Raw genomic sequence first — 57,212 nt, 5'->3', positions numbered from 1 at the left:
CGACTCACCAAACGACCTGCGCCTGATGATTAAACTCGGTTCAGAAACCGACGCGGCTTATCTCTCCAACGCCGCAGACGGACTCTCCATTGAGGACGAAGATGCGGGGAACAGTGGAAGGATGTTTTAACTTAAGTCGGACGACGGATGTCTGAAGTCGGAGGTTTTGATAGGTGTTGAGGTCATGCTCATTAAAAATGACCTCAGACCTCAGACCTCAGATCCTAACCATGTCTCCAAAATAATCCTCGCCGCAATGGCATCTACGGGGTCATCGCGGTAGTGAGTTGACCCGCCGCCGGCGAGGTGCTCTTCTTTGGCCTCAAAGCTGGACAATCTTTCGTCCACCATTTCTACTGCGTGACCAAAGCGGCCGTGAATACGATTGGCGAATTTGCGTGCACGTTTACAGAAGTCGCTCTCGCTGCCGTCCATGTTGAGTGGTAGGCCAACCAGCACTAAGTTCGGTTGCCATTCCTCGAGCAGTTGTTGGATTTGATCCCAGTTGGGAATGCCGTCGCGGGCGCGCAATTCGGTGAGTGCGGAGGCGCTGCCTGTGGCGGTTTGGCCAACGGCCACACCAATGCTGCGCGTGCCGTAGTCAAAAGCGAGCAGAGTCTGACTGACGGGCATCAAGCGTGGCCGACGGTATTGGATATCAAGTTGAGGTCAATACCCAGATCGCGCGCGGCCGCAGACCAGCGCTGTTCAGTCGGCGTGTGAAACAGTATTTGCTCATCCGCGGGGACTGTCAGCCAGGCATTTTCCGCAATTTCCTGTTCCAGTTGGCCCTTTTCCCAGCCGGCGTAACCCAGCGCCACCAGGTAATGTTCGGGCCCCTGGCCGCGACTCATCGCCTCAAGAATGTCTTTTGAGGCGGTTAAAGCCACGGTGTCCGAAATATGTAGAGTCGATTGCCAGCGCTCGGTTTTGAGGTTGGGGTGCAACACGAAGCCGCGCTCAACGCCAACGGGGCCACCTGCTAAAGCCGGATAACTGGCGGACTGGTCATCGCAGTCTAACTCCAGCTGTTGGTAGATTTCCCCCAGTGTGATTTCCATAGGAAGATTAATCACAAGGCCCATAGCGCCATCATCGGAATGCTCGCAGATGTAGGTAACACTGTGAGCAAAGTTGGGGTCATCCATGCCGGGCATGGCGATTAGAAACTGATTGCGCAGGGAGCCGAGCTCAAAACCTGCTGAGTCTGGTTTGGTTGTAGTCATGAATTAAATATGGGGGTTGGCGAGGGGAAACTCAAGTAAAAATGTGGAATATGAGAAAAGGGTTTGACGGCTCGGCTTGTCTTCGCGGTGGTGCATTGGGGGCGTAAATGTCGCCGGAGCTATTTGCGAAGGTGTATTCAATCAGTAAAGCCGCGCCGTTACGCCAGATTTGTACGGCGACACGGGTAAAAGATCAGGATGATCTTTTACCCCTTAATAACCAGCCGAAGCCGCCGTAGACAAGCCATTAATTTCAAAGCTCCAGGTGCGAATAATTTGCAGTTGGTCGTACTGCTCGCGGACACTGGCTGGGATGGGGTCAAAAGGTGCTGCCAGGCGAATAATTTGCAGCGCGGCTTGGTCGAGAATGCCCACGCCGGACGATTCAGAAAGTTCTAATTTGCGAATGGTGCCGTTGCCATTGAGCGTGACAGTCATTCGAAGTTTTCCGGTAATGCCTTGTGCGAGTGCTTGCTGGGGGTAGTTGGCGTTGCCGACCTGCTCGACCTTGCGGCTCCACTCCAGCAGGTAGGCGGCCTCCGGGGCACTCTTGGTGGCCACCGAGGTCAGCCGGCGAATTCGCGGGCGCTTAGCGTATTCTTGTCGTTGGCGGTCTAGCTTAGCCTGCAGGCTAGCGATTTCTGGGGTGACAAGTTGCTGCTCTTCCGGCAAGCCTTCGCGGGCTTGCTCTTGGCGCTCGCTAATATCGTCGTTTTGTTTTTGAATCTGCTGATCTGTGATGCTGGTGGTAGCGACCAATTGCGTGCGGGTTTGAGGTGTTAAATCGGCTGCCTGTACTTGGGGCATCGGGTTAATGTCATTGACGGTGGGCGCTGCAAAGTCCGCCAGCTGGTCTGTGGTCAATTGGTCGTTGCTGATTTCCGTGCCGCTCGCCTCTTGATTGTTTTGGGCGAGAAACTTGGCGTCATCAGGGGCAGTTTCCGAGCTGTGTGTGGCAAGCGTAATCTCCAGTGTCGGGGCGATATTGTCTTGCTCCGGCAGGGTGAAGCTGATTCCAAAAATCAGCATCGCGTGTGCGATTACTGCGATAAACACTGTAAAACTTAATCGGTCGGCCGACTTGACGCTGGTGTCGATACCGACGGCTATTTGAGCCTGATTGCTCATGGTTATACAGCCTTATCCCGAAGGTCGCGCTCAATGGCTTCGAAAAGTCGGTCACCGATACCGGTTTGGTATGCGTTGTCGATTTCACGGGCGCAGGTTGGACTGGTGACGTTAATTTCAGTGAGAAAGTCACCAATGACATCGAGGCCTACAAAGTAAAGGCCGCGTTCTAGCAGGGCATCCCTTACTTGTTCGACAATCCAATAGTCGCGCTCGGTTAGCGGTTGGGCTACGCCGCGACCGCCGGCGGCGAGATTGCCGCGGGTTTCCCCTTCGGCGGGTATGCGCGCCAATGCGTATGGCACAGGTTCGCCATTGATCACCAAAATCCGTTTGTCTCCATTGCTGATTTCGGGGATAAATTTCTGAGCCATAGTGAGCTGGCGACCGTGCGCGGTCAGTGTCTCCAGAATTACGCCGATATTGGGGTCGGCGGCCTTGCAGCGAAAAATACTGCTGCCCCCCATACCGTCCAGAGGTTTAAAAATAACGTCACCGTGCTCCAGGTGAAAGGCTCTGAGTTGCGACATTTGCGCGCTAACCAGCATTGGGGGGCAGCATTGCGGAAACTGAGTGGCAAACATTTTTTCGTTACAGTCGCGCAGGCTGCGGGGGTTGTTGACCACCAGCGCGCCCTGGCGCTGGGCCGCTTCGAGCAGGTAAGTGCTGTATATGTAGTCGGTATCAAACGGTGGATCTTTGCGCATTAGAATGACGTCGAGGTCCCCCAGGCGGCGATCTTCGCGGTCTTGCAGTTGGTACCAGCGTTCGCCGTCGTCAAACACTTGCACTGGACACATGCTGGCGCGCGCCTCATCTTTCAGTTGGTACAGGTCAGTCACCTCCATGTAGTACAGTTGATGGCCGCGTGCCTGGGCGGCGAGCATCAATGCCAAGGTGGTGTCTTTGTAGTAGGTAATGCTTGCGATGGGGTCCATCACAATGCCAATATTTAAACTCATGTGCGTTCCGGTTCGTTATCCAGTGAAGGGGCTGCGGGCTGTCGTAAGTTATCCCCTTGCCGAGGCTTGTGCAAGACCCGTTTTGACATAATTGTGTGGAATATCAAACTGCAAATTTGGTTAATTTGTGTATATATTCAGTCAGTTATAGATAAACCCTAAAAACTGTGTTAAAAGTTGATCATATAAATAAATAGATAGCTTTTATTGCGACCTGAACAAATGCGTATTAAGGTGGTAGATGTGAGCCAGTTCGCATTTGGGATCGCAACGATACTAATCCAGTGCAAAGGTCAGCAGGTATGGACGTTAGTTTGGAAAGTCTAAAAATAATGGTGATTGACGACAGCAAGACGATTCGTCGAACCGCAGAAACACTGCTTAAAAAGGCAGGGTGTACAGTCATTACCGCGACGGATGGCTTCGATGCACTCGCAAAAATCGCCGATTCCCGTCCTGATATTATTTTTGTCGACATTATGATGCCGCGCCTCGACGGCTATCAGACCTGTGCACTTATTAAGAATAATACCGAATTTAAATCTACCCCCGTCATTATGCTCTCCAGCAAAGATGGCCTGTTTGATAAGGCCAAAGGGCGTATCGTGGGTTCTGATCAGTATTTAACGAAGCCTTTTAGTAAAAGTGAGCTTTTGGGTGCTATTGAAGAGCATGTGAAGCAGGCGCAGGCCTCGTAAATTTATTACCAATAACAATTTTCCTTTTCTACTATTGCGACATTTGGGGATGCTATGGCCAGAGTACTTATCATCGACGACTCGCCGACTGAAACTTATAAACTAACTACCATGTTGGAAAAAAACGGACACGCAGTGTTAACTGCGCCCAACGGTGAAGAAGGTGTGGAATTGGCTAAGAAGGAGTTGCCTGACCTTGTGTTAATGGACATTGTGATGCCCGGTCTGAATGGCTTCCAGGCAACCCGCCAGCTGACCAAATCACCGGAAACGGCGAATATTCCGGTAATTATTGTGACGACCAAAGATCAACAAACTGACCGTGTGTGGGGTATGCGCCAGGGCGCGAAGGCCTATCTGGCCAAGCCTATTACCTCTGATGTGCTGATGGATGCCATCAGCGAAGCCATGGCTTAAGTGCTTGCCAAGTGCCCAATAACGCAATAATGGATTGATATTATGGCAGAGGCGTCGAGTGCATTTAACGCTCTGGTTAAACTCGCCAATCAAAGCCGTCAGGCCGCCAAGGGTTTGCCAGCGCAAATTGATGCCCGAGAGCAGTGGAGTGGTATTGGTTTCACTCTGCTGGGTAGCCATTTCGTGGCACCCATGGATGAAGTGTCGGAAATGTTGGAAGTGCCTAGCTACACGCATTTGCCCGGGGTACAGCCGTGGGTGCGCGGTGTCGCTAATGTTCGCGGCCGTTTGTTGCCACTATTCGATTTAGCCGCTTTTTGCGGTGGCAGGTTAGTAGGTGGGCGCAAACGCCGCCGTATTTTGGTGTTAGAAACTGAAACTTTATACAGTGGCTTGATTGTTGATCAGGTCTTCGGTATGCAACATTTCCCCGTCGATGAATTTCAGCAAGACAGTGGTGACGTGGTGGAAGCCATGAGCCCATTTTTGCGGGGCAGCTATATTGGCGAGCAACATCAGTGGAATGTATTCTTGCTGTCGGAACTTGCCAAAGATAAAAGATTTATAAGTGCTGCTCGCGATTAGCAGCACAGATTTAACGATAATAAAGAAGGTTACAAGAGAGGGGAGTTAAGGGCTTAAAGTGTGGTCAGGCTTTCCCTTAAATTACGTTACAACAAGCTAAAAAAGTCGGTCGGGAGTGAGTCAATGAAAACTGAGTCCAGAACTATCGCCGCGACGATCAAGGGCAATCCCGCGATTGTTCTTGCCGGCGTATTACTGGTGGTATTTTTGATCGCAGCAGCGGTCGTTTTTACCTTTGTTCAACGCAACGCAGACAATGACCAGCGTCAGCTGCAGCAAACCGCAGAATTGCGCGCTCAGGCGTTCCGCCTGACGGGCTTGACGCGTGACGCAACCGCCGGTGACGAAGAGGCCTTTGGCGAGCTCGCTGCGGTTGTCTCCACAATCGATTCAACCTGGACGCAATTGCGCGCGAGCGATACCACAGCTGGTGATGTATTCGCCGAGCAGTTTGGTGCTTTCGGCGGTGTATGGCGCGAGATTAAAGCCCAGGCGGCGATCATTCTGGAAAACCAGGACAACATTGTTTTCATTAACGATAAGGGGCGCGAGCTAAACGCAAACCTTCCTTCCCTGCAGGCGCTGCATAACGTTATTGCAGACATTCTTCTGGATACGGATGCACCGGCTGAGCAATTGTCGCAGGCACGTATGCAAGCGTGGCGTGCAGAGCGTATTGGTCGCAACGTGGATAAGATGCTCCGTGGTGGTGATGAAAGCAACGTTTCCAGTATTGCCGACCAGTTTAACCGCGATGCTAACCTCTACCAGCGTGTACTGAACGCCATGCAGAAAGGCGATGATATGATGGGCATCTCTCAGGTTGCGGACCCCGACGCCCGCGCCAGCCTGGAGGAAGTATCGGAGCTGTTTGAGGGTATCAGTGGTTCGATTCAAACCATTTTTAACGGTGCCGAGCCTCTGTTTGAAGTGCGTCAGGCGGAAGAGTTGATTCTCGATCAGACGCCTGTACTGCTGCAGGCGTTGAGTGAAATCAGTGACACCATTACAGCGCAGGAAACCGAGCGCCCGCTTAACGAAAACTTGATGGTAGGCTTGGTCGCTGCCGCCATTCTCGCTCTGGGTGTGATCGGTCTGCTCTTGTATCAAGGTACGCGCCGTCGCCTGGCCGTAACGGCCGAAACCAATGAGCGCAACCAGACCGCTATTTTGCGTCTGCTTGATGAACTAGCCGACCTTGCCGATGGTGACCTGACCACCACCGCAACCGTAACCGAGGATTTCACGGGCGCGATTGCCGACTCTATTAACTACACCATTGACCAGCTGCGGATCCTGGTTGCACGAATTAACGAAACGGCGGTGAATGTATCCGCCGCCGCTCAGGAAACTCAGCAAACCGCACTGCACCTGGCCGAGGCCTCTGAGCACCAGGCACAAGAAATTGCCGGCGCATCTGCTGCGGTAAACGAAATGGCTGTCACCATTGACCAGGTATCGGCGAACGCCTCTGAGTCTGCCGCGGTTGCGGAACGAGCCGTATCAATTGCAAGTAATGGCGCTAAGGTGGTGCAGAACACCATCAACGGTATGGATACTATTCGTGAGCAGATTCAAGATACATCGAAGCGGATTAAACGCTTGGGTGAGTCGTCGCAGGAAATTGGTGACATCGTATCCTTGATTAACGACATTGCCGACCAAACCAACATTCTCGCACTTAACGCGGCAATTCAGGCCTCGATGGCCGGTGACGCGGGCCGCGGTTTCGCGGTGGTAGCGGATGAGGTGCAGCGCCTCGCGGAACGCTCGGCGGCTGCAACGAAACAGATTGAAGCGCTGGTTAAAACCATTCAGAACGATACTAACGAGGCGGTTATCTCGATGGAACAAACCACCTCCGAGGTGGTTCGGGGGGCGCGTCTGGCACAAGATGCCGGTGTGGCGCTTGAAGAGATTGAAAACGTATCCAGTAATCTGGCTGAATTGATTCAGAACATTTCGAACGCCGCCCGCCAACAAGCGTCGTCTGCGGGCCACATCTCTAATACGATGAACGTGATTCAGGAAATTACCACTCAGACATCGGCCGGTACCAGTGCAACCGCACAGTCGATTGGTAACCTGGCTGCTATGGCAATGGATCTGCGAGAGTCTGTGGCTGGTTTCAAACTGCCGGAAGAAGATACCGGCGACACAGGAATACCAAGCTTTGGACAAACTCCTGCGCTGGGAACCAGTGTGGCGCCAGAGGGCAATGAAGAAGAGTTTGCCGAGGTGGTAGATCTCGATGACAGCGATGTAGTGGATCTCAGTGACGAAGTGGAGATTGATATCGATGGCGAAGACGACCTCGACGTTACAGCTAACCGGCAAACGGTGTAACTGACTGCCCTCGTGCAGTCAGGCGGGCGTGTTTATGGGGTGGTCTTTACGCACAATTGCTGACCTAAGTGACGCTGAGTTCCTGCAGTGGGCGAAGCTGTTGGAAGAGAGGGCCGGTATACAGCTCTCTCTTAACCAAAAATCACTGCTGCAATCGCAGCTGTCGATTCGCATGCGCGAGCTGGGATACGACAGTTATGCGGAATACTACTCATTAGTCACCGATGGCTTGCAGGGCCGCCTGGAATGGTCAATATTAATTGATCGTGTGGCGGTCAAAGAGACCAGCTTTTTCCGTCACCGAGCCTCCTTTGAATTCGTCCGTCGCTATCTCCAGGATAAGATCAATAATCAACAATTGACGTCAAGTTTTGACGCCTGGAGTGTGGGTTGCTCCACCGGTGAAGAGCCATACTCACTGGCTATGGTTATCAATGATTGCTTCGAATTGGCGCAATTGGAGCCCTACTACGGTGTGACGGCTCTCGATATCAGTTCTACCGCTTTGGCTAAGGGTCGACTGGGCCGCTTTATGCCTCGCTCTATTGAGCAAATGACGGCTGAGGAAAGCAAACGCTACTGTCAGCTTGGTCATGATGGCACCTATGAGGTGGTTCGTAAAATACGTGATCGCGTCTGCTTTACCTATGGCAATGTGTTGCAAATAAACGACATGCCGGCGGTGCAAATGGACGTTATCTTCTGTCAAAACCTATTGGTGTATTTTCGTCGCTGGTTGCGCCGTGACATATTGAATTCATTGGTTGATCGCTTGAAACCCGGCGGTACGCTGGTTATTGGTATTGGCGAAGTCGTGGACTGGGAACATCCAAAGCTGAAGCGGATCGCCAACGAAGAAGTTCAGGCCTATGTCCGTCAATAGTAAAAAAACAATGAGGAAGGCGTTAGATGGCTGAGAATCGCAACTTCGCGGCCCTGGATTGGGTTGTAAACGAAATTGCCGAAACGCTGAAAGAGGCCCGGCAATCGCTGGAGTCCTATGTCCAGGACACCAACGACAAATCGCGCCTGCGCTTTTGCCTGACACACATTCACCAGGTGCGCGGCAGCCTCTTAATGGTCGAGTTTCACGGTGCGGCGATGTTGGCTGAAGAAATGGAACTGCTGACACAGGCCATGATCAACGACGGCGTTGATAATTTGGGGGAAGGTGCTGAGGTCTTGATGCGCGCCATACTTCAATTCCCCATCTATCTCGACCAAGTCAAATCTTCGCGCCGCGACAATCCTCTGGTTGTTTTGCCACTTCTCAACGATCTGCGCACGGTTCGCGGTGAATCGTTATTGTCAGATACTAATCTGTTTATGCCGGACTTGTCGTCGGCAAAAAACGTTTCTGGCGAGCGAATTGAACTGCTTAAAGATGATGCGCAATTCAAAGCTACTGTGCAAAAACTTCGGCAGATGTATCAGTACGCTGCGGCGGGTTTTATTAAATCTGTTAACGCCGACGAAAATCTAGCCTACTTACAGAAAGTTTTTCAGCGTTTGTATCGTTTAACGTCGGGAACGGCCAGACAAAGCTTATGGAAAATAGCAATAGCGCTGGCAGAGGCCCTGGAAATGGACGCCGTCGAGTCGAGCGTCTCGATTAAAAATTTGTTACGTCGTTTAGATCGCGAGATCAAAGTGCTGGCGGTGCACGGCACTAAAGCCTTACAAGTTTTTACCGATGACGAGCTACTCAAGAATCTTTTGTACTACGTTGCTCGATCGGGCAAGCATGCGCCCGGATTTTCTGCAGGATCCTTTTTAAAACAGGTCTATGATCAGTATCAGCTCGAATCGGCTCTGCTCGAAGGGAAGGAGGGGAGCGATGCGGATGGGGTGCTTTCGTCCCCGGACCCCGACGCAATACGTTCGGTGGTCAAGGCCCTGAAAGTAGAACTCGATGGTGTTAAACAAGCACTTGATTTGTCGTTGTCCGCCAGCGACAAAGCAAAGCCGCTGCAAGACGCTGTGGCCATTATTAGGCGTGTTGGCGATACCATGGCAATTCTTGGGATCGGTGACTTGCGTCGAGTCGTACTGGACCAAGGCGCTGCTATCGAGTTGGCATTAGACGGGGGGGCAGAGCTGTCTCCCGATCAGCTAATGGCCGTGGCGGCTCGAATTATCGATATCGAAGGTGAGCTTGATGTGCTCGCTGCGAATGCGGGCAAAAGTCCCGATAAAATTGTTAAAGATCAAGCTGGCATTACCCTATCCGATGCAAAAGCTTCGGTTATGCGTGAGTCGCGCAACGGCTTGGAGCATGCCAAGGATGCAATCGTTGAATATATTGCGTCGCAATGGAATCGTGAACATTTGACCAATGTGCCACAAATGTTGCGAGACATTCGTGGCAGTTTGGAAATTGTCCCTTTGCCTCGGCCTGGTCGAATTCTGAGTGCGTGTGCTCGCTACATCGAAGAACAGTTGCTTAAAAATGAATTGACCCCTGAGTGGTCAACACTCGACACGCTGGCCGATGCCATTACCAGTGTAGAGTATTATTTAGAGCGTCTTGGTGGCGAGAGTAGCGAAGAGGAAAACGATTTACTGCTGCTGGTAGCAGAGGAAAGCGTGGCAGAGTTGGGGTACGCAGTTGCCCGGCATTCAGGAGTCAATCCAGACAATACGCAAGATGACTTGCCACCCGAGGAACAAGATCTTGGTGAAACCTCTGCTGATGATCTGGCGCAGCTGCAGCAGGCATACGCCCAAGCTGGGTTAGAGGCACAAGATAACAATGCAGGGGAAGATCTTAGTCCGCCAAGTTATGAAGCCGAAACGATAGAGCTTGAGAGCATTGCTGATAATGTCGTTGAACCCGACACGGGTAATACTAGCGGGCAAGAGGCGCTCGATGAAGTTGGGTCATTAGGTGAGGGCGACGATGACTCCGCCGGTGTAGAATCGACCTCCGCCGCAATAGCTGATGAGGCCTCTTCGAAGCCTGCCGCTGAAACAACTGAGTCGACGCCTGCTTCTGCAGCGCAAGATGATGACGAAGACGATATTGATGATGAAATTCTCGAGATCTTTGTCGAAGAGGCCGGCGAAGTTACCGAAGCGATCAATGAATACTTCCCGCGTTGGGCGCAGAATTTTGATGATAGCGAGTCGTTAACTGAATTTCGCCGAGCCTTCCACACCCTGAAAGGCAGTGGTCGAATGGTAGGGGCCAGCGATATCGGTGAACTGGCTTGGGCCGTTGAAAATATGCTTAATCGGGTGCTTGATGGCACCGTTGTGCCTGGCAACGAGCACGTTACGTTTATCGAGAACGTACGGGTGAAACTGCCTGGCCTGATAGACGCTTTCGCGCACAAACAGCCGACGCCTGAGTTGGACTTGATTAACCGTATGCGCGAGCAAGGTGATCAACTTTCGCACGGTGAAATGCCCTACGATTTGAAACCACTGGGGGCTTTTGAACCGGCAGCCGAAGAGCAAAGCAGCCAGGAGCCGAGCCCAGAAACATCGGCTGATGCGAGTGTTGTCGAAGAGGAGATGGCCGATGACGACGATGGCCAGCTGTGGGATATCTTTGGCAGCGAAGCCAAGTCACATTTGCGTATTGTTCAGCAGTATATCGACCGTATGGATGAGGCTCGCCCACTGTTTGAGCCGCCCAGTGATGACATGCAACGCGCGTTGCATACCCTAAAGGGCAGTGCGCATATGGCGGACATAACGCCGATCGCAGAGTTGGCGACGCCTCTAGAAAAATTTGTCAAAGAGTTGCGCAGCTATCAGGTCAATATCAACGATGATATTTTGCAGCTGTTGCGAGACGGCGTAAGTTACACACACGCGGCCTTAGCGGAACTGTTTAACGACGCTGACGTTGTTATTCCCAAGCTGGAACAATATTTAGCTCGTGTTGCCGAGTTGCGTGAAATTTATGTAGCGCCACTGGCACAAATGCAGGAAGGCGACGCCAATGGTAAGCGCCCGGTTGACCCAGAACTGCTAGCAATATTTATGGCCGAGGAAATGAATTTGCTCCTCGATGCCGATGAGCTGGTGAACGCCTGGCAGCAAAATCCTGAGCATCTTGACCAGTTGCGGCCCATGGTTGAAGAGCTGAAAAATCTGACCCGTGGCGCGGCCCACGCCAACCTGCCACCGATGGCCAGCCTGGGCGATAAATTACACCAAGTGTATGTGAGTATTCTCGCTGAGCGTTTAAGTTGTCAGGCCCAGTTGTGCGAAGACCTAAACCGTATTCACACCGCGTTGTTAGATATGGTGGATGCCGTTGCTGCCGGTCAGAACTTGCGGCCAATTCCGCCAGCCATTGATGCTGCGATCGCACGATGGTTAGAAGATGCTCAAAACACTTCTAGTCTGTTGGTTGAGCCTGAAGTCGAGGATAGCGACAGTGATATCGTTGATGACCTAGCTGAACATACTGATTTCGCCGCCGCAATCGAAGAAGGCGCTGATAGTGGCTCGGATGTTGAGCCTAACATTGACGTTATTGACCAATTGCCTGCTGATCCTGAGTCTGAAAATAGCAGCGGCGCAATTGCAAGCGATGCCGCCACCGACACGAACGAGCCGGATCAGCATGAAGAGCCGGATGTTGAAACCGTTTCGGTTGATGATGAATTACCAACACCAGAAGTCGAGCAGCTTGGGGAAGAAGACGAATCGATTGAAATCGCGGAGGCTGAAGAAAGCGCCTCGGCTACATCTGCTGCAACGGATGATTTCGCTAAAGATGTCGAAGTTGAAGATGAGCTCGATGAAGAGATTTTGGATATCTTCATGGAAGAGGCCGACGAACTTAATGAAGACATTGAGCGTGCCCTGCACGATTGGCAGGAAGACTGGAGTAACACCGATTGTTTAGAAGAGCTGAAACGTAGTTTGCACACCCTTAAAGGTGGCGCTCGCTTGGCCGGTTTAACGGAGCTGGGTGATCTTACCCACGAATTTGAAACTAAGATCATCGAGATGAATGTCGCAGACATGGACGAAGCAGTCTTCGCTCAATTGGTCAGTTATCAGGATCGTATTCACCACGGCGTGCAGGTAGTACGTGCTAAGCTGAACGGTGAAGCTTTGCCCAGCGCGCCCGTACAAACGCCATCGAAACCAGCTGCGGAGCCCTCTGAGGATGCCGGGCAGCCCCCAACTCCGGCCACTTCTGAGTCGGCGGAGCAGGGTAAGGTCTTGCCTTTTGCGCCTAAGCCCAAGCCAGAAAAACCGCAGGGCGTGAGCTCCGGCCCCGATGGTGGAGGCCAGGTGGCCACCACAGGCGCTCAGGCGCAGCATCTGGCGGCAAAGCGCAGTGGTCCGCAAGAAGTGGTCAAGGTATCCGCCGAGCTTCTGGAAGAGTTAGTAAACCTTGCCGGTGAAACATCGATTGCACGCTCGCGGGTCGAAGAGCAGGTCGGTGACGTGGGTACCGCGCTTGACGAGATGGATTCGACCATTGAACGTTTGCAAGAACAGCTGCGCCGCCTGGATATCGAAACAGAAGCGCAGATTATTTTTCGTCAGGAGCAAATGGCGCAGCACGAAGATTTCGATCCATTGGAAATGGATCGCTATTCCGCGTTGCAACAGCTATCGCGCTCGCTCGTGGAGTCGGCTTCGGATCTGCTCGATCTACGGCTGACCCTAGCCGATAAAACACGCGACACCGAAACCTTGTTACTGCAACAGTCGCGCATTAATACCGATTTGCAAGAAGGGCTGATGCGCTCGCGCATGGTGCCTTTCTCCCGGTTGGTGCCGCGCTTGCGTCGCATTGTGCGGCAGGCGGCTACCGAGTTAGGTAAAGATGTCAGTTTTGAACTCGACAATGTGGAAGGTGAACTGGACCGCTCGGTCTTAGAGCGAATGATTGCGCCTTTGGAGCACATGCTGCGCAATGCTGTGGATCATGGTATCGAGCCAAAAGATGACCGAGTCGCGGCAGGCAAGAACGAAACCGGGCGCATCAGCTTGAACTTGTCGCGCGAAGGTGGCGATGTGGTATTGCGCCTGGTCGATGATGGCCGGGGTATTAATCTGGAGCGGGTTCGCGCCAAAGCCATTGAGCGAGGCTTAATGACGGAAGAGGCGCAACTGTCCGATCAAGATATTATGCAGTTTATTTTACATGCCGGTTTCAGTACCGCTGACAAGGTGACGCAAATATCCGGGCGTGGTGTTGGCATGGACGTAGTGCACTCCGAAATTAAACAGCTCGGTGGCGCAATGTTTATCGCCTCGCGCTGGGGTGAAGGCACTGAATTTACGGTACGCCTGCCGTTTACTGTGTCAGTGAACCGGGCTTTGATGGTGCAAATCGGCGAGGATCATTACGCCATCCCTCTCAATACCATCGAAGGTATTGTTCGGGTTAGTCCTTTTGAGTTGGAACACTACTACCAGGATGAATCTGCTCGCTTTGAATACGCCAGTGAGCACTATCTGGTGCGTTATCTTGGCTCACTTCTGGACAGTGACTCGCTGCCCAAGCTGGACGGGCAGGCCCTACCTTTGCCTGTCATTTTAGTGCGAAGCGCGGAGAATACCGTGGCCTTGCAGGTCGATCGCCTGATGGGTAGCCGCGAGATTGTGGTTAAAACGCTGGGTGCACAGTTTAGTGCCGTGCGCGGGGTGTCGGGTGCCACTGTCATGGGGGATGGGTCAGTGGTTGTGATCCTTGACTTGCACGCCCTAATTCGTGAACAGTTGGCGCTGGGGTTGGCGGAATCTACACTGCTGGAGCCGTTTGCACCGAAAGAATCGACGGTCGAGGAAGAGGAAGAGAAAACCGTTATGGTTGTCGATGATTCGGTAACCGTACGCAAGGTTACCGGTCGTTTCCTCGAGCGCGAAGGTTACAACGTTATAACGGCCAAAGACGGTGCCGAAGCCATTTTATTACTGCAGGATCACATACCCGATGTCATGCTGCTGGATATTGAAATGCCGCGCATGGACGGTTTTGAAGTGGCGAAGAATATTCGTACCAGTTCACGCTTAAAGCATTTGCCGATCATTATGATCACGTCGCGCACAGGTGAAAAACACCGCGAACGCGCTCTGGCGCTCGGCGTTAACCGCTACATGGGTAAGCCTTATCAGGAAGACCTGCTGCTAACGAATATTCAGCAGTTGACTGAAGAGAGCGAGGATGAGTAGGTGACCGAGCCGCTGCGCCTTGGCGTCTTGGTTGATTGTGAGGCCAAGCTGGCGCTTTTGAAAACCGCGGTTGGGCAGACGGGTCAAAAAATTGAATACTGCGCGTTAGTACCCTCGGTAAACGATACGGCAGGTTCCAATACACCGGTGTTATGTCTTGATCAACTTGACCGTATCCGTGACCTAGATGCATGGTTAGTGGATATCATCCACGCTGAAGATGACACTCAACAAGCGCCCGGTGCAGCTATATTAAATGCACTGTTGTCTTCATCACTACCCGTTTTACTCAATGATAGTAGCGAAATGGGGGACTCCCCTTCCGATAAAGTCGCTTGGGTTAATCGTGTTAAAACCAGGCTGCAGCGTTTGTTGGGTGAGGTTAATCTTCAGGCAAATCCGGCGGCGCACGAGGTGTGGGTATTGGCCGCATCGACCGGCGGCCCGACAGCTTTGTGTGAATTTTTAGGAGAGTTAGAGCCCAATTTAGGTTTGGGTTTTCTCTACGCTCAGCACATTGAAGAGGGGTACTCGCCCGCGCTGATGAGTATGATCACGCGGGCAGGGCCGTACCCCCCCGTGACAGCCGGGCAGGGCTCAGTCATTCAGCCCAATGCTATAACCATTGTCGACCCGGCGCGGCGAGTGCAGGTGCTGGAGAACAGCACCCTGATTGTGCACGATGAGCCTTGGGGCGGCTGTTATCAGCCCTCCATTGATCAATTGGTGGCTAATTTAGCTCGAACACATAAAAATCGTTGCGGTATGATAGTGTTTTCGGGCATGGGCGAAGACGGTTCTGCCAGTTGTCGCTTTATAAAACAACAAGGTGGGCAAGTCTGGGTACAAGCGCCTGAAAACTGTGTGGTAGATTCCATGCCCTGCGCTGTGCTGGAAACCGAGTGCGTGGATCTTACCGCAGAGCCCGCCGAATTAGCCCGTGCGCTAAACCGGCGATTGAAAACAAAAGCAAATTCTATTGAGGAGCAGGCCGCTGATGAGAGCCCAGCAATACATCGAATCTGATCGTCATCAGGAGGTGGCCAGCCTGCTGGTTCCTATCGTCGATAAACTACTCTTGTTGCCGAACGTAACGGTGGCTGAGATTGTCCCGGTGGCACAGGTGTCTCCCGTTGCCGATGGCCCGGACTGGTTATTGGGCGAGTTCGTGTGGCGTGAAATTAAACTACCACTGATTTCCTACGAACTGCTCAACGGTAATTCTAAGCCCAGTCTTAATGCCCGCTGCCGTATTGCTGTTCTGAACACAACGGGCGAGAGCGATGACCTAGGTTTTATTGCCGTTTTAACCCAGGGTTTGCCGCGCCTGGCACGGATAACGCCGGATGAAATTGTCGAAAATAGTGACGCCCCCAGTGATACGTATGACGATATGGCGATTAGTTGGTCTGGAGAGCTAGCCACTATCCCATCGGTTGCGCGGATAGAGCAGGCTTATTTGGCGGCGCGCAAAGATTTTCACTAAAGGTGTTGATTAGGAGATTTATGAAACCCAGGGATTTTGCAGTTTGGGTAAGTATGGCGTTGCTCGCAAGTGCGTGTGGTGCAGAGCGCGATGAGCCATTTGATCCCGGTACCGGCGTGGATGACGAGGACGAAACGATAGAGAGTATTACGATTCGTCGCGTCATCAGCGGCGAACAAACTCTGCTCGATATTGACGGCCAGAAACAGTTACTGGTTCTACGCAGTGAAGAAGATTACTTCTTGTTCCTGGATCGTTACACCGATCAGCTGCTGGCCTTTGAGCCAGACTTTGAAGCCGGTCAGGTTGCGCTTATCGATCTGGGTGCGCGCGACGACAATAACTGCGATTACACATTGCGGCTGCAAACAGTGTCAGCGCAGGTGCTGGACGACGACACCGCTCAGCTTAATGTGAAGTATGGCTCGAATGCCTTAGATACGTCCGAGGCTTGCCCCGAGTCCGACCCGGACACTGTGCGCCCGTTTTACTTCTATTACGTTGAATCCCGCAGTCAGCTGGTAATTGCCGAAACTATTGATGATTGAGGCGGTCGCGGATTAGTTTTGTAGGTCTCCCCAAACATATTGCAATATGGAAATGGCCGCTAGAGGCGCTGTTTCTGTGCGCAAAACACGTGGCCCCAACGTAAGGGCCGAAAATCCATTGGCTTGCGCCGTTGCAATTTCCGCGTCACTCAATCCTCCCTCGGGGCCTATCAATAAAGCTGCGCTTGCCGGCTGCGCGCCCTGCGGCAGGCTTTGGCTGTCGCGGTGATGCAAGACAAATTTATAGTCGCCTGTGGCTGAGGCTAGGTAATCCTGCAGTGGCGTCAGCGGCGCCAACTGCGGGGGCCTGTTGCGCTGACACTGCTCACAGGCACTGATGATTATTTGCCGCCAGTGCTGCCATTTTTTGGCCAGGCGGTCACCCTTTAGTTTTACTTCGCAGCGCTCTGTGGTGAGAGGGACAATACGACGGACGCCTAGCTCTGTGGCCTTTTGTAATACCGTATCCCAACGTTCGCCACGGGAAAGGCCGATGGCCAATTCAATGCCCAATGCAGACTCTTTGTCGTCGCTGCAAAACTGATTTACGGCAACAGTAGCGGTTTTTTTTCCGATTTTAGTTAGGGCACCTAAGTAGGCTCCACCCTCGCCGTTGAACAGTTCGATTTCGCGCCCTTCACCCATACGCAACACCCGGTTTACGTAGTGGGCGGCTTCATCGGCAAGTTCCACAGTCGTGCCAGTGCAAAGCGGTTGGTCGGTGAAAACTCTGGGAATGCGCATACTGCAACCTTTGTTGGAAAAGAGTACCCTAAGCTTGCTCAGGTAATGGATGGTGTTATTTTACCTGAGTTGGGCGGTCGTGCGTCCGTTGATGTGATGCCTGGTTTATAGCGCAATGAACTCTTGCATAGTTGCATCCGTATAATTCTACTTTAAGGGATATCACAATGAAAAAATACTTGCTGAGTCTACTATTAATGCCGCTGGCTGCGCTGGCGCAAGCTGGCGACACCTGTCCGGATCACTTAAACGGCGAGTACCGCAAGTTACACTCGTCCAGTACCGTCGATTTATGCGAGCTGCTCAATAATAAACCTGCGCTGGTGGTCAATACCGCCAGTCACTGCGGCTTCACTAAGCAGTTTGAGGGTTTAGAGGCCGTCCATCAGAAATACAAAGATCAGGGCCTGGTGGTTGTGGGTTTCGCCAGCGACGCATTCAAGCAAGAGGCTAACTCCGAGGAAGAGGCCGCTACTATCTGTTTTACCAATTACGGTGTGAGCTTTACCATGCTGGCGCCAACTGAGGTGACCGGTGAATCGGCCAACGCATTGTTCGCGTGGCTAGCTGAGCAAACCGAAGAGCCAAGCTGGAATTTCAACAAATACGTTATTGACCCAAGCGCGGGTGGCGTTGAGCATTTCGGCAGTACGGCTAAGCCAGGTAGCGAAAGCTTAACTCAGGCGATAGAGGCGGCCTTGTAGGGTCTCCGCTGCGCCAAGGCTGAGTTACTCTTGCTCGAGGGTAGCTTGCCAATGGCCATCGGTGTCCTGCGTTAAATGCACCAGCATGGGTTGGCAGCAGACGTGGCAATCTTCGGTATAACTGTGCTCAGCACCGGCTGACGTATCTAACAAAAGCGTCAGCCGGGCGTCACAAAACGGGCAGTGAACGGTTTGTTCGGGCAGCTCATCCACCTTTAACGCTCACTTATCACCGCCTTAAAAGCGGTAATCCAGCGAGGTGGTGATAGTGGTAAAGCGGTAAGCGTCGACATCCACCAAATTGCGATACTCAAAGTTTAGGCTCAACTTTGGCGCGACGATAAAGCCGGCGCCCAGGCCCCACGAGAAGTCGTCTTCCGATAAAGTAGCCGAGGCGCCGTTACCGAGAACCGTGAACTCCACATCGGAATAGCCCAAAAGTGCGTAGAAACGGCCGGTTTGATTCACAGCCTCGGCACGGTAATAGATGCTTACCGAGTTATCGATGTCCATTTTAGTGGTGCTGAGCCCGGCGTAGTCAAGGTAAAGCTCCTCTTCCCCGAGGCCCGTGCCGTAACGCACTTCCGCGCCTAGCCAGGGGTTCAGTTTATAACCGCCAAAAATCTCGGCTGTCCACAGGTTGGCTTTATCAAAAGAGGCGCTGTCGTCGACGTTAATGGCCGAGGCGCCCACGCCGGCGAAAAAACCACGGTTGTTGTCGGCCAGCGCGGCGCCGGAGGTTAACAGGGCTGCGGGCAGAAGTAAGGCAGAGATAGATTTGGTCAGTTTCATAGTCGTTACTTAACCTTGAGTTAAAAGATCCAGGCAATCATTAGCCAGATCACTATAAAAAAGGAGAAAAATCCTCCCAGTACGAATTGTAGCTCGCCAATTAGCCCATCCCCTGAGCTAATGGCAAAGACAATCAGAAGTGCCATAGTGACAAAAAAAGAGATGACGGCAGCATTTTTAAGGCCAATCCCTTCGCTGAAGACGCCGCTGGTCATTTCAGCCATCATGGGGAGCGCGAATATCATTCCGGCCAGCGCCAACAGTACCACCACAATCAGTACGATCAGCGTGGTTCGGGCTTCGCGCTTGTCCTTGTCGTCGCTTCCCAAGCTAGTCTCCTCGCGCCTTGATTGGCGAATGTCTTATCGCAGCGGCTTGTACGCAAATAGCGTTAGCAGGCCTTAATCGTTGGCTTTAATGATATCCCGTATGGTGTTTGGATCGGGTAAGCCTTTGGCGACAATTTCTGGCGAGTCGCCAGCGGTGTAAAGCTCTACTGTGCCGGTACCAAAGATGCGATTCCAGAAAGATTGCTTAATCTTTACAGTCCGAATGCTCTTAATGGTGAGCTCTGAGCGCTCTTTGCTGAGCAACCCCTGTTCAAACAATACGTCTTCTTCAGTGACAATCAAGCGCGAAGACTTGTTTTTAAGGTGCCAGACAAGGAAGATGATTATACCAACGCCCACTGGAACCAACACTAAGGCCAGAACAAACCCCAGTGGGTTGTTTTTGAACATCACGGGGTTGGCTGAGTAAAGTTCCTTCATATTCCCTGCCTAGCTAGTTAGTTTTAAACCTATGATGCCGACGAGTATAAGGGCTATGCAGCCTAGGCGCAAAGCGCCCAGATGTTCTCCAAATAGAATAAAGCCGGCAATCACGGTACCCAGGGCACCAATGCCGGACCAAATCACATAGGCTGTGCTCAATGGCAGCTGCCGCAACGCCAGCGCCAGCAGCGTTAAGCTGGCCATCAACGCGAGCACCGTGATCAGGGAGGGCCATAATTTGCTGAAGCCCTCGGTGTACTTTAAGCCTATGGCCCAGGCGATTTCGAGCAGCCCGGCAAAAATCAGAAATATCCACGACATCGAACGGTACCTCCAAAAAGGATGGGGCCGTCCCCGTTGTGACATTACCGACAGGTCGTCCTGTCAGCTGCGGCCGGTTGTTCGCGCCGCTATATGGTAAGAACTAATCTAAGGTTGATATAGTTAAACTTCAATAGCCTGTGAGAGAAATAACCCATTATGTTAGAAGCAGTATGGATAGCCTTAGCGTTCACTCTTGGATTGATGGTCAGGGCGGTGGGCTTGCCCCCACTGGTGGGCTATTTAGCGGCAGGCTTTGCCATTAGTGGGCTGAGCCATTATGTGGAGTTGCCGTCGCATGGCGACGAGGTCATATCGCATCTGGCTCATTTGGGGGTGTTGCTGCTGTTATTTACCGTGGGCCTAAAGTTGCGTGTGCGCAATCTGGTACAACCTGAGGTCATTGGCGGCGGTCTGTTGCATTTCGCCCTGTCGGTGACCTTACTGACGCCCGGTGTCTTCCTGCTATTGGATATAAGCTGGTATGAGGCGCTGTTGCTTGGTGTCGCCCTTTCTTTCTCTAGTACTGTGCTGGCGGCGAAAGTGTTGGACAGTAAGCGCGAGTTGCGTGCTTTTCACGGTCGGGTCGCCATCGGTATTTTGGTTATTCAAGATTTGCTGGCGCTGCTGGTGATCAGCCTCGCCAGTGGCACTACGCCATCGGCATGGGCGCTTCTGGTGCTTGCGCTACCGTTAATGCGCCCACTGCTTTTCCGTCTGTTGGATGTCTGCGGCCACGACGAACTTATGGTGTTACTGGGGCTGTTGTTGGCTCTGGTCGTGGGTGGTCTTGGCTTTGAGGCGCTGGGCTTGAGCTCAGAGCTCGGGGCACTGGCGTTTGGGGTGTTGTTGGCCAAACATAAGCGGGCGACCGAGTTATCCAATTCCCTATGGAGTATTAAAGAAGTCTTTTTGGTGGGCTTTTTTCTACAGATTGGCATGAGTGGCTTGCCGGGCATGGATGCGCTGGTACTGGCCACTGCCGCTACGATTGTGCTGCCACTGAAGGGGCTACTATTTTTCTTATTGTTGGTGATATTTAAGCTGCGGGCACGCAGTGCATTTTTGACGTCTTTGGCTCTGACCAACTACAGCGAATTTGGTCTCATTGTGGCCGCTATTGTGTTGCCGCAATGGCTGGTGCCTCTGGCCTTAACAGTGGCCGTCTCGTTTGTAATATCGGCGCCTCTCAATCGCATTGCACACCCATTCTACGAGCGTTTGTCGGCTAGATTACTGCGTTTTGAACGCAACATTCACCACCCCGACCAACAACCTATATCTCTGGGTAATGCGGAAGTCTTAATATTTGGCATGGGCCGTACCGGTACCGCTGCATACGAACAGTTAAAGGACAAGGTGCCGGGACTTATCGCGTTGGATTCAGATCCAGGCAAAGTGGATCGCCACCGCAAGGAGGGGCGCGCGGTTCTGTTTGCTGATGCAGAAGACCAGGTGTTCTGGCAGGGCTTGCGTATGGACAACATTCGCGCGGTCATTCTGAGTATGAGCGATATCGAGGCAAAAATGATTGCGGTAACGCAATTAAGACAGCGTGGTTTCGAAGGTTTTATCGCCTCGCACACGCTGTTTCAGGATGAGGCGGACAAAATTAATGCCGCTGGTGCGAATGAAACCTACCTGACAATGTCCGAGGCCGGAGTGGGGTTGGCGGAGCATGTACAGCAAGAGGTGTATTCGCGACCCGTTACCGATAGTTGAAACGTGCAGGGGGAAGCCGATGAACGTTACTGAATTTATGACTCAGCCGGTGGTCACTGTCGAAATGGATGACTCCCTGCTGGAAGTGAAGTCACTATTCGAAAAGACAAGTTTTCATCATTTGTTGGTTATTAGTGACAGTGAGCTGGTTGGGGTAATTTCCGATCGGGACTTGCTAAAAGTGCTTAGCCCCAATATCGGGACTGCGGCGGAAACCTTAAAAGATCTCGCCTGCCTGAACAAAAGGGCGCATCAAATAATGTCGCGCGACCCAATAACACTCAAACCTGATGCTCGACTTCCCGAAGTGGTTAGTGTGTTTAACCAGCATACTATATCTTGTATTCCTATTGTCGATGACAGCAATGCGGTGCTGGGCATTGTGTCATGGCGTGATGTAATGAAAACACTGGGGCTTGCCTACGCAAAAGCGGCAACCAAACCACAGTTTTAATAACACTTGGGCGAGTATATGAAAGCAATTGGTTATGGCGCGGCGGATGGACAGACCAGTGACAAAGCTTTACGTATTATTGATGTGCCGACGCCGGTGGCCGACGGCCGGGATATTCTGGTTCGCGTCAAAGCCACTGCACTGAATCCCGTAGACGGAAAAATACACAATCGTGTAACGCCCGCCCCGGGTGAGAGGCAGGTGCTGGGCTGGGATGCGGCCGGTGTGGTCGAAGCCGTTGGCGCTGACGTGAGTGGCTTTAGCGTCGGCGATGAAGTGTGGTACGCGGGCGCTGTTGATCGCGCTGGCTGTCAAAGTCAGTGGCAGTTGGTTGACCACCGTGTTGTCTCGCATAAGCCCCGCAGTTTAGATTTCCTCCAGGCTGCGGCAATGCCCTTAACGTCAATTACCGCGTGGGAACTATTGTTTGACCGTTTTGGCGCTGACAAGTCCAGTGCAGGCAACCTCTTAGTTATTGGAGCTGCCGGTGGCGTGGGCTCCATGCTAATTCAATTGGCGAAACAGTTGACTGGACTCACGGTGATCGCAACAGCTTCGCGCACGGAAAGTCGGGAGTGGGTGAGAGAGCTTGGGGCCGACTTTGTAGTTGATCACCGCACGTCGCTGACGGACGAACTTAAAAAACTAGGCTTTGGCGAAGTCGATTTAGTGGCTTCGCTAACTCACACAGAACAGCATCTTGCCAGCATAGTTGAATGCATTGCCCCTCAGGGAAAGTTGGGCGTTATCGACGATCCAGCCGAGCTTAATATTGTGCCATTTAAGCGCAAAAGTGTTTCGGTGCATTGGGAGTTTATGTTCACGCGCACACTTTTTGCTAGCGCCGATATTCAACAGCAACAGCGTATTTTGCAGCAAGTCGCTGCACTCGTTGATGCCGGACGAGTGCGCAGCACGATGGCTCAGTACCTGGGTGCGATGACCCCAGAGCGGGTTACTCAGGCGCTGGCAGATATAAAAACAGGTCGAAGCATCGGTAAATTCGTGTTGGGCGGGCTAGAAGATTAGGCGCGCTTAATATGTATTTAAGTTAACACTCAGCGGCTGTCAGTTCTTCAGCCAAAAAGTTTGAACATTTCACCCGTTTTTCACGTTAAGTCGCGCAACCTACAGACACGTTAAATTGAGGTGTCTGTTATGGTTAAAAAAATAGTGATTTTACTGCTGCTTGCCTGTCTGCCATTGGCCGGAGGCTTTCTGTGGTTGGCGGAACTGTTTGAGCCCGGTACGGCCAGCATAAATATAGAGCAAACAAGCCCTGAAGATTTACCTTATGTAACTGGAGGTGCGCCGAAATCCGCGTCAGCAAAAATATTGGCGGTTGTAACGAGCACTCAGTCGCTGGGGGACTCAGGGCTTGATACAGGGTATGAGCATACAGAGCTGGCCCGTGCTTACTATGTATTTCAGGCCAACGGCTTTACGGTAGACATTGCCAGCCCGCTGGGTGGCGAGCCTCCTGCAATCTTCGATACTGAGGATATGGGCGCGTATGACTATGCGTTTTTGAATGATCAAGAAGCCATGCGAAAAGTTACCAATAGCATTCCTTTGGCGCAGGTCCATGCTGATGTTTACCAAGGGATATACTTTGTCGGCGGTAAGGGAGCCATGTTCGATTATCCCCGATAATCCACATGTTCAGCGTTTAGTCGAAAACTTCCACCGGCAGGGAAAAGTTATCGGCGCAGTGTGTCACGGTCCGGCAGCGTTGGTTAATGTTTATTTGGAGGGATCGACCCCTTTTCTAAGTGGTAGGAGAATCACCGGTTTCTCTAACTCCGAAGAGTTACTGTTGATGTCTGACGCAGAAAATCTATTTCCATTTTTGCTGCAGAGTAAGTTGCAGGATTTGGGCGCTGAGTATAGTGAGGGGCCTAAATACCTGGAGCACGTGGTACAAGATCAAAATTTACTAACGGGACAAAACCCCTGGTCGGTTTGGGCTTTGGCCGAGGCTATGGTGCGAGAGCTGGGCGTCGAGCCCAGGCAACGTCCTGTTACCCGGCAAGAGCGAGCCGTGGAACTTTTGGGCCGTTACGAGAGTTTCGGGAATTTGAAAGCAAGGCAGAAGCTGTCAATGTCAATCGCAAAAGGTCAAATATTACCGGATCGACAGTTGATCGCAATGCACAGCGTTGTGGCTCTGATGGAACTCAAGATCGGCAAGGCTATTGACTTGCTGAGCTTGGCGAAGCAAATAAAAAACACGACTAACTCAAAGGGTAGGGTAGCAGAGTAAAGTGAAGAATATTTACCGCTGCGTGAGTTGCCACCGCCATAGAGAGCCTACGGGTGTAGGTGTACACCGCGCAGTACAGGCCGCCAGCAATCAAATAGAGAGCAAAAAACTTATGGGTAGGTGGCACATGAGCGAGTGCAAATATTGCCACGCTCACCAGTGCCGCACTCAATATCGCGACTTTAGTTCCGCCCAGTAATTTTGCTAAGTTCTCCTGCAGTAGCAGCCGGAAAAATGCCTCTTCTGCCAGTACGGTTAGCGCGACATTAATCACTAGAAACCAAACGATGCCCGAGGGTGTTTTGAATGCCCAGGGTATACCCATTGCTTTGGCTGATGCGATAACCAGGCTGCTGGCCACCAGGGCCAGAGCAAGGCTGAGCCAAATATTCTTTGCCTTATCGCTGCGTGGCCAGAGCCACACCAGTACCAGTGCGCCGGCCAGACCCTTGCCCAGGTTGGCGTACAGCTGAAAATCGAGCTGAGTAAAATGAAACGCCAGCGGATAATTAAAATCGCTGGGGCGGTAGAGAGCGATAAAAAATCCTAGTATGAGGCAGGCGAACCACAGTCCAGAGTGTGCTAGCGTGCGCGGCAAACTTGTGTGGGGTAATGCTTGGTTCAGACTGTACAGCGCGTAAATTGCACCGTTTAAAATGAGTAGGGCAATAAAATTGACCAGCGGCAGAGCATCAATTAAGTAGATAAACAAGGCCGCCGCGAGGAGCGCCGCGCAGAGGTTGGGCTTGGTCAAATGCTGTGCAAGCATGCGCTCTTCCTGTTGCGTTAAGTGTTCGGGTTATTCCGTGCGCTGGTACAGTAAATCCCACACTCCGTGGCCGAGTTTCTCGCCGCGCACTTCAAATTTTGTAATGGGGCGAAACTCGGGGCGAGCGGAAAAGTTGCCGCTGCTTTCGGTGTTGATGTAGCCTTCGGCCGCATCCATGACTTCTTTCATATGCTCCGCGTAGTTTTCCCAGTCGGTCGCCAGATGCAGCACACCACCAATCGCGAGTTTACTGCGCAGCCTCTGTACAAACGCAGGTTGCACTATGCGGCGTTTGTTGTGTTTTTTCTTATGCCATGGGTCGGGGAAATAAATTTGTACGCGAGCCAAGCTGTTGTCGGCTATGCAGTCTTCCAGCACGTCGGTGGCGTCGGCCATATAGACCTTGAGGTTTTTCACCTCCTCTAAGCCCGCGGTATGAATTAGCCGGCCAACCCCAGGTGGGTGTACCTCAATACCGATAAAGTCTTTATCGGGCTCGTTCTTTGCCATCTCCAGCAGTGAAGCGCCCATGCCAAAGCCAATTTCGAGGACCAGCGCGGCCTCGCGACCAAATGCCTCGCTGGTATTCAAAGGGCCATCGAACAGGCTGGCACCATACTGCGGCCAATAGGTTTCAAACGCTTTTTTCTGACCGTCGGTCATACGACCGGCGCGAATGACAAAACTGCGAATGGATTTTTTTTTGTACTCGGGGCGAAATTCTTCAGTCATGGTATGTGTTACTTGAGGTATTTAATTGCGGCGATAAATAAACAGGCCCAACCGAGCATAAAGCACAGGCCGCCTAAGGGCGTAATTGGCCCCAGCCAGCGGGCGCCGGTCAGCGCCAGAGCATAGAGGCTGCCGCTGAACAGTAAAGTCCCGACAAAAAACAAAGCGCCACACGCGGTGAGCCACGGCCCGGGGTGAGCTTTGATAAACAGTGCAACGCCGATGAGCGCCAGGGCGTGGTACATCTGGTACTCAACACCAGTGTTAAAGGCCGACAGCAAATTATCGGCTAGTGTGTGTTTGAGGCCGTGAGCGGCAAAGGCACCGAGGGCAACGGCAACAAGACCCAATACGGCGGCGAGGGAGAGCATAAGCTGTGACATGGCAATCGTACTCGGGGGCTAAAAAAAAGGCCGCGCGAGGCGCGGCCTTCGGGATGGCTGACAACAGTATTTAAGCTGCGGTCTCCATCATATTTTTCACTTTCTTCATGGCATTTTTTTCCAGCTGGCGAATACGCTCAGCGGAAACGCCATATTCGGCGGCCAAATCGTGCAGTGTTGCTTTGTCGTCGTTCAGCCAGCGGCGTTGCAAAATGGTACGGCTGCGGTCATCGAGCTGTGCCATGGCGTTTTCCAGACCGCTGACGTTAGTGGCTTCCCAATTGGCCGCCTCGAGCTGAACGGCAGGGTCCTGACGCTTGTCTTCCAAATAATGTGCAGGGGCAACATAGCTGCTGTCATCGTCATCGCCCTCAGGTGCATCAAATGCTGCATCGTATGAGGACAGGCGGCTTTCCATTTCGCGCACATGCTTCACTTCAACGTTCAAGTCTTCGGCTACGGCCTTGGCTTCATCATTGGTGAGCCAAGCCAGACGCTTTTTGGCGCCGCGCAGGTTGAAGAACAGCTTGCGCTGGGCTTTGGTGGTCGCCACTTTGACAATGCGCCAGTTCTTCAAAATGAATTCGTGTATTTCGGCTTTGATCCAGTGCACAGCAAAAGACACCAGACGCACGCCTTTTTCGGGGTTAAAGCGTTTTACCGCTTTCATCAGGCCAACATTACCTTCCTGAATTAAATCGCCCAGTGGTAGGCCATAGCCGTTGTAAGAGCGGGCAATATGCACAACAAAGCGCAGGTGGGCCATAATCAGACGCCTTGCGGCATCGACATTACCGTTGTAGTAAAGATCTTCAGCGAGGCCCTGCTCTTCCTCTTGGGATAAGACGGAAAAGCCGCTGACAGCCTGCACGTAGGCGTTGAGGTTCGCCCCAGGCGACATATTCCCCATTGGCTGCAAGCATGTGCTCATAGTCGTAAACTCCCAAAAAATAACGTTTGTTGCCTTCGAACCGATCGGTTTGAGGCCGTTTAGTCTAGCACTACTGATTAGAGACTGCCAATAGTCAAAAGTTCCCGTCATTTATGAGTAAATTCAACGGGTTAGCATAACTTAACAGCACGGGTGCGGCGCTGTGAGCAAATTTGGCCTTTATTCTGGCTTAATAGCCCGCAGATGGCGGCCGACGGCCAGCCAGGCGCCGGCGAGGCCCACCAACCCTGCCAGTAATACCAATTGTATGCTGGTGTAGAAATTAAGCCCCTGTAGGCGAAACTCGCTGTGGTACAAACTCGCCAACTTTGCCACTGGCACTGACAGCCATGTTAGACCCAGCGCCAGTAAAATCAGGGCGATCACGCCGCCGCCGAGACCATACCAAAGTCCGGTATAGAGAAACGGGCGACGCACATAGGCGTCGGTACCGCCCACCAGTTTTACCACCACAATTTCGTCGCGGCGGTTTTCAATGGCGAGGCGAATGGTGTTGCCAATCACCAGTAACAACCCCAGCACCAGTAGCGCTGCGAGAAAGAATACGCCCCGGCTGGCCAGATCGATCAACTGCTGCAGTCTTTTAACCCACATCATATCGAGTTTGGCTTCTTCGCTGAGTGCATGCGCATTGAGCTCTTGCAGTAACTGCTCCAGTACTTCGCCCTGGCTTGCGCTGGCGTCAGGCTGGACCAGCAGCACCGGCGGGAGGGGGTTTTCTTCCAGATCGTTCAGCACTTCACCGAGGCCGGAATACTCGCGAAATTCTGCCAGTGCCTGGTCCGGACTTATGTATACCACTTGCTCGATTCCGGGTTGGTTGGCGAGCTCAACACGCCACTTCTCAATAGCTTGCCCAGCCGCCTGGCGGTTGATAAATACCGAGATTTGACTCGAGTCCTGCCAGTTGTAGCCGAGCGACTGCACATTTTGCAGCGCCACATACAAAGTGGCGGGTAGGGCGGTGGCAATGGCTACCACCAGCCAGGTCAGCAAACTTTGCAGGGGGGATCGGGTCAGCCGAATTAAGCTTTCGATGGCGCAAGTACTGTGGTGTGCCTGCCAGGATTCAAGCTGGTCGCGCCACTGCGTTCTGCTTTGGCTGGCGCCTTTGGGGCGCGGTGGGGTGGGGTTATGGCGCGCCATTCACAGCCCCCCGCCGGACACGACACGACCTTGTTCCAAATGCAGTACGCGCCGGTTCATGCGTTCAATCAAGTCGATGTCGTGGGTGGCGATGACCAGCGTCATTCCCAGTTCGTTAAATTGACGGAACAGGTTCATGATCTCTGCCGACAACTCTGGATCCAGATTGCCCGTTGGCTCATCGGCCAAAACCAAAGCCGGTTTATTCACCACAGCGCGGGCAATGCCAACGCGCTGTTGTTCCCCGCCTGAGAGTGTAATGGGATTGTGTCGCTCTTTGTGCAGCAGGCCAACCTTATCGAGCGCTGCGCGCACCCGCCGGCCGATGTCTGCATTCTGAAAGCCGGCGACTTGCAGTGGCAAGGCAATATTGTCGAACACACTGCGGTCAAAAAGCAGTTGGTGGTTTTGAAAAACGACACCTATGTCGCGGCGGTAATGGGCAATTTGTTTGGCGCGAATGCGCTCGGTATTGCGCCCGCCCACCACTACCTGCCCGCTGGTAGGGCGCTCCATCAGCATAATCAGTTTCATCAGGGTGCTTTTGCCAGCGCCCGAGTGCCCGGTCAGGAACACCATCTCGCCGCGGTCAATATGAAAATCAACTCGGCTCAATGCGTCCTGCCCGGTAGCGTAGCGCTTGCTGACTCCGCTGAACCGAATCACCGCCTAAACAGTGCCTCGACAAAGGGTTTGGCGGCGAACGGCTGTAAATCGTCAATGCCTTCGCCGACACCGATAAAGCGCACTGGCAAGTTGAATTGTTGGGTGAGCGCGAAAATGACTCCACCCTTGGCGGTGCCGTCGAGCTTTGTCAGTACCAAACCGCTCACGCCAGCCGCCGCTATAAAGTGCTTAGCCTGACTAACCGCGTTCTGACCTGTGCCGGCATCCAATACCAAAAGTGTTTCGTGGGGTGCGCTGACATCGAGTTTACTCATGACCCTGCGTACCTTAGACAGCTCTTCCATCAGGTGGTCTTTGTTGTGCAGGCGGCCAGCGGTATCAGCAATTACCACGTCGATTCCACGTGATTTGGCCGCTTGCACTGCATCGAAAATGACCGAGGCGCTGTCGGCGCCGGTATGTTGTGCAATGACGGGTACCGAATTGCGTTCGCCCCACACCTGCAGCTGCTCAACGGCTGCGGCGCGGAACGTATCGCCGGCGGCCAGCATGACCGATTTGCCCTCGTTCTGCAGGCGCTTGGCCAATTTACCGATGGTGGTGGTTTTACCGACGCCATTGACCCCGACAATTAATATGACATAAGGCGAGTGACGGGTGTCAATCAAAAGTGGCGACTCAGCCGGTGTTAGCAGTTCACCGAGGGCATCTTGCAGTGCGGCAAACAATGCCTGAGGGTCGGCCAACTGCTTGCGTGCCACCCGATCAGTCAGATCGTTGATAATGGATTCCGTGGCCTCCATACCCACATCGGCGACCAGCAGTTGGGATTCAATATCCTCTAGCAGCTCGTCATCAATTTCTTTTTTGCCGAGAAACAGATTGCCGAGCCCATCGGAAAATTGGCTGCTGGTGCGCGTTAAGCCGCGTTTAATTCGACTGAAAAAACCCTCTTTGCTGGAATTTTCCTGGGGCGTGCCAGTGCTGGGGTCAGGAGGTGTGGCCTGCTCGGGTTCCGCGGGTGCGGTTTTGGTTTCGTCGCTGGCGTCTTTTTTAAAGCGTTTAAAAAACATGGGTGGTGATAACCCTTATCGATACACAACAAAGGCGCTATCCTACCACTTCTCAGGAGTATGGAGAGGTCGTTGTGCCCAATTCGCGCGCAAGAGCAAAAAAAAACACAGTAAAACCGTCAATGCTGCGCATTATTGGTGGGCGTTTTCGCGGTCGCAAGTTGCCGGTTGCCAATATCGACGGGCTCAGACCCACGGGGGATCGCATTCGTGAAACCCTGTTTAATTGGCTGGCGCCCTGGCTTGTGGATGCGCGCTGCCTGGATTTGTTTGCCGGCAGTGGCGCCTTAGGGTTAGAGGCGCTTTCGCGTGGTGCTGCCCACGTCGAGTTATGGGAAAAGCATCCCGCCGCAGCCGGAGCTATTGCCGAATCACTCAGTTTGCTGCAGGCGGCGCAGGCCAGGCTGAGCCGCGGCGATACACTGGATACGTTACAACAGGCGCCTCGCGGCGCATTCGATATTGTTTTTCTGGACCCGCCGTTTGCCGGTGAGCTATGGCAGCCATGCATCGATGCGCTGGGCCCCTGGTTGGCGCAGGAGGCCTGGGTGTATATCGAGTCGCCCATCGAGGCCAACTACACGGTGCCGAATACCTGGCAAGCGTATCGGCAAAAACAGGCCGGTCGTGTCTGCTATGCTTTGTTTCGGGTGCTGCCCGGCTAGGGCTGGTAAGCCGATGGCGATTTTTGTAGTATCCGCCCCCAAATAACCCGCAATTGAGAATAACACTATGCGTAAGGTCGTCTACCCGGGCACGTTTGACCCGATTACCAATGGCCATAAAGACCTGGTAGAACGTGCCTGCCGTCTATTTGATCATGTGGTAGTGGCGGTCGCCGCCAGCACTCGCAAGCAACCTTTGTTTGACCTCGAAGCTCGGGTCGCACTCGCACAGGAAACCCTCGAGCACCTAGACAACGTCGAAGTCTGCGGCTTTGATAACCTGCTGGTGGACTTCGTCCATGATCAGGGCGCGCACGGCGTTTTGCGAGGTTTGCGCGCGGTGTCCGACTTCGAATATGAATTCCAGTTGGCGAATATGAACCGCGCGCTTGCGCCCGATATGGAAAGCCTGTTTCTTACCCCAGCCGAACACCTTTCGTATATATCGTCATCGATTGTGCGCGAAATTGCTGCACTGGGCGGTGATGTCAGTAAATTTGTGACGCCGGAAGTGGAACTCGCGCTAAAAGCTAAGTTTCAGAAAAAACGCTAATGGTGTCGGTAACTGCCGGGCGCGAGATCTTGCAGAGGTAAAACGAGAGCGTGTTTGGTGCGCTCGGCCAAATCCCCATAGTGATAGTTAAACAGCGCCTGCAAGCTGCCATCGGCCTGCGCCTGCTGTAAGCCAAACTCCAGTCGTTGTGCCAGTTGAGGTTTGTTGGCGCTTACCTGAATGTAGACCGGCAGGGGGTATTCAATCATAACGTTTTCCACGATCGCTAACTCTTGCGCCATGCCTGAGTTGGCGAGCGCGGAACTGGCCTCTACCAACCCCAACGGAAAATAATCAAAGCGCTGGTGCCTGAGCATGTTAAACAGCTGAGCAATGCTTGTGCCGGTGAAAAAGGGCAGCTGGTTGCGCTCAAAAAACAGGTTGTCGCTCCAGTCAAAGCCGAGGCCAGCGGTAAATTGCCGCAATTGTGTCAGGTTTTCAATTTGCTCAAATTCCGCCAGACGGTCTCTTCTGACAATAAGTTGGCGCTTGCCCAGCATGCCTTTTAGCAAAGGGATACGAATCGTTGTCAGCGCATTTGGCGGTAATTTGGGGTCGAGCGCTAGGTGCGGTGCCGTAATGACATTGACCTCGTTGCCCTCGGTCAGTAGGCGCGTAGTTCGGGTGCGGCTGTAGGCAATGTCGTGGTATACCAAGGTGTAGTCACCGAAGCGCGCCTTGCTTTTGTTCAGGGCCAGCTCAACCACCGCCGATTCATAGCGAGTGCGCTCAACAGAGCTGCTACCGGGTGTTAGTACAACGCGATCAGGTGTCGATGCATTTGGCGGTTGTGCAGCGAGAGAGGTAAGTGAAACGGCGCCTGCGACGATTAGAAGCAGCTTGTGTATAGTCAAGTAGTCAGTACCGATGGTCATATTATTTTTTGCATGAATTGCCAGCAAATTGTACGTTATTTTGGCTGTGTCTGGTGGCATTATCGGCGAATTAGACAATTGAAACCGGTTACATATTCAGGCATTATTGCCCCCTTTTTTTAATCTCGTTTCTAAGGACGTAGCGTACGCATGTCGAAAGATTTAAAGCAGCAGTCCCAGCGACTGAGTCAGTGGTTTCAGCGCCAAGCGATTCCTTTTTGGCGCGAACATAGCCTGGTGGCAAAACTCGGTACCAGTATTGAGCGCTTCGATGTGACAGGCGGCGTAGATACTGCGGCTAACGTGCGGGTGCGGGTGCAAGCGCGTCAGGCCTTCTTTTTTACCGCAGCGCAATCAATGGGGTGGTGCGAAGACGGCGCCGCGATAGGGGCAAGAATGTTGAGCTTTGTCGAAACTCACGCAGCCCACCCCAGTGCCGGTGGAGGCTACACTCATTTATTTAATCCGCAGTTTGAGGTGCTTGATCAACGCCAGGATCTGTACGACCACGCCTTTTTTCTGCTTGCCTATGCTTGGCAGTACCGGGTCAGTAAAGACGCATCGGCGCTGGCCAAAGCCGAGGCTTTGGTGGCGCACTTTGATGCGCGCTTTTACACCGACAATGGCGGCTGGAAAGAGGGGGATTACGAATACTCCTGGCGTCGCCAAAACCCGCACATGCACCTGTTTGAAGCCTTTATGGCGCTGTATGAAGCCAGTGGTGATGAGCAGTGGCTGGCGCGAGCCGGGCAAATGTTTGAGCTATTTAAATCCGTATTTTTCAGTGCCGACAGCGGTGTGCTATTTGAGTTCTTTAACGAAGACTGGAGTCTTGCCCCCGGTGCCGACGGCCAGGTGGTTGAGCCCGGCCATATGTTTGAATGGGTGTGGTTGCTGGATTGGTATCAGCGCCTGACCGGTGTCGAGGTCGATGAATACCTGCAGGTGCTGTTTCACCGCGGGTTGGAGTTGGGCTATAAAGCCGACAGCGGTTTGGTCTTTGACTCAGTGACACCTAGCGGAGCGGTTTTGCAGTCTAGCAAACGCTGCTGGGGGCTCACGGAATTGATAAAGTCCTGTCTGGTAATGGCAAGGCGCGGCGACAGCAACGCTGAGGCACTGGCGGCACGCTCCGTCGCCACCTTGTTTGATTATTACCTGTGCGGCACAACGCCCGGCACCTATGTGGACCAGCGCGGCGAGCACGACGAGGTTATTGTAGATACGGCACCGGCCAGCACCCTGTATCACCTGCTGGTATTGATGCAGGAGTTGCAGGCGTATTGTGACGGTGAACGGTGAACGGTGAACGGCGCTCATGGCGAGCGCCTATGGCTACTTGTTGCCGGGGACGGTGGTACTTTTGCGAATCACAAACTCGGCTGGCAGAACATTTTCCTGTTGGGCTAACTCCTGACCTTCAATCAAGCGCAGCAACATATCCATGGCGAGCTTCCCCATTTCTTCGGCAGGTTGTGCCACAGTGGTTAAGTTAGGGTCGCAGTAGCGGGCGTAGCTGATGTCATCGAAGCCGGTCACCGAGATGTTCTCCGGCACTTTAAGCCCGTGAGTTTTAAACGTTTGAATGGCGCCAATGGCCATTTCGTCGTTCATGCACATAACGGCCGAAGGTCGGTTGTCCATATGGCAAAACTGTTTGGCGCTGTTCAGGCCTGACCAGGTCGTGTAGTCACCTTCGGCAATCAAAGCGGGGTCAAACTCTAGCCCCGCCGCTTCCAGAGCCTCGCTATAACCCGCTAAGCGGTCGATGGTGTGCGGGTTGTCTTTCAGGCCGGAAATAACCCCAATACGTTTGTGGCCCAGCGAGATCAGGTATTCCACAACCGAGCGCGCCGCGCCGCGGTTATCAATACGTACCCGGGGGCCGGTGGTGGATTCGCAGCCGCATACGTTGACGCACTTAACGTCGCTGGGCATAACGGTTGGGTTGCCGGGCTGGTCGGGGCGAAGCTGAATCACACCATCGGCCATGCGGGTTTCCACCCGGCGAATATACTCCTTTTCGCGCTCGGGCAAGCCGCGGGTGTCACCCAGCAGTACTGCGTAGCCTTTTTGTTGGGCCCGGTCTTCGATGGAGCGAATAACCTGCGAGAAAAAAGGGTTGGTGATGTCGGGTACCAGTACCACCACGGCGTAACTTTTGGCTGAGCGGAAGCTGCGAGCCAACATATTGGGACGGTAGCCCACGCGTTCGATAGCGGCGTGTACCTTGTTAAGGCTGGCCTGCGAGACCTTCTCGGGGTCGCTCAGGGCGCGTGACACGGTAGCGACGGAAACGCCAGCTTCTTTGGCAACATCTCGGATATTGGACACGAATTGCTCGCTTAGATTTGTTGTTTTTACTTGCGGCGATACTAGCACACTGCCCGCGCAGCGATAAGTGGCGGAAAAAAGTGGAAATTCTTCGTGTAATCGGTTACATTTGCCATCCCTTGATTTAAACCCAGTGGAAGATTGCTCCGGACTATGCGTATCCGTTACATGATTCAATCGTTTTCTGCCATACTCGTTTGGCTGTTACCGGTTGCATGGGCGGCACCCGGTAGCCGAATTTTTCCTAAATTTTAATAAAAAGGCACTGGAAAACCTCATGCAACTCGCTCTTATCGACGTGATGGTGATTGCCGCTTATATTCTGGCCACCATTTTTATCGGCTTCTGGATTTCCAGTCGCGCCTCAAAAAATATTCGCAGCTACTTTTTAGGTGGCAATAAATTGCGTTGGTATACCTTGGGCTTGTCCAATGCATCGGGTATGTTCGATATCTCCGGCACCATGTGGTTGGTGTATTTGCTGTTCGTCTACGGCTTATCCAGTATTTATATTCCCTGGCTGTGGCCCGTCTTTAATCAGATATTCCTGATGGTGTTTCTCTCGGTTTGGTTGCGTCGCTCGGGCGTGCTGACCGGGGCCGAGTGGATTACCTTCCGCTTCGGCGAGGGGCGCGGCGCGAAACTCTCGCATTTGATTGTGGTGCTGTTCGCACTGGTTAACGTGGTCGGTTTTCTCGCGTACGGGTTTATCGGTATCGGTAAATTCGCCTCCGTTTTTTTGCCGTGGGAATTATCCAGCGACCCCACCACCAACGACATTTATTACGGCTTAATCATTACCGCGTTGACCACCGTGTATGTGGTTAAAGGCGGTATGTTCAGTGTGGTGTTCACGGAAGTCCTGCAGTTTTTTATTATGACTGTGGCGTGTATTGCCGTGGGCATTATTGCCATGCAAAAGGTGTCGCCGGAAATGCTCGCCGCCGTGGTGCCAGAAGATTGGACCCGCGTCGGCTTCGGCTGGGATTTGAACCTCGACTGGTCCGGTACGCTCGATGCTGCCAATACCAAAATTCTAGACGACGGCTACTCGCCCTTTACCATCTTCTTTATGTTGATGCTGTTTTCGGGCGTGTTGAAAAGTCTCATGGGGCCTGCGCCCAACTACGATATGCAGCGCATTTTATCGGCGCGCTCGCCTACCGAGGCCGCCAAAATGAGCGGCTTTGTCAATGTGGCTTTGTTCTTCCCGCGTTACATGTTGATTGCCGGTCTGACCGTTTTGGCGCTGGTGTTTTTTATGGATGAACTCAACGCGATGGGGCCGGATGTCGACTTCGAGCAGATTCTGCCGTTCGCCATGAAAAACTTTGTGCCGCCGGGCCTATTAGGTTTGTTGATCGCCGGCTTACTGGCCGCTTTTATGTCGACGTTTGCGGCCACCACCAATGCAGCGCCAGCTTACATTGTTAACGACATTTATAAACGTTACATCAAGCCCGACGCCGAAGACAAAGAGTACGTGAAGGTCAGCTACATAGTCTCGGTGCTTTTTGTCGCGCTGGGTGTGGTTATCGGTTTGTTTATTCCCTCGCTCAATACCATTATTCAGTGGATTGTTAGCGCATTCTATGGCGCCTACACCGCTTCTAATGTGCTCAAGTGGTTCTGGTGGCGGTTCAATGGGGTTGGCTACTTTTGCGGTATGGCATCGGGGCTGGTTATTTTGATTGTTATTCAGGTGGCGCAAGCGATGTTCGAATTCGACCTGGCGCCGGTATACGCCTTCCCCTGGATTTTTGCGGGATGTTTAATCGCGTGTGTTGCCGGTTCATTGCTGAGCCCGGCCGACGATATGCAAGTACTGAAAACGTTTTATATCCGTGTACGGCCGTGGGGTTTTTGGGGCCCGGTATACCGCGAAGCGGTAAAAGACCACCCAGAGCTCTCGCGCAATACGGATCTCGCCCGTGACCTTGGTAATATCGTGGTGGGTATTATCTGGCAGACGTCTATGGTGGCGGCTCCGATCTTTATGATCATCCAGCACTGGCCGCAATTTATGGCGTCGATGCTGGTCCTGGCGCTCACCAGTTTGTATTTGTGGCGTTTCTGGTGGTGTCGTCTGCACGACTACCCCGAAGACACACCCGCGCAGTACTTACCAAAAATAGAATCTTAAAACGCTATGGGAAGTTACCGGCTTCCCCTGCTTATTTACACCCGGCGGGGTAATCGGTTTCAGTCCCGCTAGAGAGTTAGGAAGTAACCATGAGTGAATTTAAAACACGTGTTCGACAATTGTTGGCAGATCACGAAGCCTTGGTGAGTCGCCCCAACCAAAAAGCCGCCGCAGGCAACGGTATATACGACCGCTGGCAGAACCCCATTGTTACCGCTGAGCACGCCCCGATTTTTTGGCGCTACGATTTGAATGAAGCGAGCAACCCGCACTTGATGCAGCGTCAGGGAATTAATGCCGCATTTAATGCCGGTGCGCTTTACTGGCAGGGGCGCTACATTCTGGCGGTGCGTGTCGAGGGCGATGACCGCAAGAGTTTCTTCGCCATTGCTGAAAGCCCCAATGGTGTGGATAATTTTCGCTTCTGGGATCACCCCATTACCCTGCCGGAAACTGATCGCCCGGACACCAATGTCTACGATATGCGCCTGACTCAGCACGAAGACGGCTATATTTACGGTCTGTTTTGCACCGAGCGCAAAGACGAAAATCAGCCCAACGATTTATCCGCGGCAGAGGCTCAGTGTGGTATCGCGCGAAGCAAAGATCTGGTGACCTGGGAACGCCTACCGGATTTAATCACCTATTCGGGCCAGCAGCGCAACGTTGTATTGCATCCGGAATTTGTCGATGGCAAATACGCCATGTACACCCGCCCGCAAGATGGTTTTATCAGTGTGGGTTCCGGTGGTGGTGTTGGCTGGGGTTTGAGCGACTCTATGGAAAACGCTGAAATCAAAGACGAGGTTATTGTCGATGGTAAGGAATATCACACCATTAAAGAAGTAAAAAATGGTCAGGGCCCGGCACCGATTAAAACCGCAGATGGGTGGTTGCACCTGGCTCACGGTGTGCGCAATACCGCTGCTGGTTTGCGTTACGTGCTTTATATGTTTATGACCGAGCTGGACAGGCCGTGGGTTGTGACGCACCGCCCGGGCGGCCATTTCATTGCGCCTCAAGGTGATGAGCGCGTGGGCGATGTATCGAACGTGACCTTCGCTAACGGTTGGATTGTGAATGAAAATAACGATGTATTTATTTACTACGCATCATCCGACACCCGTATGCATGTGGCGACCACGACCGTTGCAAAGCTTGTCGATTATTGCAAAAACACACCTGAAGATGGCTTGCGTTCAGCGGCCTCGGTCGCTGTTCGCAACCAACTGATTGACGCCAACCTTAAAGTGCTGGGTGAATTTCAGTAATGCAGCAAGCCGATACCACACAACCTTCTAGCGTGGCGCTCAGTGCCGCGGCCTGTGATGCCGAACTGGACAACATTGCTCGCTGGTGGCTGCGCTATGGCATAGACAACACGTTTGGCGGTTTCGCGGCAGAGATCAGTCAAGACAACCGCATTAATAACAGTGCACCTAAAGGGCTTGTACTGAATGCTCGTATCTTGTGGTTTTTCAGCGAGGCGGCGCACTACACCGGCAACCCTGAATACCGCGCCGGCGCCGAGCGTGCGTTCGCTTATATACAGCGTTATTTTTTCGACGCCCAGGCGGGCGGCTACTTTTGGTCGCTCAATCCCGACGGCTCGGTGTGCGATGACAAAAAGCAAGTTTACGCCCAGGCGTTTGTCATTTATGCACTGGCGGCATACGTCGAAATGTGTGGCGACCAGTCGGCGCTCGAAGCGGCTATGCAGTGTTTTGCACTAATCGAACAGCACTGTGTTGACCGCGAAGGTGAGGGTTATCTCGAAGCTTACACGCGCCATTGGGGCGTCATTGATGACGTTCGCTTAAGTGAAAAAGATCTGAACTACCCCAAGACCATGAATACCCACCTGCACGTGGTGGAGGCTTACACCAAACTGTATCAGGTGCATCGCACTGTTGAGGTGGGTCTGGCTCTGGCCTACGGTATCGACTTGATCGATAAGTACATGATTAACCGTGACAGCTTCCACTTGCGAATGTTTATGGGAGCGAACTGGAATGATCACTCCCCTGAATTTACCTACGGTCACGATATTGAATGTGCCTGGCTATTGTACAAAGCCTTAGTGTCGTTGGATGACAAAGATCGGATAGAGCGTCTGCTGCCCGATATTTTGGCGTTGGCGCGTACCTGTCAACGCGAGGCCCTGGACGAATTTGGCGCGGTACTCGATGGCGAAGTCAAAGCCACCGGTAAGGTGCATCGCGATCGCGTTTGGTGGGTGCAGGCTGAGGCTATGGTGGGCTTTTTGTATGCCTGGAAGCTCAGTCAGGATGAGAGTTATTTGCGCAATGCGCAAATGCTGTGGAGCTTTATTCAACAATACCAACTTGATCATGAGCATGGCGAGTGGAACTGGCACTGTAGTCTCGATGAAATTGATGAAGACCGTGACTACAAAGTTGGTTTTTGGAAAGGCCCCTACCATAACGGTAGAGCGATGATTGAAGCGGCGAAATTGTTGCAGGAAAAAGTCTGACGTCGGAAGTCTGATGTCAGATGTAAAACTGAGCGGTGAGTTGCGCAATTGCGGAGCGGCTTCCGGATAACGATAACAATACAGAGATAGGTGTTTTATGAGGTTGCCCATACTTCTTTCTATAATAATATTCTGCGTCAGTGCGTGTGTTGATACCGAATACAGTGCAGAGAAATCTTCAGGATTTGTGCGTGTTGAAGGCACGGAGTTTGTTCTCAATGGCGAGCCCTACCATTACGTCGGTGCCAATATGTGGTACGGCGCTTATCTCGGTGCGCCGCAAGGTGGCGACCGTGAGCGTCTGCTGAAAGAGTTGGACCTGTTGGCTGACAAAGGAGTGACAAACCTCCGCGTATTGGCCGCGTCCGAAGATAGCACCCTTATGCGCGCCGTTAAACCGGCCATTGTGGAAAACGAAAACGGCGACTTAAACGAAAACCTTCTGCTCGGGCTGGATTTTTTACTGGCTGAAATGGCTAAGCGAGATATGAAGGCCGTGCTCTATTTAAACAACTTTTGGCAGTGGTCGGGCGGCATGTCGCAATATGTGGCCTGGTTTACCGGTAATGAAGTGCTCGACCCGGATGTAATCGGTAAGTGGGACCCGTTTATGCAAAACTCGGCGATGTTCTATCGCCTGCCGGAAGCGCAAAAGCTCTACCGCAAGGTGATTGAGCGTATTGTTACCCGTACCAATACCGTCACTGAGAAGCCGTACTCCGCTGATCCTACCATCATGTCTTGGCAGCTGGCCAACGAGCCACGCCCAGGCAGCGACGCTGACGGTCGGCCATTCTACCCAGCGTTTGCCGAATGGGTCGATACTACCGCCGGCTTTATTAAAGCGCTGGCACCACAGCAGTTGGTGAGCACCGGCAACGAAGGCGCCATGGGCACTTTGGGAGATGCCGATTTATTTGAGCGCTCCCACGCCAGTGACAATGTCGACTATCTCACCTTTCATATGTGGATCAAAAACTGGAGCTGGTATGACGCCACCCAGCCTGAGGCAACCTTTAGCACCGCTAAAGCGCGGGCAACCGATTATATAAACACGCATGTTGCTATTGCCAACCGCCTGAATAAGCCCATTGTGCTGGAAGAGTTTGGGGTTGAGCGTGACGGTGGTAAGTTTACCCGCGCAGACAGCACCCAATACCGGGACTCGTTCTATCGCTTTGTGTTTGACGCAATAGAACACGATCAACAGGCCCAAGGTCCATTTGCCGGCTCCAACTTTTGGGCGTGGGGCGGCTTTGGCCAAACCCAGCGCGAAGATTTTATGTGGCAGCCGGGCGATGACTTTTTTGGCGATCCACCGCAAGAGGCGCAAGGCTTGAATTCTGTCTTTGCCAGTGATGCAAGCACGCTCAGTATTATTAACCAACACTACCAAGCATTGACCAATAAACAATAATGGATCGAGCCATGAAATTACTCTGGATAAAATGCCTCTTAGCAGTCGTACTTAGTGCAGTCACTTGCCTAAGCTTCGCTGAAAAATTTGCCGGGCTGGCGGATACGCCCGCCATGGGTTGGAACAGTTGGAATACGTTTGACTGCGACGTTGACGAAAGCATGATTCGTGATATGGCCGACGCCATGGTTGACACGGGCATGAAAGACGCTGGCTACACCTATATTAATATCGATGACTGCTGGCACGGCGAGCGCGACGCCAAGGGCAACATTCAAGTCAATAAGGAGCGCTTTCCGTCGGGCATGAAAGCGCTGGCCGACTACGTGCACAGTAAAGGTTTAAAGTTGGGCATTTATTCGGACGCCGGCAATACCACTTGTGCTGGCTACCCAGGCTCGCGTGGCCACGAGTATCAGGATGCAAAAACCTATGCCGCCTGGGGCATCGACTACTTAAAATACGATTGGTGTGATACCGAAAACATTAATCCGATTGGCGCCTACACCACTATGCGCGATGCTTTGAAAGCGGCGGGTCGTCCCATTTTGTATAGCATTTGCGAATGGGGTGACAATCAGCCGTGGGAGTGGGCACAGGATATTGGTCACAGCTGGCGCGCCACCGGAGACATCTACCCGTGCTGGGATTGTGCCTATGGTTGGGGTAGTTGGAGCAGCCTGGGCGTTCTGAAGATTCTCGATATACGCAAAGACTTGCGCCTGCGTCAGTACGCCGGGCCCGGCCACTGGAACGACTACGATATGATGGAAGTGGGCAATGGTATGAGCGAAGCGGAAGACCGCTCGCACTTCTCCCTGTGGGCTATGCTCAACTCCCCGCTGATTGCCGGCAATGATTTGCGCAGTATGTCTGAGGCGACTCGTAAAATCCTAACCAACAAAGACATTGTCGCGCTTAATCAAGACCCGGCAGGCGTTGAAGCCATGCGTTATATCGACGCAGGCGACCTGAATGTGTTTCTAAAGCCGTTAGCCAATGGCGAGTGGGCGTTCCTGTTTTTGAACCGAGGGGACGATACGCTTGAATATACTCACGACTGGCAGTTTAATTTGGTTAAAGATGACCTTACCGGTCGTAGCATAGATTTTAACCACGAGACATTTGCTTGGCGCGATCTTTGGCAAGGCGGCAAAGGCGATACTAATCGGAATTTGGAATTGGCGATTCCACCACACGATGTAGTGGTGCTTAGGTTGACGCCTATCAAGTAGGGGGGGCGTTTCGCCGGGCGGGCGAAATCCTTTTCTGCGCCCAGAAAAGGATTCAAAAGAGGGCGCTCCGATAACTTGGCTCGACAGCTGTGCCTGCGTTGGCCTAATACACTACACCCATGTAGCTATTCGGGCCCCATCATTCCGGCCCGTTTTTTGAGGCCATATCGATTGGCCGCGCCCCGGGGCACCCTCTCTGCCGCTGCGCGTCATTTATCTTGTCCCTGGCCTGGCTATACTTGAGCGTATGTCCAATACGCTTGCCGCAAAAAACAGGCCTCCATTCGGCTGGTTCTTAAGGGGAATGTTGTGCTCGTTAATTCGCAAACTATTTGTCTATGTTATTCCTACTATCCATTCAACATCGCCCAAAACATAAACAAGAGTACGCTTGGGGTTTTTCAGCAGCCTGCTAGGTTTGTGCGTGCTTGCTGCTCATCAATGTGTTTGCGTAAGTAGGTGTGCAGCTCTCGGTCTGACAGGTCGGTGCAGTGGGTGCAGTCTTTCTCGTCAACCGATGATTGTAGCCCGCAGCGTTGGCAGGTTTTTAACGCTTTTGGTGGGGGCGGGGGGATGACTGTGGGTGGCATTGTGATTCCTTTCAGTGTAGGGCTGCTATTTTCATCGACAATCTGGTTGTATCGTAGAATGTCGCGGTCAGGCTAGCCTAATGGTTAGCGTTTAAAAATGTAAATGGCGCATATCAATGCTGTAATAAGCATTGGCACTATTAGCCATCGTATTTCCCTTTGCACAACAGCGGTGAAGCTTTGTCTTCCCGGTAAAGGTTGTAAGGCCTGAACGACGCTTAAACCATTGTTAGGGTCTTGACCCATAGAGCTCTGGCCATACCAATGTCCACTCATTGTCTTGCCATACGATGTCTGCGTAGCTACCACACTTCATGCAGAAGAAAAGGGATAGGCGTTCCTCGCTGCCAAAGAATAACGCAAAACCCGGTTCTTTTAGCTCAACAGCAAGTATCTGCTGAATCTTCTTAGTTATTGGGTTACTAACTACAACTACGTTCGCATAGGGGGATTCCCCAGATTTGTACTTTGCGACACCAACTGACCAAAGGTCTTTAACACCATCGTTGTTTAGGTCTCTCAGGACGGTAAATACCCCATTGTTTTTGGCGATCTCATGGCACTGTTCAGCGGTGAAGTACTTGTTGTTTGCGCATGTGTAGAGTTCGACAGCAGAAAAATCATTGCCATATATGGTGGCGTCTGACGTTGGCTCGTACCTGTAGTTTACCCACCATGCTTTAGTTGCCGCCGCAATGAGAAAGGGTAGCAATAAATAGAAGGTTATTCGAGTCATGATTGCCTTTTTATACATTCAGCCAGTGCCGGTAAAAAAAGCGATTATTACCCAAAATACGCCCTCCGTAGCCATGTACTGCCCAACACTTCCACTACTAGATTGAGGCTTATACGAATCTGGAAGGATATTATTGATTTCATTCTGATCGAAGAATAAGCCAAAACATCTAGTACACACGTCTATTTCAATTTTATGAGTTTCGATCACTTTTAACTTGATGCTGGGGCATGTTGCACAACTGCGCGAACCATCTTTTTCTTCTTTAGCCTTCAGTGCTAAATCATGAGAGGTAATGCTCTCTCCCTCTTTCTTTAATAGAGCAGCTAATGATCGCTCAGGAACCCAGATTCCATTGCAGTACTTACACGTGTAAGTTTGTATGCCACTGGCATCAGTAGGCGTTAAACGCTCAGTGCAATTTGGACACATCATCGGATATTTATTGCGTCCCCTTTTTAGCGATGGTAGCAATATGACTTCCACGGATGATCTCTCCATTGCTTAGTACATCTGCTCTCAAACCGCCACGTTGAAGCCAGCGTCTTATGACTTCTTTAGCAGGTAGTGAGTCAGTACTCAGGTTTTCAGCAAGTAGGCTGCAAGGTTCACAAAGCTCAACTCCACGTAACCTTACTGTACCAATACTAAACTCTTTATTCTCGAGACTGTTTAACCTTACGCCTCTGGTGACAATATTCCGGCGCGTGATTGTTAGGTCTATGGGCAGTTGGTTTTCTGAACAAAATAGTTCGATCTCTTCTGCTTCTACCAATGTGATATTTTGACCGGGATGGGTACTCTTGCCGAAGTTTCGATCACCTACTACTCCTAATCCTGTTTTTACTGTGATTCGTTCAAATTCAAATAGCTCCATTCCATGTTCTGGGCAAATAAAAATACGCTCAACGTTCACTGAATTCTCCATAATGCCGCGCTAAACTGAGTCGACTCTTGCGGCGTCGGATGTGGGCGCCTTGTCAAATTTATTAGCCTTGCCAAACATGATGTACGTAACTACGGCTAACCCAATGATGTTGCTGATAACTAAGTTCCACTCTACGATTAAGTGGTATGCCCAAATAGGTAAGGCAGTGCAGTCAGAGAGTACAGGATTAGCAACGGATTGCATACACAGACTTAGAGGCCTTGTATAAAGGAATATGATTGCCAAAGCCAGAAGAACGCTACAAGCTACCCATAGATAGCCATACCCAATCGAGGGCTTTTAAAAACGTGTGCCACGACTACCAAGCCGTATCGCGACACCAAGCAAAATTGGCCATGTAAATATCAGCATGCCTGCAAGCTCATCCATGATCGCTACCTGTGATGTAAAATATAGTGTCTCAATCAGTTGGTGCGGAGTGTTCAGTTGAACTGTTTGGTTAAGGTAATTGACGGGGAAGCTTATCTCCTGATGTCGGAAGTATGAAAAGCGGTAATAGGTCTGATGACCGACGTCTGAGGTCTGAGACAATCTTTAACCCGCAACCCGCAACCCGCAACCCGCAACCCGCAACCCGCAACCCGCAACCCGCAACCCGCAACCTGCTTTAGTCTAATTACCTCCCCGGTTGGTGCTATCCGTTCCGGGAAGGTATTATTCTACATTGGCAGCTCGACACCGAAAACTAGTCCACTAATTGAAAGTCAGGTAGTTCAAAGGACTTGTCAAAGAACGGCTCAAGTGGTGCGTAAAGACGGAAGTACACAAACCAACCGTCGTCCCCTACCGTTTTCAAATAGTTACTTTCCATGCCATCGGGAGCTTTTGCGCCGATGTAAAGATCGACAGAGCCATCGTCGTTATACTGCAGTTGCTCGCTTCTGCTCCCCAGTGTAACGTCTTTAAGTTCTGTGCCACCGTTGTCGTAAGGGCGGCGCGTATTTTCGCTGTATAACGTAACGGACCAAAACTGTTTTACCGGTACGTCTGCGGGAACAGTGAGTTTATAGGTTTTATCGGCTCTAAGTAGGTTTCCTTTGCTGTCGCGCTTGGTAGTCATATACACCTGGCCGGCGCCCACGGGTGGGTTGACCATGCCCTTAGAACTGTAGACAGCTTCATAGAACCAAGTGGTACGCTCGTCCAGTTGAACTTTGGTTTCGGTTTCTTGTGGTACATTAAAATCATAGCTCTTGTACCATGATGTACCTGCCCACCAAGGCTGAGTATAACGGGGTGTAATCTGAATATTGCGTGCCATCAATTCTCCCATGGCTGCACCTTCCAGTAAAATTTTCCGTTGACGCTCGGTAGGGTTGAAGGGCTTGCCTTTTTCAATCCCTAATGGCTCAAGCATTGCGGTCCAGGCCTTGTCTATTACACGTATAGGTTCGTGGTTAATTATCTCAGACAGCCGCTGCCAGTAGGCCAAGCCGCGCGGGGCGGTTCCGCTCCACTCTATATTTTTATCTTCGATGTAATTGAAAGGCTTCAGGTCCGAGCCCAGGCGTCCCATTTTGAACTCGCTTTTAAACTTTTTCATATATGCAGGGTCTGGGTCGAGAATTCGCAGGGCGATTACCAAAAAGTTGGACACACTCTGGAAGGTGTAAGTGTCGGGCTTTTCGTACTCGCTGATATCGTCTTCGGGCCCCACAATAACAAAGGTGCCGCCTTGCGCTTTCTCGGGGCCCGTTTGGCCGATGTCGGTTACAGTGCGTTGCCACACATCGACAAAACCACTGGCAGTGGCACCCGCTGGGTAATCAAAAACAACCGGGCCATCTTTTAAATCGACGTACCCAAACATATAGGGAACGGTTAGGTTGCCCGTAACAATGCCGCGTTTTTCCTTTAATGATTTAAGGACAACAATGTCATGCTCTGAGGTGAGGCCATAGGCTTCTTCAAGACGTTTCTGCTGAGTTACAACGCTGACCATGGGATGTGCCCAAATGTACGATTGGGACGCACGTTGAAAGTCCATTTCGTCATATAGGCGCTGGGAAGCCTCTTCATCGAAGTACGTATCGGTTAATTTGATTTCGCCAATCGGGGTGTCTATCACCTCGTCTCCGTGCAAAGTGGCATTGGCAAGCGGCACGCTATTGTCTTTTTTAAGGGTGTTGCTGCAAGCCACGCTAGCGTACAGTGATGCGGCCAGAGTGGCGCCGAATAATACGCGGCTTGTAAAACAGCTTCGATTAATAGCTTTGCTCGGTGAGGGGTTGTTTCTAGCCATGATGATCTCCTTGAATGGCGTCTGTGACTGATGGTAGATGAATCAGCTACGGGGGAACAGCGTGTGTTTTGCAAAAACAGAAACCGCAGTATTATAGCCATATTGATTAAGGTTGGTAAAAGAAAGAAATTCTGTCGCATGATTCTTCTTGGGTAGGGTAATGTTGCAATAATATTATGCTACTACTGCTAAGCTAAAACGTTTTTGAGGTGAGCGGTACCAACTGAATTTTACTCAGCCTCAATTAATCAACCTTCATGGATCAAGGAGAAAGAATATGAAGTCCCCTCTACAAGGCGTATTGGTAGGTAGTGTGCTTATTGCTTGGTTTGCACAGGCGCAGGCAGACCGCTACGAATCATTGGCTAATATTCCGCTCGATCACAACCGGGCTGGCGAGCAAACCGCGCAAGTTTTAAAGGAAGAATTAATATTTCAGCGCGCAAGCCAAACGTACCTTTGGGCTCTGCCTTTGCTCAATACTATGGGTATGCGCGACGGCTTTGCCGAATCTTATAGTCCAACCTACAACACTATGGCGATCTGGACGAAGCGGCTGGATGCTCGAACGCAAGTCACAACACCTAACTCAGATTTAATTTACGGTATCTCCTTTGTGAATTTGGCCGAGACCGGTCCACTGGTGTTCGAGGCGCCACCTAAATTACAGGGAATTCTACTCGATTTTTGGCAGCGCCCCATTCCTCATGATGGCGGGGAATATTTTGGTGATATTGGCTTGCCTGGCCCCGATGGTGGCAAAGGCGGAAAGTTTTTAATATTGCCACCGGGGTATAAAGGCGATGTACCTTCAGGTCATTACGTTTACCGTTCTGGCACAAATAATGTGTTTATTTTCCTGCGATCATTTTATCAGTCGCTGGATAATATCAGTCCCGCAGTGGATGTGTTAAAGCAGTCGAAATTGTACCCGCTGGGTAAAAAAAGTAACGCCAAAGGCATGGTTTTTGAGGATGCGTCACAGTCAGGGCACAATATGTTGCCGCGCACCGGTTTCGATGCATTCAAGCAGCTCAAGTATTTGGTGGACACCGAGGGAAGTAATCTGGCAGGGCCAGACTGGCTCGGTATGTTGGCGGGGCTGGGAATTGTTGAAGGTCAGCCATTTAGTCCCAATAAAAGAACAAAAGAGTTGTTAGCTCAGGCGGCAGAGACTGCTTACAAAACCAGCCGTATGCTGGGCATGCAAGAAGTGTTAAATGGCGAGGAACTCTACGTATATAAAGATCGCCAGTGGGTGAATCCTATTAACAATATTGGGGCTCGGTGGCCGGATTCGAAGCTCGATTTAAGTTTTTCATCTCGTTCGGGTGGTTATACAGATCTTGATGCGCGCGCCTGGTTCTTTACCGATTACTACTCTATCAGCCCCGGGATGGTGTCTATGACACCAGGTAAAGGGGCATACTATATGATTGCCTTCAAAGACGAGGATCAAGATCATCTTAACGGCGAACATAGCTATAAGCTGCGCTTGCCCAAAGACATCCCTGCCAAATTGTTTTGGTCTGTGACTTTGTATGAGGCCGCAAGTGCTTCGGGTCTGGACAACGGTCAGCCATTCCCGTCGCTGGGCAAACTCGATAATCCAGTTAAGAACGCTGATGGTAGTACCACCTTGTATATTGGACCTAAAGCGCCAAAAGGCAAAGAGAAGAACTGGCTGGCCACGGTGCCAGGCAAGGGTTTCTTTTCCATCCTTAGACTCTATCTGCCAACTGAAACGGCCATTGATGGTAGCTGGAAGCCTGGTGATATTGAAAAGTTAAACTGAGAAATCTTAAGTAGTATGGCGGCGCGCGCGAGCGCACCGCCAGTTTCTAAACTCTCGCTTAAAAACCATCTGGTGGCGTATATTGATTGCTACGTGAGCCACTTTCAATATTTGTTGCATAGCAATTGTCGTTTTTTATAGGGCCCATCGGTTTTATCGCTCGTTAGTAAGTGCCAGGTAAGTTGAACGCACCCGCTATTCCGACAATAACCATTTGAATGCCAATAACAGCCAAAATTAGACCCATCAGGCGCGTAACAATGCTTAAAGCGCCCTCGCCTAGTATGGCTAGAATTTTTGCACTAAAAATGAAACAAAAGAATGTAATAGCGCACATAACGGCAAATACAGAGACCGTAATGACTATACCCATTAGCCCCCCAGAGGCGGAGTAGTTCATTGCAGTAGCTATCGTCCCCGGCCCAGCCAGTAGTGGAACCGCGAGCGGTGATACGGCGATATCAGATGCGTCGTTATTCTCTGAGGAGTGCAGGTTGGAGCCTGTCCCGTTGAGCATGTGGTAACCAATTAAAAAAACCAGAATGCCGCCGGTAATTCTTAGTGCGTGTAAAGTGATGCCAAATAAATGAAAAATCACCTTGCCAAGTAAGGAAAATAGTAAAATGGTGAAAAATGTAATAAGCAGCGCTTTAGTTGCGATGCGAAACTGTTCTGACCCTGACTTATTTCCGGCCAATCCAGCAAACGCTGCAGTGTTTGCAATCGGGTTCATGATTGCAAAAAAGCCCATAAATACGGTTATTAGTTGTGTGTATAGATCACTCATAAATTTTTCAGCCCTTATCCCCAAAATAAAAACCTAGCATGTATGGGGTTTTTCAGCAGCCAGCTAGCTAATTACAACGTTAGGTGGTGTTGCGATATTGTATTACGTGAACGCACGTATTCTAGTATGAGGAAGCATATTAAGTAGCGTCAAATGAAACTAACGAATCTTCAATTCTCGACTAAAAAAACGTCTGATGACCGACGTCGGAAGTAAGAAAAGCAATAAAACGTCTGATGTCCGAGGTCGGAAGTCTGAAACAATCCGTAAACCCTTCAGACCTCAGTCGTCCGACGTCCTTTTTACCTAGTAGCAACAAAAACCAGTAACCCAATCGCCACGGCCCATCCCGCAATTGCCAGCACCTTCCACACCCGTTCCGGGTGGCGCTCTATCAGCGGTTTGTGTTTGGCGGTAAGCCAGTTGGGGTTGGGGCGTTTGATGTCGCGCAACCATTCGGACAGTGCTTCGTAGCGTTGCGCCGGCTGGATGTAGAGGGATTTCTCCAGGGCGCGGTCCATCCACACGGGAACCAGCGGGTTAAATTGCAGGGCGGAACGGTATGTCAGTTTTTGAAATTGCGCCAGTGACATGGCTTTGCCATAGCCGTCGCCGTAGGGGTGTTTGCCGGTTAGCATTTCGTAAACAAGTACGGCGAGGGAGAATTGATCGGATCTCGGTCCGGTCGGGCCGCCGTAGCGATACTCGGGTGCGGAGTAGTCGAGGGTGCCGAGTATTTTGTCGCCAGCGATGGGCGAGGCCATTTCTTCAATGCCCGCCACCCAACAGGAGCCAAAATCAATTAAGCAGGCGCCTTGTCGGCCCATAACGATATTGTCGGGCTTGAGGTCTTGGTGCAAGGTATCGCGCCGGTGTAATGCGCGCACGCCGGTGACCAGTTGCTCGGCAAGCTCTGTGGCATCGGCCACGGCAAACGGTGCGCGCTCGTTAATCAGTTGGGTTAAGGTCGGCCCGGGAATATATTCGGTTAAATAGTACAGGCAGCTGCGTGTTTGTTTGGGTTCGACCACGCGCACAACTTGTCGGTTATTGAGCCGTGAGCCAATCCAGGATTCGCGCACAAAGCGCTCGATAAACGCGGCGTCGTCAACGTAATTGGGCGATGGGGTTTTCATTACCAGGCGCGTGTCGTCGTCGCGTTTCACCAGGTAAACCTGGCTGCGCTCTGATTCGTGCAGAATTTTTTCGACCGTCAGGCCGTCGAGGGTTTGGCCCACATCAAGTATCGGTGGAAAGGGCAGGCGCGAGAGAACGGTAATGGCGTCGCTTTCGCTGGGTGTGCCCACATCATCCACGCGCGCGATTTGCACGCTAATGTTGTCCTCACTGCCGTTGGCCAGTGCTTTTGAGTACAGCTGTTGGGTCAGCTCTTCTAAATCCGTTGTTTTTTCAATATGGCTGGTCAGGGAGCGATGGTCGATAAAGTCGTGCAAGCCGTCGGTGCTGAGCAGGTAAATATCCCCGCGTTCAATTTCGTGGGACTGCATGTCCACTTCGAGACTCAAGTCGGCTCCCATGGCGCGGCTCAAGTACGTGGTTTTGTGATCAATACGTTGGTTGTGGTCGCGGGTAATTTGCTCAAGCGAGCCCTGGCGGTAGCGGTAAATGCGGCTGTCACCGACGTGAAAGACAAACATTTTGTCGCCTTTAAAAATCAGCAGCGACAGAGTCGTTAGAAAACCCTCCTGACGTACGCTGTTTTGCCCTTGGCTCCACAGGTAACGATTCAGAGACTGAATGACGCGGTTGGCAGATTGGCCAGTGCGCCAGGTGTCGGGGGTCGCGTAGTAATCGTTTAAAAAGCCGGTAATGGCGGTTTGACTGGCCTGCTTGGCCGACTGGGAACTGCTGACGCCATCGGCGATGGCTACGGCAATGCCTTTGGTGGCAAGCGCGGCGCCTTCGGGAAAGCAGGCACCGACGGTGTCTTGGTTTTCGCTCTTACGGCCGGCTTCACTCAACTGAGCAAAACTGACGCTGAGCGAGGGCTGTAAATGCTCCATAGGCGCGCTTTTTGAATTATTGTTGGGTGACATCATAGCGCGTCTCACAACCGGCGCAAGCGCGCCGGTACAGCAGTGGAGTAAATCAGGTCAGTTCGATCTGGGTCAAGGTGCCGTCTTCATTGAGCTCATGCATGTGACCGGCAGGCTCTTCGAGGAACTGAACAATTAGGAAAATCAGCAGCGCGGCGCAGCCAATCAACATAAAGAAGGTACCGGCATCGACAAAGCTGTAAATCGTCAGGAAGGTTACAGCCCCCACGTTACCGAAGGCGCCAGCCATGCCCGCGATTTGTCCGGTCATACGGCGTTTTACCAAAGGCACCATGGCAAAAACCGCGCCTTCGCCCGCTTGCACGAAGAAGGAGCAGAACATTACCGCGGCTACGGCCATCCAAATCGGCCAGCTGCCGGTCACCTGTGACAAGGTGAAATAGCCGATGGTTAAGCCAATTATGAAAATCGACATAGACAGGCGACGACCAAATTTATCGCTGATATAACCACCGCCAGGGCGGGCCACCAGATTCATAAAGGCGTAAGCCGCACCTAGGGCACCGGCTGCCGCCAGTGACATGCCTTCGAATGTTTCCAAAAAGAATGCCGGCAGCATAGATACCACCGCCAACTCAGAGCCAAAGGTGACAAAGTAAGCCCAGTCCAAAATAGCGACCTGCTTAAACTTGTACTTGTCGTGCTCAGGGACTTCAGCGCCCGCTAGCATTTCTTTGTTTACTTTATAAATCTGGCTGAATTGGTAGACGCACAGTAACAGCAGAACACCGTACATCACATACGTCATGGTTTGACTAAGAAGTCCAACACCACTGGGCGACAGTTTCCACGCCAGTACCGCCAGAATGATGTACATGGGCAGGTTCATGGCCAGGTAAAAGTAGAAGTCTCTTTTACTGGTTACTTCCAGGCCACCGGTTTTCTTGGGCTTAAAGTAAGTAGAGCCTTTAGGGGTGTTGCGCGCGCGCAGGTAAAACACCACCGAGTAAGCCATTGCCATTAAGCCGGTAGTGCCGATGGCGTAGCGCCAGCCGTCTTCGCCGCCGAACATTAACGCTATGGTAGGCAGAGTAAAGGCCGCAGCGGCCGAGCCGAAGTTGCCCCAGCCGCCGTATACGCCTTCGGCCAGGCCAACGTTACGGGCAGGGAACCATTCACCCACCAGGCGAATACCAATAACAAAGCCGGCGCCAACAAAGCCCAGTAAAAAGCGGAATAGGGCGAGTTGCTCATAGGTTTGTGCGCTGGCAAAGGCCAGACACATTAAGCCGCCGGCGGCGAGTAAGAGGGAATACACAATGCGCGGGCCGAATTTATCCACCAAAATGCCGATAACAATGCGCGCGGGGATGGTAAGAGCTACATTAAGAATAAGCAGGGCTTTCCATTGAGCGATGCTCATGCCAAATGCTTCCATAATAAGCGGCTTGAGCGGTGCATGAGAAAACCAGACCACAAAGGTCAGGAAAAAGGCAAACCAAGTTAGGTGTAGCAATCTGATATTGGCTTTTGTGATATCAAGTAAATTCAGGTTTTGCGAGTTCATACAGCGTTACCATTTTATAAACTGAGCGAAACTTTACCCATTCATGTTTGGGTTCGTCGTGTGTCTAAAAACGGTACGTAGCAAGTGCTGTGCCAGTGTTTTTGTGTCAATTTGGTGCGGGGTTGAAGTCGGCAAATGCCCATATATGGTGAGCTATTGGCTTTTCTTGGTGCGGTGGTGTGTAAGTAAATTGAGGCTTTGCGGCATTTTTGTGCAAGCACCGAGAGATGAAGTGGTGCGAAAATTGTGCCCGGTGCACGCAATTGGTTCGTGCTGTCTGTTATTGGGCGGCGGCGATGGAAACGGAGAAGGTTTTGGTCGATAAAAGCAGATATTCAGAGATACGCACCCTGCTGGCGCTGGGTGGCGCGAGTTTTGCGCCAGCTTCAGCGGCGCAGTTGCTAAGCGTGGGTGAAGACTTTCACCGTGCCGACGACATTTGGCCTGCCTACCAGCGTTTACCCTTTGCCGCTAATGCCGGCCTGTCCGGGCTTTACGGCTGTTGGTTGGCACGCGCACTGGCCGACAATGTTCATATGGTGGCGCAACTGGCTCCAGTTAAGAGTCGCATCCTGGAGTACCTGCTGGCTTATACAGCGGAGGATGAATCGCTAAATTTGCAATATCTTAATGACAACCGCCGCGCGCTAGACCAGTGTTTTTTTCATTTACAAAGTTGGTACGAGGGGTTGGGTGGGTCTGGCCGAAAATTTCTGGAGCGCACTGAGCAGCTGTGCACAGCAATGCAAGCTGGGCCAGAGCACTGGGCCCCTGCGCTGGAGGAGTTTAATAAGCTAGGTGACCGGGAGCTGGATAAGGCTGCGATATTGGCCGAGCGTATGCAAACTTCTGAGCAGGGGCGCATTCGCGCGGGTATGGCGCAACAGCGTGTTACCGCAGTTTATAATGAATTTGTGGCGCTGAAGCCGGTACCTGAGTCGACTCTGAGCTTTATTGAAGAGGTGATTCTTCCCAGCCTGCAGTTCACTATTATTAATGGTTCCGAGCATGACTCAGACTGGAATTTTTGGGTTCGTGTGCTGCAATTAATGGTATGGGCGGTTAACCCTGAAAAATCTGAGGAAGATCGGCAGGCGTTTTTTCAAAAGGGGCCAGCGCTATTATCCAAGCTTGAAACCACCAAGGCCAACAGGGTGTGCACCGACAGTGTTTATCAAAGCCACTTGGCTGATTTCTCTGAACAGGTAATCATCCTGCTTAAAGGCCAGGCGCCGGAAACAGTGACCGCCGCTAAAAAGCAGGTTTCAACTGAAATTGAGGCGCTTAAGCAGTTGCAGACAAGTAGTCAGGAGCATCGCTTTAGTCGTGGTGACTGGATTGAGTTTGATGACGGTGAGCAGAGTATTCGCTGCCAGTTTTTAATGCAGGCGACCGGCACTGACTTGTTATTATTCGTCAATCGCAACGGCCATAAAGTGCTGCAAAAATCTGTCGAACAAATGACAGTTTGCTTTGAGGCGGGTATAGCGCGGGAGATTCCTCAAGTACCCGTCGCGTCAGCGGCGCTTACCGCAACCAACGCGCGGATGGCACAATTGCAACAACAGCTCCAGGCGCGTGCTCAGGCCAAACAGCAGGAGCGAGATGAGGCAGAGCGTAAACAGCGCGAGGCACACGCGGCCCGCAAACGTGATCTGGCGGCGCGCAAAGAAGCGGAAACGAAAGCTCGGATCGAGGCTAAGTTACTGGCTCAAAAACAGCGAGAGCAAGAGCAAGCCGCGCTCGAGCGACGGCAGGCCGAGGAGCGTGAGGCGCACGAGCAGGCAATGTGTGACAAGTTAGATCACTTAACTTTGGGTACATGGGCTGATTTACCACTGGCGGATGGTAAAACCGTGCGCTGTAAACTAGCGGTGAGTATGCGCAGCACGGGCAAATATATCTTCGTTGATCGTGTTGGCACTAAGGTGGCCGAGCTTAAATACGATGAGCTGCTGGCTTACCTGGTGGAAGGTCGGGCTGTGTTTCACCAGCCCGAGCAAGGCTTTGAGAATCGCCTTGAAACTATCGTGCGCGGTTTGCGCCGTACCGAATAATAACGAATAGGCGGCTATCATATGACTAAATCGACCATACCCTCAGAGCAGCGCCAGGAATACAGGCTTACCGCTAGCGAAGCGGTGTATCTGGAGTTAGAGGCGGAGCAAGGCTCTGACCCTGCCAAAATCGTTATTAGCCGCTCCACCGATTTGTCTGCCAATGGCATACAAGTGAAGCTGGATCGGCCCCTGCCTGCCGGTCATATATACCCGCTATGTATTCAGTTGCATGAGCCGGACGTCCGCTTTGTACTCACCGGCGAGGTTAAGTGGTGCCGCGCCGAGGCGGGGCGGTATCAGGTGGGTATTGCGCTGTTTGAGTCTGACGATACGGCTATTTTAGGCTGGAAAGAGGAAATTGCCCGCCGACTTGGCGTGCGGAGCTAAGCCAACGCGCCGCGGAAGAGTTCCCGGTATCGTTAACGTTGCATTAACGCTGTACATTTGAGCGATGGCCTCTTAAGCTTTCGCAGCATTAGGTGACATATAAAAACCATATAATCTATAAAAACGACAAGAGCCCGAGGTGACCAACGTGGCGACAACATCTGCAAACAAACTCTCCATTCTCGAAAAAAGCGGCTACGCCATGGGCGATGCGGCGGCTAACTTTGTCTGGCGGAGTCTTTTTCTAATTCCGGCATTTTATACGGATACTTTTGGCTTAATGGCTGCGCATGCGGCAATTTTAGTGCTTGTGGTCCGCCTCTCTGATGGTGTGACGGATATTATCATGGGGTCAATTGCTGATCGTACGCACAGTTCGAAAGGAAAATTTCGACCTTGGATATTATGGTCGGCTCCAATTTTGGCCATTAGCTTGGCACTTATATATGTAACTCCAGATTTAAGTTATACCGGCAAACTTATCTATGCTTACGTCGTTTATATTGGCCTTACGTTGGCTTACACAGCCAACAATGTGCCTTATGGAGCGTTAATGGGAGTGATGACGGATAATGTGACTGAGCGCGCGAGTCTGTCCAGCTTCCGCTTTATTGGTGCATTTGGGGGTGGTCTATTGGTCATGACAACCTTGCCAATGTTAGTAGAGTATTTGGGCCAGGGAGATCGAATTCAAGGGTATCAACGAACCATGCCGATTTTTGCCGTGCTCTTGGTTATTTTCATGTTGATTACTTATCTCACTACCAAAGAGAGAGTGAAGCCGGTAGCGCGTACGGATAAGAGTTTTGGTCAGGAAATGAAAGAGCTGTTTTACAGTCTGCCGATAATATTGTTGCCTGTATTTGGTGTCAGTGTTTTTATGATAAGTCTGGCTATGACCGAATGGTCCTCATTATATAAATACCTTGCCGCTGGGTTTGCCATCCTAAGCTTTGTTTTTACCTTGATCCTGAGGTTAAAGTTAATATCTCGCCCTCGAGATACACTAAACAATTGTCAAAAAGACTTGGCTGATTTAATGACCAACAAACCATGGTTAATATTGCTGGTTGTGGGCATAATGTTCGGTTTATTCACCGTGGTACGCCCTAGTGCTGCCAGTTATTATTTCAGTTACTATTTGCAACGCCCTGATCTGTTAAGTGTCTACTTTGGAATTACCCTCACTGCTTCACTGTTTGCGGCAATAGCCTGCGGAAAACTCTCCGAATGGATGAACAAGCGCACCTTGATGATTGGTGCGTTTGTGCTTGGCGGTGTCTTCAGCGGTGCTATTTACTTCGTACGGCCAGATCAGGTCACGCTAATGTTAGTTTTGGCGGTTATCGGAGAATTCTTTGGTGGCATACTGCCAGTACTTTTCTTTAGTATGCTGGGTGATACGGTAGATTATTCTGAATGGAAAAACCGCCGTCGAGCAACAGGGCTAATGTATTCAGCTGGAACATTCATTAATAAAACTGGACATGGCTTTGCAGGAGCCATTGTGTTGATTGTTTTAGCAATGTATGGCTATGACGCTGACATTGAGTCGGCTGTTGAAGGGTCCATAGAGGGCATGGTACTTCTAATGAGTGGCATCCCTCTAGTTATTGCGGGATTAGGAGCTATATTTCTACTCTGGTATCCCCTGGATGACAAGCAAATGAAGACAATCGAAAATGATTTACGTGCTAGACGAGCAGAGGCCGATGCTACTGAGGCTTAAAGACCAAGTCAACGCACTATTGAGTCACCAATCTTCGACGATCAGTGACTCGATGTCATGCCTTTCCCTGAAATTGAGCGTTGTTTTAAAGAACGCATACACTCACAGCGGGCCGCTGATGAGTGGTGCACAAACCAAAACAGCCACAAGCCAGAGTGCGTTCAATTCGATGGACCAGTAAATCCCCAACTGGGGATGGGCGTAATGCAGCAGGCCGCGTTCCAGCACCAAGATAAGCCCGTGTAAGCCAAGAGACCAATAGCGACAGCTGAGCCGTTTCGAGCCTGAGCAGAGTGTTTGTTGCCTCGTTGGTAACCTGAGGTATTCTGACCGACTGTATTTCCTTCTTGGGCCAGGACAATGTGACGGGGCTGTTTGTGCTGGGTTGTGCCGCTGAGTTTTTTTGCCGCCTTTATGCCGGTGTTGACCTTTAGCATGCTCGGAAATACGGCTGATTATTCAGAGTGGAAAAATGGTCGTCGTGCAACAGGATTGTTTTACTCTGCTGGTACGTTCATACAAAAAGCGGGTAGTGGTTTTTCTAGCGCCCTAGTTTTGCTTGTTTTGGGTGCGTATGGATATGTTGGAACCGACCCCTCAACCATTAAGCAAACTACTGGAGGCATGGTGATG

General features: G+C 51.8%; 55 protein-coding genes (1 of these 55 running past the window's edge). 29 read left to right on the top strand and 26 right to left on the bottom strand.

Features of this window, described 5'->3' with window-relative positions; translation table 11 throughout:
* Positions 1-130, top strand: partial view of a PilT/PilU family type 4a pilus ATPase gene (locus QWI17_RS17265; RefSeq protein ID WP_302723766.1) — the 3' end only. The gene continues 1,016 nt to the left of window position 1, outside the view; only the last 130 of its 1,146 coding nucleotides appear in the window; its start codon lies off the left edge, out of view; the stop codon is at positions 128-130.
* 80 nt (positions 131-210) lie between these two features.
* Here QWI17_RS17265 and ruvX read toward each other — a convergent pair whose 3' ends face one another.
* The 4 genes from ruvX to gshB form a co-directional block, all read right to left on the bottom strand.
* Positions 211-633, bottom strand: coding sequence for a Holliday junction resolvase RuvX (gene ruvX, locus QWI17_RS17260; protein WP_302723765.1), 423 nt, complete (start codon positions 631-633; stop codon positions 211-213).
* Positions 633-1,226 (bottom strand): YqgE/AlgH family protein, encoded by a 594-nt coding sequence (locus QWI17_RS17255; RefSeq protein ID WP_302723764.1) that lies wholly within the window; start codon positions 1,224-1,226, stop codon positions 633-635. Before QWI17_RS17255 ends, ruvX begins: the two co-directional genes overlap by 1 nt.
* A gap of 213 nt (positions 1,227-1,439) precedes the next feature.
* On the bottom strand, positions 1,440-2,354 hold the full coding sequence (locus QWI17_RS17250) for an energy transducer TonB family protein (RefSeq protein ID WP_302723763.1): 915 nt from the start codon (positions 2,352-2,354) through the stop codon (positions 1,440-1,442).
* Positions 2,355-2,356: 2 nt separating this feature from the next.
* A complete protein-coding gene (gene gshB, locus QWI17_RS17245) occupies positions 2,357-3,316 on the bottom strand; it encodes a glutathione synthase (RefSeq protein WP_302723762.1) in 960 nt (319 codons plus the stop codon).
* Positions 3,317-3,618: 302 nt separating this feature from the next.
* Between gshB and pilG the strand changes: the two genes are divergently transcribed.
* The 9 genes from pilG to QWI17_RS17200 all read left to right on the top strand — a co-directional run bounded on the left by pilG (position 3,619) and on the right by QWI17_RS17200 (position 16,548).
* Positions 3,619-4,014: a twitching motility response regulator PilG gene (gene pilG / locus QWI17_RS17240; protein ID WP_302713928.1), complete on the top strand. Its 396-nt coding sequence runs from the start codon at positions 3,619-3,621 to the stop codon at positions 4,012-4,014.
* A gap of 54 nt (positions 4,015-4,068) precedes the next feature.
* Positions 4,069-4,431 (top strand): twitching motility response regulator PilH, encoded by a 363-nt coding sequence (pilH, locus tag QWI17_RS17235; protein ID WP_302723761.1) that lies wholly within the window; start codon positions 4,069-4,071, stop codon positions 4,429-4,431.
* 42 nt (positions 4,432-4,473) lie between these two features.
* A complete protein-coding gene (locus QWI17_RS17230; RefSeq protein WP_302723760.1) occupies positions 4,474-5,016 on the top strand; it encodes a chemotaxis protein CheW in 543 nt (180 codons plus the stop codon).
* Between the two features lie 123 nt (positions 5,017-5,139).
* The gene (locus QWI17_RS17225; protein WP_302723759.1) at positions 5,140-7,362 is read left to right on the top strand and encodes a methyl-accepting chemotaxis protein; all 2,223 of its coding nucleotides are present in this window, start codon (positions 5,140-5,142) and stop codon (positions 7,360-7,362) included.
* 34 nt (positions 7,363-7,396) lie between these two features.
* A complete protein-coding gene (locus QWI17_RS17220) occupies positions 7,397-8,245 on the top strand; it encodes a CheR family methyltransferase (RefSeq protein ID WP_302723758.1) in 849 nt (282 codons plus the stop codon).
* A gap of 26 nt (positions 8,246-8,271) precedes the next feature.
* The gene (locus tag QWI17_RS17215; RefSeq protein ID WP_302723757.1) at positions 8,272-14,514 is read left to right on the top strand and encodes a hybrid sensor histidine kinase/response regulator; all 6,243 of its coding nucleotides are present in this window, start codon (positions 8,272-8,274) and stop codon (positions 14,512-14,514) included.
* Positions 14,515-15,540, top strand: a complete 1,026-nt coding sequence (locus QWI17_RS17210) for a chemotaxis protein CheB (protein ID WP_302723756.1) — start codon at positions 14,515-14,517, stop codon at positions 15,538-15,540.
* Entirely contained in the window at positions 15,512-16,000 is a 489-nt protein-coding gene (locus tag QWI17_RS17205) for a chemotaxis protein CheW (RefSeq protein WP_302723755.1), read from the top strand. Before QWI17_RS17210 ends, QWI17_RS17205 begins: the two co-directional genes overlap by 29 nt.
* 20 nt (positions 16,001-16,020) lie before the next feature.
* Entirely contained in the window at positions 16,021-16,548 is a 528-nt protein-coding gene (locus QWI17_RS17200) for a hypothetical protein (RefSeq protein WP_302723754.1), read from the top strand.
* A 12-nt stretch (positions 16,549-16,560) separates the two neighbouring features.
* On the opposite strand, the gene QWI17_RS17195 is transcribed toward QWI17_RS17200, so the two are convergent.
* Complete coding sequence (locus QWI17_RS17195; RefSeq protein ID WP_302723753.1) at positions 16,561-17,292, bottom strand: 16S rRNA (uracil(1498)-N(3))-methyltransferase; 732 nt, start codon at positions 17,290-17,292, stop codon at positions 16,561-16,563.
* 167 nt (positions 17,293-17,459) lie between these two features.
* Between QWI17_RS17195 and QWI17_RS17190 the strand changes: the two genes are divergently transcribed.
* Positions 17,460-17,996 carry a glutathione peroxidase gene (locus QWI17_RS17190; RefSeq protein WP_302723752.1) on the top strand — a complete coding sequence of 179 codons (537 nt, stop codon included), beginning with the start codon at positions 17,460-17,462 and terminating at the stop codon, positions 17,994-17,996.
* A 24-nt stretch (positions 17,997-18,020) separates the two neighbouring features.
* On the opposite strand, the gene QWI17_RS17185 is transcribed toward QWI17_RS17190, so the two are convergent.
* The 5 genes from QWI17_RS17185 to sugE form a co-directional block, all read right to left on the bottom strand.
* The gene (locus tag QWI17_RS17185) at positions 18,021-18,209 is read right to left on the bottom strand and encodes a zinc ribbon domain-containing protein (protein WP_302723751.1); all 189 of its coding nucleotides are present in this window, start codon (positions 18,207-18,209) and stop codon (positions 18,021-18,023) included.
* A 24-nt stretch (positions 18,210-18,233) separates the two neighbouring features.
* The gene (locus QWI17_RS17180; protein WP_302723750.1) at positions 18,234-18,788 is read right to left on the bottom strand and encodes a porin family protein; all 555 of its coding nucleotides are present in this window, start codon (positions 18,786-18,788) and stop codon (positions 18,234-18,236) included.
* A gap of 20 nt (positions 18,789-18,808) precedes the next feature.
* Positions 18,809-19,117 (bottom strand): hypothetical protein, encoded by a 309-nt coding sequence (locus QWI17_RS17175; protein ID WP_302723749.1) that lies wholly within the window; start codon positions 19,115-19,117, stop codon positions 18,809-18,811.
* A 72-nt stretch (positions 19,118-19,189) separates the two neighbouring features.
* Positions 19,190-19,558 carry a PH domain-containing protein gene (locus QWI17_RS17170; RefSeq protein WP_302723748.1) on the bottom strand — a complete coding sequence of 123 codons (369 nt, stop codon included), beginning with the start codon at positions 19,556-19,558 and terminating at the stop codon, positions 19,190-19,192.
* A 9-nt stretch (positions 19,559-19,567) separates the two neighbouring features.
* Positions 19,568-19,882 carry a quaternary ammonium compound efflux SMR transporter SugE gene (gene sugE / locus QWI17_RS17165; RefSeq protein WP_302723747.1) on the bottom strand — a complete coding sequence of 105 codons (315 nt, stop codon included), beginning with the start codon at positions 19,880-19,882 and terminating at the stop codon, positions 19,568-19,570.
* A gap of 159 nt (positions 19,883-20,041) precedes the next feature.
* Between sugE and QWI17_RS17160 the strand changes: the two genes are divergently transcribed.
* The 5 genes from QWI17_RS17160 to QWI17_RS17140 all read left to right on the top strand — a co-directional run bounded on the left by QWI17_RS17160 (position 20,042) and on the right by QWI17_RS17140 (position 24,321).
* Positions 20,042-21,604, top strand: a complete 1,563-nt coding sequence (locus QWI17_RS17160; RefSeq protein ID WP_302723746.1) for a cation:proton antiporter domain-containing protein — start codon at positions 20,042-20,044, stop codon at positions 21,602-21,604.
* A gap of 19 nt (positions 21,605-21,623) precedes the next feature.
* On the top strand, positions 21,624-22,058 hold the full coding sequence (locus QWI17_RS17155; protein WP_302723745.1) for a CBS domain-containing protein: 435 nt from the start codon (positions 21,624-21,626) through the stop codon (positions 22,056-22,058).
* A gap of 18 nt (positions 22,059-22,076) precedes the next feature.
* Positions 22,077-23,087: a zinc-binding alcohol dehydrogenase family protein gene (locus tag QWI17_RS17150; RefSeq protein ID WP_302723744.1), complete on the top strand. Its 1,011-nt coding sequence runs from the start codon at positions 22,077-22,079 to the stop codon at positions 23,085-23,087.
* A gap of 129 nt (positions 23,088-23,216) precedes the next feature.
* The gene (locus QWI17_RS17145; RefSeq protein WP_302723743.1) at positions 23,217-23,711 is read left to right on the top strand and encodes a type 1 glutamine amidotransferase family protein; all 495 of its coding nucleotides are present in this window, start codon (positions 23,217-23,219) and stop codon (positions 23,709-23,711) included.
* A complete protein-coding gene (locus QWI17_RS17140; RefSeq protein WP_302723742.1) occupies positions 23,671-24,321 on the top strand; it encodes a type 1 glutamine amidotransferase domain-containing protein in 651 nt (216 codons plus the stop codon). Before QWI17_RS17145 ends, QWI17_RS17140 begins: the two co-directional genes overlap by 41 nt.
* Here the strand turns inward: QWI17_RS17140 and QWI17_RS17135 are convergent.
* From QWI17_RS17135 to ftsY, 7 genes are all read right to left on the bottom strand, one after another.
* Positions 24,293-25,090 (bottom strand): CPBP family intramembrane glutamic endopeptidase, encoded by a 798-nt coding sequence (locus QWI17_RS17135; RefSeq protein ID WP_302723741.1) that lies wholly within the window; start codon positions 25,088-25,090, stop codon positions 24,293-24,295. The two genes, QWI17_RS17140 and QWI17_RS17135, sit on opposite strands and share 29 nt — an antisense overlap.
* 30 nt (positions 25,091-25,120) lie before the next feature.
* Positions 25,121-25,822 carry a tRNA (guanosine(46)-N7)-methyltransferase TrmB gene (trmB, locus tag QWI17_RS17130; RefSeq protein ID WP_302723740.1) on the bottom strand — a complete coding sequence of 234 codons (702 nt, stop codon included), beginning with the start codon at positions 25,820-25,822 and terminating at the stop codon, positions 25,121-25,123.
* 8 nt (positions 25,823-25,830) lie between these two features.
* Positions 25,831-26,205, bottom strand: a complete 375-nt coding sequence (locus QWI17_RS17125; RefSeq protein WP_302723739.1) for a DUF423 domain-containing protein — start codon at positions 26,203-26,205, stop codon at positions 25,831-25,833.
* A gap of 70 nt (positions 26,206-26,275) precedes the next feature.
* Positions 26,276-27,136 carry an RNA polymerase sigma factor RpoH gene (gene rpoH / locus QWI17_RS17120; protein WP_302723738.1) on the bottom strand — a complete coding sequence of 287 codons (861 nt, stop codon included), beginning with the start codon at positions 27,134-27,136 and terminating at the stop codon, positions 26,276-26,278.
* Between the two features lie 180 nt (positions 27,137-27,316).
* Positions 27,317-28,303, bottom strand: coding sequence for a permease-like cell division protein FtsX (ftsX, locus tag QWI17_RS17115; protein ID WP_302723737.1), 987 nt, complete (start codon positions 28,301-28,303; stop codon positions 27,317-27,319).
* A complete protein-coding gene (gene ftsE / locus QWI17_RS17110) occupies positions 28,304-28,969 on the bottom strand; it encodes a cell division ATP-binding protein FtsE (RefSeq protein WP_302723736.1) in 666 nt (221 codons plus the stop codon).
* Positions 28,966-30,003, bottom strand: a complete 1,038-nt coding sequence (gene ftsY / locus QWI17_RS17105) for a signal recognition particle-docking protein FtsY (protein ID WP_302723735.1) — start codon at positions 30,001-30,003, stop codon at positions 28,966-28,968. Before ftsY ends, ftsE begins: the two co-directional genes overlap by 4 nt.
* Before the next feature lie 122 nt (positions 30,004-30,125).
* On the opposite strand from ftsY, the gene rsmD reads away from it, so the two are divergent.
* Positions 30,126-30,668: a 16S rRNA (guanine(966)-N(2))-methyltransferase RsmD gene (gene rsmD, locus QWI17_RS17100; protein WP_302723734.1), complete on the top strand. Its 543-nt coding sequence runs from the start codon at positions 30,126-30,128 to the stop codon at positions 30,666-30,668.
* Between the two features lie 67 nt (positions 30,669-30,735).
* The gene (gene coaD / locus QWI17_RS17095; protein WP_302723733.1) at positions 30,736-31,221 is read left to right on the top strand and encodes a pantetheine-phosphate adenylyltransferase; all 486 of its coding nucleotides are present in this window, start codon (positions 30,736-30,738) and stop codon (positions 31,219-31,221) included.
* On the opposite strand, the gene QWI17_RS17090 is transcribed toward coaD, so the two are convergent.
* Complete coding sequence (locus tag QWI17_RS17090) at positions 31,218-32,096, bottom strand: transporter substrate-binding domain-containing protein (RefSeq protein WP_302723732.1); 879 nt, start codon at positions 32,094-32,096, stop codon at positions 31,218-31,220. The genes coaD and QWI17_RS17090 overlap by 4 nt on opposite strands.
* Positions 32,097-32,246: 150 nt before the next feature.
* On the opposite strand from QWI17_RS17090, the gene QWI17_RS17085 reads away from it, so the two are divergent.
* Positions 32,247-33,398, top strand: coding sequence for an AGE family epimerase/isomerase (locus QWI17_RS17085; RefSeq protein ID WP_302723731.1), 1,152 nt, complete (start codon positions 32,247-32,249; stop codon positions 33,396-33,398).
* A 33-nt stretch (positions 33,399-33,431) separates the two neighbouring features.
* On the opposite strand, the gene QWI17_RS17080 is transcribed toward QWI17_RS17085, so the two are convergent.
* A complete protein-coding gene (locus QWI17_RS17080) occupies positions 33,432-34,430 on the bottom strand; it encodes a LacI family DNA-binding transcriptional regulator (RefSeq protein WP_302723730.1) in 999 nt (332 codons plus the stop codon).
* A 277-nt stretch (positions 34,431-34,707) separates the two neighbouring features.
* Here QWI17_RS17080 and QWI17_RS17075 point away from each other — a divergent pair, with 277 nt between their 5' ends.
* From QWI17_RS17075 to QWI17_RS17055, 5 genes are all read left to right on the top strand, one after another.
* Positions 34,708-36,573: a sodium:solute symporter family protein gene (locus QWI17_RS17075; protein ID WP_302723729.1), complete on the top strand. Its 1,866-nt coding sequence runs from the start codon at positions 34,708-34,710 to the stop codon at positions 36,571-36,573.
* A gap of 89 nt (positions 36,574-36,662) precedes the next feature.
* Complete coding sequence (gene mgp130, locus QWI17_RS17070; protein ID WP_302723728.1) at positions 36,663-37,844, top strand: 4-O-beta-d-mannosyl-d-glucose phosphorylase Mgp130; 1,182 nt, start codon at positions 36,663-36,665, stop codon at positions 37,842-37,844.
* On the top strand, positions 37,844-39,067 hold the full coding sequence (locus QWI17_RS17065; protein ID WP_302723727.1) for an AGE family epimerase/isomerase: 1,224 nt from the start codon (positions 37,844-37,846) through the stop codon (positions 39,065-39,067). The genes mgp130 and QWI17_RS17065 overlap by 1 nt, the downstream gene beginning before the upstream one ends.
* Positions 39,068-39,164: 97 nt before the next feature.
* The gene (locus QWI17_RS17060) at positions 39,165-40,484 is read left to right on the top strand and encodes a glycoside hydrolase 5 family protein (RefSeq protein WP_302723726.1); all 1,320 of its coding nucleotides are present in this window, start codon (positions 39,165-39,167) and stop codon (positions 40,482-40,484) included.
* A gap of 11 nt (positions 40,485-40,495) precedes the next feature.
* On the top strand, positions 40,496-41,719 hold the full coding sequence (locus QWI17_RS17055; protein WP_302723725.1) for a glycoside hydrolase family 27 protein: 1,224 nt from the start codon (positions 40,496-40,498) through the stop codon (positions 41,717-41,719).
* An 819-nt stretch (positions 41,720-42,538) separates the two neighbouring features.
* On the opposite strand, the gene QWI17_RS17050 is transcribed toward QWI17_RS17055, so the two are convergent.
* The 4 genes from QWI17_RS17050 to QWI17_RS17035 form a co-directional block, all read right to left on the bottom strand.
* A complete protein-coding gene (locus tag QWI17_RS17050; protein WP_302723724.1) occupies positions 42,539-43,045 on the bottom strand; it encodes a hypothetical protein in 507 nt (168 codons plus the stop codon).
* 18 nt (positions 43,046-43,063) lie between these two features.
* Positions 43,064-43,531 carry a TFIIB-type zinc ribbon-containing protein gene (locus QWI17_RS17045; protein ID WP_302723723.1) on the bottom strand — a complete coding sequence of 156 codons (468 nt, stop codon included), beginning with the start codon at positions 43,529-43,531 and terminating at the stop codon, positions 43,064-43,066.
* The gene (locus tag QWI17_RS17040; RefSeq protein WP_302723722.1) at positions 43,488-43,961 is read right to left on the bottom strand and encodes an MOSC domain-containing protein; all 474 of its coding nucleotides are present in this window, start codon (positions 43,959-43,961) and stop codon (positions 43,488-43,490) included. Before QWI17_RS17040 ends, QWI17_RS17045 begins: the two co-directional genes overlap by 44 nt.
* A 718-nt stretch (positions 43,962-44,679) precedes the next feature.
* Positions 44,680-46,236, bottom strand: a complete 1,557-nt coding sequence (locus QWI17_RS17035; RefSeq protein ID WP_302723721.1) for a DUF1254 domain-containing protein — start codon at positions 46,234-46,236, stop codon at positions 44,680-44,682.
* Between the two features lie 277 nt (positions 46,237-46,513).
* Between QWI17_RS17035 and QWI17_RS17030 the strand changes: the two genes are divergently transcribed.
* Positions 46,514-48,031, top strand: coding sequence for a DUF1254 domain-containing protein (locus QWI17_RS17030; RefSeq protein ID WP_302723720.1), 1,518 nt, complete (start codon positions 46,514-46,516; stop codon positions 48,029-48,031).
* 163 nt (positions 48,032-48,194) lie between these two features.
* Here the strand turns inward: QWI17_RS17030 and QWI17_RS17025 are convergent, their stop codons facing one another.
* The 3 genes from QWI17_RS17025 to QWI17_RS17015 all read right to left on the bottom strand — a co-directional run bounded on the left by QWI17_RS17025 (position 48,195) and on the right by QWI17_RS17015 (position 52,403).
* Positions 48,195-48,818 carry a MarC family protein gene (locus QWI17_RS17025; protein WP_302723719.1) on the bottom strand — a complete coding sequence of 208 codons (624 nt, stop codon included), beginning with the start codon at positions 48,816-48,818 and terminating at the stop codon, positions 48,195-48,197.
* A gap of 302 nt (positions 48,819-49,120) precedes the next feature.
* Positions 49,121-50,842: a bifunctional protein-serine/threonine kinase/phosphatase gene (locus QWI17_RS17020; RefSeq protein WP_302723785.1), complete on the bottom strand. Its 1,722-nt coding sequence runs from the start codon at positions 50,840-50,842 to the stop codon at positions 49,121-49,123.
* 85 nt (positions 50,843-50,927) lie between these two features.
* Positions 50,928-52,403: an MFS transporter gene (locus QWI17_RS17015; protein WP_302723718.1), complete on the bottom strand. Its 1,476-nt coding sequence runs from the start codon at positions 52,401-52,403 to the stop codon at positions 50,928-50,930.
* Positions 52,404-52,699: 296 nt separating this feature from the next.
* On the opposite strand from QWI17_RS17015, the gene QWI17_RS17010 reads away from it, so the two are divergent.
* From QWI17_RS17010 to QWI17_RS16995, 4 genes are all read left to right on the top strand, one after another.
* Positions 52,700-54,460: a DUF1631 family protein gene (locus QWI17_RS17010; RefSeq protein ID WP_302723717.1), complete on the top strand. Its 1,761-nt coding sequence runs from the start codon at positions 52,700-52,702 to the stop codon at positions 54,458-54,460.
* A 21-nt stretch (positions 54,461-54,481) separates the two neighbouring features.
* Positions 54,482-54,850: a PilZ domain-containing protein gene (locus QWI17_RS17005; protein ID WP_302723716.1), complete on the top strand. Its 369-nt coding sequence runs from the start codon at positions 54,482-54,484 to the stop codon at positions 54,848-54,850.
* A 148-nt stretch (positions 54,851-54,998) separates the two neighbouring features.
* Positions 54,999-56,579 carry an MFS transporter gene (locus QWI17_RS17000; RefSeq protein WP_302723715.1) on the top strand — a complete coding sequence of 527 codons (1,581 nt, stop codon included), beginning with the start codon at positions 54,999-55,001 and terminating at the stop codon, positions 56,577-56,579.
* Between the two features lie 387 nt (positions 56,580-56,966).
* Positions 56,967-57,212: MFS transporter (locus QWI17_RS16995; RefSeq protein WP_302723714.1), on the top strand; the 246-nt coding region annotated here is incomplete at its 3' end.

It is taken from the genome of Gilvimarinus gilvus, assembly GCF_030518155.1.
GTDB lineage: Bacteria > Pseudomonadota > Gammaproteobacteria > Pseudomonadales > Cellvibrionaceae > Gilvimarinus > Gilvimarinus gilvus.
Note: the sequence above shows the minus strand (reverse complement) of the source record. Positions and strands in the feature narration are given on the sequence as shown.

What these genes read in the sequence shown, in the direction of transcription:
- ruvX (WP_302723765.1), bottom strand. Translation starts at nt 633, where the DNA reads ATGCCCGTCAGTCAGACTCTGCTCGCTTTTGACTACGGCACGCGCAGC.
- QWI17_RS17255 (WP_302723764.1), bottom strand. Translation starts at nt 1,226, where the DNA reads ATGACTACAACCAAACCAGACTCAGCAGGTTTTGAGCTCGGCTCCCTG.
- QWI17_RS17250 (WP_302723763.1), bottom strand. Translation starts at nt 2,354, where the DNA reads ATGAGCAATCAGGCTCAAATAGCCGTCGGTATCGACACCAGCGTCAAG.
- gshB (WP_302723762.1), bottom strand. Translation starts at nt 3,316, where the DNA reads ATGAGTTTAAATATTGGCATTGTGATGGACCCCATCGCAAGCATTACC.
- pilG (WP_302713928.1), top strand. Translation starts at nt 3,619, where the DNA reads ATGGACGTTAGTTTGGAAAGTCTAAAAATAATGGTGATTGACGACAGC.
- pilH (WP_302723761.1), top strand. Translation starts at nt 4,069, where the DNA reads ATGGCCAGAGTACTTATCATCGACGACTCGCCGACTGAAACTTATAAA.
- QWI17_RS17230 (WP_302723760.1), top strand. Translation starts at nt 4,474, where the DNA reads ATGGCAGAGGCGTCGAGTGCATTTAACGCTCTGGTTAAACTCGCCAAT.
- QWI17_RS17225 (WP_302723759.1), top strand. Translation starts at nt 5,140, where the DNA reads ATGAAAACTGAGTCCAGAACTATCGCCGCGACGATCAAGGGCAATCCC.
- QWI17_RS17220 (WP_302723758.1), top strand. Translation starts at nt 7,397, where the DNA reads ATGGGGTGGTCTTTACGCACAATTGCTGACCTAAGTGACGCTGAGTTC.
- QWI17_RS17215 (WP_302723757.1), top strand. Translation starts at nt 8,272, where the DNA reads ATGGCTGAGAATCGCAACTTCGCGGCCCTGGATTGGGTTGTAAACGAA.
- QWI17_RS17205 (WP_302723755.1), top strand. Translation starts at nt 15,512, where the DNA reads ATGAGAGCCCAGCAATACATCGAATCTGATCGTCATCAGGAGGTGGCC.
- QWI17_RS17200 (WP_302723754.1), top strand. Translation starts at nt 16,021, where the DNA reads ATGAAACCCAGGGATTTTGCAGTTTGGGTAAGTATGGCGTTGCTCGCA.
- QWI17_RS17195 (WP_302723753.1), bottom strand. Translation starts at nt 17,292, where the DNA reads ATGCGCATTCCCAGAGTTTTCACCGACCAACCGCTTTGCACTGGCACG.
- QWI17_RS17190 (WP_302723752.1), top strand. Translation starts at nt 17,460, where the DNA reads ATGAAAAAATACTTGCTGAGTCTACTATTAATGCCGCTGGCTGCGCTG.
- QWI17_RS17180 (WP_302723750.1), bottom strand. Translation starts at nt 18,788, where the DNA reads ATGAAACTGACCAAATCTATCTCTGCCTTACTTCTGCCCGCAGCCCTG.
- QWI17_RS17170 (WP_302723748.1), bottom strand. Translation starts at nt 19,558, where the DNA reads ATGAAGGAACTTTACTCAGCCAACCCCGTGATGTTCAAAAACAACCCA.
- sugE (WP_302723747.1), bottom strand. Translation starts at nt 19,882, where the DNA reads ATGTCGTGGATATTTCTGATTTTTGCCGGGCTGCTCGAAATCGCCTGG.
- QWI17_RS17160 (WP_302723746.1), top strand. Translation starts at nt 20,042, where the DNA reads ATGTTAGAAGCAGTATGGATAGCCTTAGCGTTCACTCTTGGATTGATG.
- QWI17_RS17155 (WP_302723745.1), top strand. Translation starts at nt 21,624, where the DNA reads ATGAACGTTACTGAATTTATGACTCAGCCGGTGGTCACTGTCGAAATG.
- QWI17_RS17150 (WP_302723744.1), top strand. Translation starts at nt 22,077, where the DNA reads ATGAAAGCAATTGGTTATGGCGCGGCGGATGGACAGACCAGTGACAAA.
- QWI17_RS17145 (WP_302723743.1), top strand. Translation starts at nt 23,217, where the DNA reads ATGGTTAAAAAAATAGTGATTTTACTGCTGCTTGCCTGTCTGCCATTG.
- QWI17_RS17135 (WP_302723741.1), bottom strand. Translation starts at nt 25,090, where the DNA reads ATGCTTGCACAGCATTTGACCAAGCCCAACCTCTGCGCGGCGCTCCTC.
- trmB (WP_302723740.1), bottom strand. Translation starts at nt 25,822, where the DNA reads ATGACTGAAGAATTTCGCCCCGAGTACAAAAAAAAATCCATTCGCAGT.
- QWI17_RS17125 (WP_302723739.1), bottom strand. Translation starts at nt 26,205, where the DNA reads ATGTCACAGCTTATGCTCTCCCTCGCCGCCGTATTGGGTCTTGTTGCC.
- rpoH (WP_302723738.1), bottom strand. Translation starts at nt 27,136, where the DNA reads ATGAGCACATGCTTGCAGCCAATGGGGAATATGTCGCCTGGGGCGAAC.
- ftsX (WP_302723737.1), bottom strand. Translation starts at nt 28,303, where the DNA reads ATGGCGCGCCATAACCCCACCCCACCGCGCCCCAAAGGCGCCAGCCAA.
- ftsY (WP_302723735.1), bottom strand. Translation starts at nt 30,003, where the DNA reads ATGTTTTTTAAACGCTTTAAAAAAGACGCCAGCGACGAAACCAAAACC.
- rsmD (WP_302723734.1), top strand. Translation starts at nt 30,126, where the DNA reads ATGCTGCGCATTATTGGTGGGCGTTTTCGCGGTCGCAAGTTGCCGGTT.
- coaD (WP_302723733.1), top strand. Translation starts at nt 30,736, where the DNA reads ATGCGTAAGGTCGTCTACCCGGGCACGTTTGACCCGATTACCAATGGC.
- QWI17_RS17090 (WP_302723732.1), bottom strand. Translation starts at nt 32,096, where the DNA reads ATGACCATCGGTACTGACTACTTGACTATACACAAGCTGCTTCTAATC.
- QWI17_RS17085 (WP_302723731.1), top strand. Translation starts at nt 32,247, where the DNA reads ATGTCGAAAGATTTAAAGCAGCAGTCCCAGCGACTGAGTCAGTGGTTT.
- QWI17_RS17075 (WP_302723729.1), top strand. Translation starts at nt 34,708, where the DNA reads ATGCAACTCGCTCTTATCGACGTGATGGTGATTGCCGCTTATATTCTG.
- mgp130 (WP_302723728.1), top strand. Translation starts at nt 36,663, where the DNA reads ATGAGTGAATTTAAAACACGTGTTCGACAATTGTTGGCAGATCACGAA.
- QWI17_RS17065 (WP_302723727.1), top strand. Translation starts at nt 37,844, where the DNA reads ATGCAGCAAGCCGATACCACACAACCTTCTAGCGTGGCGCTCAGTGCC.
- QWI17_RS17060 (WP_302723726.1), top strand. Translation starts at nt 39,165, where the DNA reads ATGAGGTTGCCCATACTTCTTTCTATAATAATATTCTGCGTCAGTGCG.
- QWI17_RS17055 (WP_302723725.1), top strand. Translation starts at nt 40,496, where the DNA reads ATGAAATTACTCTGGATAAAATGCCTCTTAGCAGTCGTACTTAGTGCA.
- QWI17_RS17050 (WP_302723724.1), bottom strand. Translation starts at nt 43,045, where the DNA reads ATGACTCGAATAACCTTCTATTTATTGCTACCCTTTCTCATTGCGGCG.
- QWI17_RS17035 (WP_302723721.1), bottom strand. Translation starts at nt 46,236, where the DNA reads ATGGCTAGAAACAACCCCTCACCGAGCAAAGCTATTAATCGAAGCTGT.
- QWI17_RS17030 (WP_302723720.1), top strand. Translation starts at nt 46,514, where the DNA reads ATGAAGTCCCCTCTACAAGGCGTATTGGTAGGTAGTGTGCTTATTGCT.
- QWI17_RS17025 (WP_302723719.1), bottom strand. Translation starts at nt 48,818, where the DNA reads ATGAGTGATCTATACACACAACTAATAACCGTATTTATGGGCTTTTTT.
- QWI17_RS17020 (WP_302723785.1), bottom strand. Translation starts at nt 50,842, where the DNA reads ATGGAGCATTTACAGCCCTCGCTCAGCGTCAGTTTTGCTCAGTTGAGT.
- QWI17_RS17015 (WP_302723718.1), bottom strand. Translation starts at nt 52,403, where the DNA reads ATGAACTCGCAAAACCTGAATTTACTTGATATCACAAAAGCCAATATC.
- QWI17_RS17010 (WP_302723717.1), top strand. Translation starts at nt 52,700, where the DNA reads ATGGAAACGGAGAAGGTTTTGGTCGATAAAAGCAGATATTCAGAGATA.
- QWI17_RS17005 (WP_302723716.1), top strand. Translation starts at nt 54,482, where the DNA reads ATGACTAAATCGACCATACCCTCAGAGCAGCGCCAGGAATACAGGCTT.